Source organism: Hydrogenophaga sp. (genome assembly GCF_026125825.1).
Classification (GTDB): domain Bacteria; phylum Pseudomonadota; class Gammaproteobacteria; order Burkholderiales; family Burkholderiaceae_C; genus Hydrogenophaga.
The window spans coordinates 1-53,596 of the sequence record NZ_JAHCKK010000016.1 but is presented as its reverse complement, the minus strand read 5'-3'; the positions used below and the strand labels follow the sequence as shown (position 1 = coordinate 53,596).

Below are 53,596 nucleotides of genomic sequence, written 5' to 3'. Positions count from 1 at the left end.
GTAGCCCAGGTCCGCGCCCAGGGCCTGTGCGGCCCACAGCGCGTGCCCGTCGGACAGGCCGCCTGCGACGACCAGCGGGCCGTCGAACAGCGCGCGCAGCGAGCGCACGCCCGCAAAGGGGCTCACCCAGCCGGTCTGCCCACCCGCGCCCGCGCACAGCAGCACCAGGCCGTCCACGCCGGCGGCGAGCGCCTTCTCGGCGTGCGCCAGCGTGGCCACATCGGCCCACACGCGGCAGCCCGCGTCGTGCAGGGGGCCCACCAGCGCGGCCGGCGAGCCCACGCTGGTGATCACCAGCTCCACCTTTTCGCGCACCACGCAGGCCAGGTCGTCGGCCAGCGTGGCGCTGCGCACGATCAGGTTCACCGCGAAGGGCGCGGCGTCCGGGGTGTCGCCGATGGTCCGGCGAATCTCGGCGATCCACGCGGCCAGCTCGCCATGCCGGCGGCAGTTGGCGGCGGGGAAGGCACCGATCACGCCCGCACGGCACGCGGCCGCCACCAGCGCGGGGCCGGACACATGCAGCATGGGCGCGGCGATCAGCGGCAGGCGCAGGCGCGTGCGCCACTCGGCGGGCAGGGCCATGGCCACTCAGCGGCCGGTGAATGAAGGCTTGCGTTTGGCCACAAAGGCCGACGTGCCCTCGCGCGCATCGGCGGTGCGGGCACAGGCCTTGAGCAACTGCTGCTCCAGCGACAGGTAGGCCTGCAGCGAGAGCGCGGGGCCTTCGAGCGAGAGCCGCTTCATGGCCGAGAGCGAGGCGGGCGCCGAGGCGCACAAGCGCTGCACCAGGGCCTGCGCGGCCGCCGCGAGCGAGTCGGCGGGGTGCACCTGGTCCACCGCGCCGGCGGCCAGGCAATGCGCGGCGTCGATCGCGTCGCTGAGCATGAGCCACTGCTGGGCGCGCACCGGGCCCACGCGCCGCGCCAGGAAGTACGAGGCGCCCACATCCGGCGAGAGGCCGATGGCCGCGTAACCCGTGCGCAGCTTCATCGTGTCGCTGGCGAGCACGAAGTCGCCGCACAGCGCCAGGCCCACGCCCGCACCGCCCACCGGGCCGCTCACCACGGTGACGATGGGGCAGGTGGCCTGCGCGAGCTTGAGGTAGCCCGGCAGCAATTCGTCGAGGATCTCGTCCACGAGCTCGTCAAGCCGGTCGCCCGCCTTCACGAACTCGCGGATGTCGCCGCCCGCACAGAAGATCGGCCCGCGCGCCTCGATCACCACCACGCGCGGCTGCCCGGCGAGCACCTCGTCGATCGCGCGCACCAGCGCGGGCGCGTTCGACGGGCCCAGCGCGTTGTTGTGTTCGGGCCGGTTGAGCACGATGCGCCCCACGCCCTGCGCGTCCACGTTCCATTCGATGCCGTTCATTTCATTCATGGTTCTTCTCCGTTGCGCAGCGCATGAAGTGATCTCTCGGGTGGGCGTCAGCCCAGCCATCGCTTGCGCCGACGGTAGTGCTTGACTTCGCGGTAGTTGCGCCGCTCGCCGCTGGCCTGGTGGCCCAGGTAGAACTCCTGGATGTCCTCGTTGGCGCGCAGCTCGGCGGCGGTGCCTTCGAGCACCACGCGGCCGTTCTCCAGGATGTAGCCGTGGTCGGCCAGTTCCAGCGCGGCCTGCGCGTGCTGCTCCACGATCAGCAGCGATACGCCCTCGGCCCGCAGCTTGGCCAGCAGCGCGAAGATCTCGCTCACCATCATGGGCGCCAGGCCCAGGGAGGGCTCGTCGATCATCAGCAACCGGGGCCTGGCCATCATCGCGCGGCCGATCAGCAGCAACTGCTGTTCGCCGCCCGAGAGGTAGCCAGCGGTGCGCGTGCGCAGCTCGGCCAGGCGCGGGATCAGGCCATAGACCCGCTCCAGCCCCTCCTTCACATCGGCCATGCGCGTGAGCCGGTGGCCGCCCACCACCAGGTTCTGCTCGGCCGTCATGTGGCGCAGCACCTTGCGGCCCTCGACCACGTGCACCACCCCGTCGGCCACCATCTGCCCGGCGCTGGCACCGGTGATGTCCCGGCCCAGCATCCGCACCTGGCCCGAGGCCACGCGGCCTTCCTCCACGTCGAGCATGCCGGAGATGGTCTTGAGCGTGGTGCTTTTGCCGGCCCCGTTGGGGCCGAGCAGCACGGTGCAACCCCCGTCGGCCACTTCCAGCGTGATGCCTTTGAGCGACAGGATCACGTCGGCGTAAAGCACCTCGACGTTGTTGAGCGCGATCAGCGCCTGGTCCGACACGGCCACGCTCCCGCTCACCATTTCGCCAGCTTGGGCACGGGCACGCCCCGGGCCACCGTGGTCAGCTTGCCGCCCACCACCTGGCCGATGTTCACGCGCGGGTCCTTGATGGGGAAGGGGGCCTCGACCGAGAAGTCGATGTCGCCGCCGCCGGTGAAGCCGAAGAAGTCCTTGGCCGGGAAGTGGGTCTCGATCAGCGTGTTGTAGAGCATCTCGCCGGTGAGCTTGTCGCCGCCGTTCTTCTTCGCCGCCGCCTCCACCGCGCGCACCAGCACCAGGGTCTGGTTGATGCCGATGGTGGTGATCGAGTGCCAGGGCGCCTTCATCCCGTACTTGGCCACCAGCATGTCGTAGAACTTCTTGGCCTCGGTGTCCTCGTCGGTGGCGATCACGCCGGCGTGCACTTCGTAGTCGCCGTCCATGGCGGCCATGTTGCCCAGCAGCTTCTGCAGCATCGCGGGCGAGTTCTGCAGGCTGTAGGCGATGGGCACGTTCTTGCCCAGCGTCTGCATGGCCCGCTTCACCGCCACCGCCTGCTGGATGTTCGAAGGCACGAGCACCACCTCGGCGCCGGCGTTGAGCACGCGGCGCAGCTGCAGCGTCACGTCGGCCGGCTGGGGCTCCACGTACACCATCTCGACCAGGGTCACCACGTTCGGGTTGGCCTTGGCATAAGCGATGATGCCCTTGCCCATGTCGGCGAAGGTGGGCGAGGCCTCGGTGGTGAACATCGCCACCTTCACCGGGCGGCCCGGGGTCTTGGTCTTCTGGAACCAGTCGATGAAGCCCGAGACCTCATGCACGAAGGTCGGGCGCGTGGCCAGCACCCACTGGTTGGGGCGCCAGCCAAAACCGTTGGCCGCCGAGCCCAGGATCATGGGCACCTTGTCGGTGGGCAGGCGCTGCTGCAGCGCCGAGGTGTCGGGGCCGCCGAGCGAGAGGCCGATCACCGGCTTGGTGGCCAGCACGCCCGGCCACAGGCTGGCGGTCTGCGCGGTGTCGTAGCGCGTGTCGTAGGTCTTGAGGTCGAGCTTGACGCCCAGCTTGGCGCCGACCTCCGCGTTCCACCAGTTCACCACGCCCTCGCGGCCCGGGCCCACCATGGGCATGATGGCCGCGAACGGGCCCGAGTAATCGGACAGCGCGGGAATCTGGTACACGGTCTGCGCGCTGGCGGGCGCAAGGGCCGTGGCGGTGATGCCCGCCAGCAGGGCGGCTTGCGCGGCCCAGTGTTTCAGTGCTTTCATGTCGTCTCCTGGTTGGAATGAAGGTCTGCGCAAAGGAAGCTCACCACTTGGCCAGCCTGGGCACCGGCACGCCCTTGGCCACGGTGGTCAACTTGCCACCCACCACCTGGCCGATGTTGATGCGTGGGTCCTTGGTGGGGAAGGGCGCCTCCACCGAGAAGTCGAGGTCGCCGCCGGTCAGGCCGAAGAAGTCCTTCGCGGGGAAGGTCGTCTCGATCAGCGTGCTGTAGATCAGGTCGCCGCTGAGCTTGTCGGGACCGTGCTTCTTCGCCGCCACCTCGATGGCGCGCACGGCCAGCAGCGTCTGCGTCATGCCCAGCGAGGTGATGGCGTGCCACGGCACCTTCATGCCGTGCCTGGCCACCAGCATGTCGTAGAAGCGCTTGGCCTCGGTGTCTTCCTCGCTGGTGATCACGCCGCCGTGCATCTCGTAGTCGCCTTCCATGGCGGCCATGCTGCCCACCAGCTTCTGCAGCATGCCGGGCGAGTTCTGCAGGCCGTGCACGATGGGCACGTTCTTGCCCAGGGCCTGCATGGCGCGCTTCACCGCCACCGCCTGCTGGATGTTGGTCGGCACCAGGATCACCTCGGCGCCGGCGTTGAGCACGCGGCGCAGCTGCAGCGTCACGTCGGTGGGCTGCACGTCCACGAACACCATCTCCACCAGGTTCACCACCTGGGGGCTGGCCTTGGCGTAGGCCGAGACGCCCTTGGCCATGTCGGCGAAGCTGGGCGAGGCCTCGGTGGTGAACATCGCCACCTTCACCGGCCGGCCCGGGGTCTTGGTCTTCTGGTACCACTCGATGAAGCCGGCGATCTCGTGCACGAAAGTCGGGCGGGGCGTGAGCACCCACTGGTTGGGGCGCCAGCCCGAGCCGTTCGCCGCCGAGCCCGAGATCATCACCACCTTGTCGGTGGGCAGGCGCTGCTGCAGCGCGGCGGTGTCGGGCCCGCCGGCCGAGAGGCCCACCAGCGGCCTGGTCGCCAGCACGCCGGGCCACAGGCTGGCGGTCTGCGCCGCGTCGTAGCGCGTGTCGTAGCTCTTCACCTCGATCTTCACGCCCATCTTCGCGCCCACCTCGGCGTTCCACCAGGTCGCCACCGCCTCGCGGCCGCCGGCCATCATCGGCATGATCGACGAGAACGGGCCCGAGAAATCCGACATCGCCGGCACCTGGTACACGGTCTGCGCCGCGGCCGGCAGGGCGGCCGACAGGCACAGCCCGGCCACGGTGGCGGTGCGGGCCGCCCAGCTCTTGAGTGATTGCATGTTGTCTCCTGTTGTCGTGAAAGGCGCCGCCCCCTGGCGGTCAGTAAGGGAACGGCCAGAGTCGGTACGCCTGCTTGGTGATCTGCACGCGGTGCATCACGCCCTTGGGCTCGAAGAGCAGGAACAGAATGATCACGGTGCCCAGCAGCACGTTCATGGCGGCGAAGACGAAGTCCTGCCCCACGGCGGGCACCCACTGGATGACGCTGGGGCCCAGGCTGGTCACGCCCTCGCGCGCCAGCTGGATCAGCACGGTGCCGATCAGCGCGCCGACGATGGAGCCCAGGCCGCCCACGATCATCATGGCGATCATCCAGATCGCGTTGAACAGCGTGAACTGCTCCACCGACACATGGCGCAGCGCCACCACCCACAGGCCGCCGGCCACGCCCGCATAGAAGGCGCTGACCAGGAAGGCGCGCGCCTTGGTGGCGGCCACGGGAATGCCCATCATCCCGGCGGCCACGTCGTCGTCGCGCACCGCCTCGAAGCTGCGGCCGTGGCGCGAGCGCACGATGCCGAAGGCCCCGATGGTCATGACCACCAGCACGATGAACGAAAAGCCGTAGATCGCGCGGTCGTTGTTCAGCGCCACGCCCAGCGCGGTGGCCGATTCCACATGCAGCCCGCCCGCGCCGCCCAGCCAGGCCTGCGGCAGGTTGAGCACCAGGAAGTGGAACAGCGCCTGGGCCGCGATGGTCGTCAGCGCAAGGTAGAAGCCCTTGATGCGCGCCGCCGTGAGCCCGAACATCACGCCAAACAGCGCCGCGCCCGCACCACCGATGAGCAGCGCCGCCAGCGCGTCCCAGCCCGCCGACATGGCCAGCGCCGCGCCATACGCGCCCACGCCCATGAAGGCCGACTGCCCCAGGTTGATCTGGCCCGCGTAGCCGGTGCAGATCTGCAGGCCGATCACGGCCACGGCGGTGATGAAAGTGGTGTAGCCGATGCTGACCCAGCGGTCCGAGGCCCACCAGGGCAGCGTGGCCAGCACGAGCAGCAAGGCCAGCAGGCAGGCCCACTGCGCGCGCGTGCGGATGAGCGAGCGGTCGCCCGCGTGGCTGGTGAAGAAAATGCCGGACGGGTCCATCACACACGCTCCACATGGCGCCAGCCGAACAGGCCGGTGGGGCGCACCAGCAGGATCAGCAGCATGAAAACAAAGGGCACGATCGACGAGGCCGAGCCGCCGATCGCAGGATCCACATACGCCGCCACCAGGGCCTGCACGATGCCGACGATGGCACCGGCCAGGATCAGCCCGCCGATGGACTCCAGGCCGGCGAGCAGCGCCACCGGCAGTGCGGCCAGCGCCACGTCGGCCGTGCCCACCGTGAGCGAGCGGCCGCTGAGCAGCACGATGGCGCCGGCCGTGGCGATCACCGAGCCCATCATCCAGGCCAGGGTGACAGCGCGCTTGACCGAGATGCCCAGCGAGATCGCGGTGGTGGGCTCCTCGGCCACGGCGGTCAGCGTGAGGCCCGCCCGGGTGCGGTTGAAGAACCACGACATGCCCACCGTGACCACCAGCGTGAGGATGGCGCCGATCACCAGCGACGACGGGAAGATCATGTCGCCGACGATGAAGGGCGCGGGCGGCAGCAGCACGGGGAACTGGCGGTCCGCCGCGCCCCACACCACCAGCACGATGCCGCGGATCAGGATCACCAGGCCGATGGTCACCATCACCATGGAGAACACCGACTCGCCCACCAGCCGCTCGAAGAACAGGCGCTCGATCAGCCAGCCATAGACCAGCGCGCAGACAAACGCCAGCGGAATGGCCAGCCAGGGCGGCAGGTTGGCGCCCAGCGTGAGCGTCCACACCGCGTAGGCGCCGAGCATCATCAACTCGCCCTGCGCGAAGTTGAACACCTTGCTGGCGCGGTAGATCACCATGAAGCCCAGCGCCAGCAGGGCGTAGATCTGGCCTTGCAGAAAGCCGTTGAGGAGGTAGTTGAAGAAGTCGGTCATGGGGTCAGGTCTCCTGGGCACCAGAGGCCGGCACGTGGCCGGTGGTCACGTCGGCGCGCAGCACGCCGGCGCGGCCGTCCTGGTAGCGCACGGGGATTTCGATGGTCGTGCCGGGCCGGTTGTCGTACATCGCCTCGATCAGCGCGCCGTAGCGCTGTTCGATGAAATCGCGCTTGAGCTTGCGGGTGCGCGTCAGCTCGCCTTCGTCGGCATCCAGCTCCTTGGGCAGGTTCACGAAGTGCTTCAGGCGCGCGGCCTCGGGCAGGGCCTGGTTCACGCTCGCGATCTCCCTGGCCACCTGCGCCAGCACCTCGGGGCGCTGCGAGAGGTCGGTGAACGTGGTGAACGACACGCCGTTGCGCTCGGCCCAGCGGCCGAACACGTCGCCATCGATGTTCACCAGCGCCGTCACGTGCGGGCGCGCCGGGTCGCCCACCACCATCACCTCGCGGATGTAGGGCGAGAAGCGCAGCCGCACCTCGATGAACTGCTTGGAGAACAGGTGGCCGCCCTGCAGCCGGTTCATGTGCTCCAGCCGGTCGTAGTAGATGAGCTCGTTGCCGCCGGGCCCCTGGCCCACCGCGTCGCCGGTCTGGAACCAGCCCTCGTTCATCTTCTCGGCGCTCTTCTCGGGCTTGCCCCAGTAGCCCGAGAAGCCCGCGCCGCCGCGCACCTCCAGACCGCCGCCTTCGCTCAGCCGCCACTCCATCGGCACGCCCCAGGGGCTGGCCATGGCCACGGTCTCGCCGATCGTCTCGGCGTTGACGCGCGCGCCCTGGTGCACCGTGATCAGGCCGAACTCGCTGCAGCCGTACACGTTGCGCAGCATCACGCCCATGGCCGCGAACAGCCGGAAGATGTCGGGCGCCACCGCCGCGCCGCCGGTGAAGGCGATGCGCGCGCGCTTGAGGCCCAGCTGTTCGCGCAGCGGGCGCAGCACCAGCGCATCGGCCAGCGGCAGCTGGGCGCGCACCCACCAGGCGCGCGCGCGGGTGTCCATCTGGTCCGCGCGCGCCAGCTTGCCGATGCGCAGGCCCCACTCCACCACCTTCTGGCGCCAGGGCGCGGCATCGAGCATGCGGGCGTGCACCCGCGCGGCCAGGCTCTCCCACTGGCGCGGACCGAAGAACACCATCTCGCAGGCCAGCTCGCGGATCGCCTCCTGGATCTGGTCCGGCCGCTCGGCAAAGTTCACGCGCAGCGGGCGCATCAGGCCCATGGTCACGCCCACCCATTGCTCGGTCGCCCACGACAGCGGGATGTACGACAGGTACTCGCCGCCCTGCGGCACCTGCATGGTCTGGCCGATCAGCTCGGCGTTGTGCATCAGCGAGGCGTGTGTGGTGATCACGCCCTTGGGCGCACCCGTGGTGCCCGAGGTGTAGGACAGCACGGCGATGTCGCTGGCCTGGCCCTGCATCACCGCTTGCTCGAACCAGGCCGCGTCCCCGGGCTGCAGCGGCAGCGCCGGGGCCTTCACCGCATCCCAGCCCAGCAGGCCCTCATGCCGGTACGACCACAGGCCGCCCGACTCCCACCACACCACGGTGTGCAGGCCGCCGTGGCGGGCCATCACGGGCAGCACCTTGTCCACCTGCTCCTGGTCTTCGGCAAACACGCAGACCGCCTGCGCGTCGCCCACCACGTAGTCCACCTCCGATTCGGCCGCGTCCGGGTACAGCGCCACCACCTTGGCGCCCACCGCCATGGCGGCCCACTCGGCCCAGTAAAGCTCGGGCCGGTTCTCGCTGAGCAGCACCACGGTCTGGCCGCGCTGCACGCCCCGCGCACGCAGGCCCAGGGCCAGGGCGCGCACCTCGTCGCGCACGTCGGCCCAGCTGAATTCATGCCACACGCCGTCGCGCTTGTGGCGTTGCGCCACCTCGCCGCCGCGCGTGGCCGCGTTGTGCAGCAGCCATTGCGGCAGGGTCTGCGGGGTCTTGTTCAGGGTCGCGCTCATGCGATCCGGCGCCGGGCCGCCCCAAGCAGGATCAGCTCCCTTGGGGGGCAGCGACTCGCGCAGCGATGGAGCGTGGGGGCTCATGCGTGTCCTCCCAGGTAGGCAGAGATGACGTTCTCGTCCTTCTGCACCGCAGCGGGCGAGGCGTCGGCGATCTTGCGGCCGAAGTTCAGCACGATCACGCGGTCGGCGATGTCCATCACCACGCCCATGTCGTGCTCCACCAGCACCACCGGAATCTGCCGCGATTCCCGGATGTCCAGGATGAAGCGCGCCAGGTCTTCCTTCTCTTCCGAGTTCATGCCCGCCATGGGCTCGTCCAGCAGCAGCATGCGCGGCTCCATGGCCAGCGCGCGGCCCAGGTCCACGCGCTTGCGCATGCCGTAGCCCAGCGTGCCCACCGTGTGGTGGCGCAGGTGCTCCAGTTCGAGAAAGCTCAGAATCTCTTCGGCCACGGCGCGGTGCGCCACCTCTTCGCGGTGCGCGAAGGGGTAGTAGAGAAAGGCCGTGGTCAGCGTGCTCTTCATGTGCATGTAGCGGCCCACCAGGATGTTGTCGAGCACGCTCATGTGCGGCAGCAGGTGCGTGCCCTGGAAGGTGCGCGCCAGGCCGGCCTGGGCCACGCGGTGCACCGGCCAGCGGCCGATGTCCTGCCCTTCGAAACGCACCGTGCCCGTGCTCGGTCGGTAAAAGCCCGAGAGCACGTTGAGCAGCGAGCTCTTGCCCGCGCCGTTGGGGCCGATGAGCGCCACCAGCTCCTGGTGGCCGATGTCCACCGAAATCTCGGACAGCGCGGTGACGCCGCCGAACTTCAGCGTGAGGTCGCGCGCCTCCAGCATGGCGGCGTGGGAACGCCGGTCTTCAGTCATGGGTGTGGGCCCCTTGCAAGGTGGTGAAACGGGGTGCGGCGCCGGTGCGGCGTTCGCCCGACGGCGTCTGCGCGTACAGGCCACGCACCGCGTTGTGCGGGTGGCGGGCGGCTTCGTCCAGCGTGAGCACCGGGGCGAAGCAGGCGTCCGTGCCTTCGAGCAGCTCGCACCAGTGCTGGCGCGGCTGGGTGAGGAAGAGGGCGCGCAGCCGCTCTTTCAGGGCCGGCCAGGCGGCGGTGTCGTACTGCGCGGCCGGGTCCACGTCCGCCAGGCCGAGCTTGTGCAACAGCAGCGCGTAGAACGCCGGCTCGATCGCGCCGAGCGTGATGAAGCCACCCTCCGCGCAGCGGTACACGTCGTAGAACGGCGAATCGTGGAACACGCTGGGCCGCTCGTTGCCCTGGCCACCCAGGCCGCCGGTGCCGGCGATCCATTGCGCCAGGCCGCCGAGCATGGCGACCACGTCCACGATGGCCGCGTCCACCACGCAGCCCTGGCCGCTCTGGCGCGCCTGCAGCACGCCGCTGACGATGCCCAGCGCCAGGCCGAGCGCGCCGCCGGCATCGCCCAGCACCGTGGGCGGCGACACCGGGAGCTGGCCGTGCACCGCCGAGAGCGACAGCATGCCGCTGAGCGCCACGTAGTTGATGTCGTGCCCGGCCGCGTGCGCCAGCGGGCCCTGCTGGCCCCAGCCCGTCATGCGGCCGTAGACCAGCTTCGGGTTCACCGCTGCGCAGGCCTCGGGGCCCAGGCCCAGCCGCTCCATCACGCCTGGGCGGTTGCCTTCGATCAGCGCGTCGGCGCTGGCCACCAGGCCCAGGGCCTGCGCCACATCGTCGGGGTTCTTCAGGTTGAGTTCGACGACGGTCTTGCCCTCGCGCAGCGGCGGCTGCCCGCCACCCGAGAGCTTGTCGACCACGGCGGAGGCGCCCGGCCGTGCGATCACCGTGACGCGCGCGCCCAGGTCCGCCAGCACGCGGCCGCACAGCGGGCCGGGGCCGATGCCTTCGAACTCGATCACGTGAATGAAGTTCAGCGGCTGCATAGGGATACCTCCGACCTGAAGGTCTGCGGTGCGAGCGCCTTCGGGCGGCCGGGCGGCGCTCATCAGCCCACCACCTTGCGGGCGATCAGGTCTTTCATGATCTCGTTGGCGCCGCCATAGATGCGCTGCACGCGCGAGTCGGCATAGAGCCGGGCGATCGGGTACTCGACCATGTAGCCGTAGCCGCCGAAGAGCTGCAGGCACTCGTCCGTCACCTTGCCTTGCTGCTCCGAGCACCACCACTTGGCCATGTAGGCCGCCTCGTTGTCCAGCGTGCCGTCGAGCTGGCGCTGGATGCAGTCGTTCACGAACGTGCGCACCACATGCGCCAGCGTGGCGCACTCGGCCAGCTTGAAGCGGGTGTTCTGGAAGTCGGCCAGCGCCTGGCCGAAGGCCTTGCGCTGCTTCGTGTAGTCCACCGTGAGTTCCACCGCGCGCTCGATCACCGCCGCCGCGTTCACCGCGAGCAGCAGGCGCTCGTAGGTGAGCTGGCTCATCAGCTGCTTGAAGCCTTCGCCCTCCCGGCCGCCGAGCAGCTGGGACGCCGGCACGCGCACGCCGTCGAACGACAGCTCGGCCGTGTCCGACGCGTGCTGGCCCAGCTTCTCCAGCCGCCGGCCCACGCGAAAGCCCGGCAGGTGGTCGGTTTCCATCACGATCAGCGAGACGCCCTTGGCACCGGCCTCGCCCGTGCGCACCACCACCACCAGCAAGTTGGCGGTGAAGCCGTTGGTGATGAAGGTCTTGGCACCGTCCACCACGTAGTGGTCGCCATCGAGGCGCGCCCTGGTGCGGATCGCTTTCAGATCGGAGCCCGCGCCGGGTTCGGTCATGGCGATGCCGGCCAGCATCTCGCCGCTGACGAGGCGGGGCAGCCAGCGCTGCTTCTGTTCTTCGGTGCCGTAGTCCAGGATGTAGTGCGCGGCGATGGAGTGCACGCCGGTGTTGGCGGGCACCTCCTGCTTGGAGAGCTCGTCCTGCACCACCAGCTGGTAGGCGATGCTCGCACCCGGGCCGCCATAGGCCTCGGGCATCTCGGGCAACAGGAAACCCAGCTCGCCCAGGCTGCGCCAGGACTCGCGGGGGATGAAGCCCTGGCGGCGCCAGGCATTGAGGTGGGGCGCGAGCTTGTCCGCCACGCAACGGCGGACCTGCTCGCGAAAAGCCTCGATGTCGGCATCCATCCAGGGATGCTGGTGCAGGCGCGGCAGCATGCTCATCACATGCCCGTCAGGCCGCCGGAGCAGATCAGCGTCTGGCCGCTGACGTAGTCCGACTCGGGGATGCAGAACAGGTACACCGAGCCCGCGGCTTCTTCGGGCGTGCCGCCCCGGCCCAGCGGGATGGTCTGCTCCATCATCGACAGCAGGCCCGGGTTCACGCCCACCTTGATGTCGCGCCCGTCGATGTTCGTGGTGGCGCCATCGGCGGTGCTGCCGGTCAGCCGCGTCTTGATGAGGCCGAAGGCCACGCAGTTCACCGTCACGTTCATGCGGCCCCACTCCTTGGCCAGCGCCTGCGTGAGGCCCATGATGCCGGCCTTGGCCGCCGAATAGTTGGACTGGCCCACGTTGCCGAACACCCCGGCCATGGACGAAATGTTCACCACCTTGCGCACCTTGCGCACGCCGCTGTCCGTCTCGGCCTTGGACAGCGCGCGGATCACCGGCTGCGCCGCGCGCAGGATGCGAAACGGCGCGGTGAGGTGGCAGTCCATGATGGCGTACCACTGCTCGTCGGTCATCTTCTGGATCACGTTGTCCCAGGTGTAGCCGGCGTTGTTGACGATGATGTCCAGGCCCTTGAAGTTCTCCACCGCCGCGCCGATGAAGCGCTCGGAGAAATCGGGCGCTGTCACGCTGCCCACGCAGGCCACGGCCTCCCCGCCCAGGGCCTTGATGGCCTCCACGGTCTCCTGCGCCGGGTCGGCGTCCAGGTCGTTGATCACCAGGCGCGCGCCATCCCTGGCGAGCTTGAGGGCGATCTCACGGCCGATGCCGCGCCCCGAGCCCGTGATCAGGGCCACCTTGCCGTCGAGTTTCTTGCTCATGCTGTGTCTTTCCTCTTGTGTGTGTCGGTGTGCGTTCAGGCCAGTGCCACGATGGCCTCGCCGACGATCTTGTTCTGGCCGTATTGATTCGAAGAGCTCACGGCCACGCGCGCGCAGGCCTCGCCGTCGAGGTCCATCAGCTCCACCACCTCGCCGCTGCAAGTGATGGCGTTGCCCAGGTGGGTGATGCCGGCGAAGCGTGCGTCGTACCGGCGCAGGCGCGACTGCGGCGCCCATTGCGTGATGAGCCGGCCCACCCAGGCCATGCCCAGCATGCCCTGCGCGAACACGTCGGGCATGCCCGAGCGGCGCGCGAAGTCCAGGTCGATGTGGATCGGGTTGTGGTCGCCCGAGGCGCCGCCGAAGAGCGCGAGCGTGGCGCGGTCCACCGGCGGGAGTTGCAGGGCGGGCAGGCGGTCGCCGACCTTGATGGATGCGGTCATGGTGTTCTCTTCCCTTTCAGTGGCGGACAACGAGCACGGTGCGCAGCTCGGCGACGAGTTCCTCGCGCTGGTTGGTCACCTTGGAATCCTTGACGGCGAACTCCAGCTTGCCGCCCTTCTTGTCGTAGATGTCGGTGATGGTCGATTGCACCGTCACCGTGTCGCCCGCGCACACCGGCTGGAGGTAGCGGAACGACTGCTCGCCGTGCAGCAGCTTGGCCAGCGGGATGTCCAGGTCGGCGAGCAGCTGGTCGTTCGCCCCGCTGTCGAGCTCGGCCGCGAACAGAAAGGTGGGCGGGGCCGGCACGTCCGCATAGCCGGCGGCCTGCGCGGCGGCCGGGTCCAGATAGACCGGGTCCTTCTCGCCGATGGCCTTGGCAAAAAACCGCAGGCGCGTGCGGTCCAGCGTGAGCACCGAAGGCTTGAGCTGGTAGCCGATGAATTTGCGGTCGATCATGCGGCCACCTTTTCGTACATCGTCACCACACACGCCCCGCCCAGGCCCAGGTTGTGCTGCAGCGCGATGCGCGCGCCTTCCACCTGGCGCTTCTCGGCCTGGCCGCGCAGTTGCTGCACGAGCTCGGTGCATTGCGCCAGACCCGTGGCACCCAGCGGGTGGCCCTTGGAGAGCAGACCGCCCGAGGGGTTGGTGACCACCTGGCCGCCGTAGGTGTTGTCGCCGTCCTCCACGAACCGCTGCGCGCCGCCGCGCTCACACAGGCCCAGCGCCTCGTAGCTCAGCAGCTCGTTGTGCGCGAAGCAATCGTGCAGCTCCACCACCTGCACGTCGCGCGGGCCCAGGCCGGCCTCGGCATACACCTGCTCGGCGCAGGCCTTGGCCATGCTGAAGCCCACCACCTCGCGCATGTCCTGGGCTTCGAAGGTGGCGGGGCTGTCGGTTGTCATCGCCTGCGCGCGGATGCGCACCGCCGTGTTCAAACCGTGCTTCCTGGCGAAGGCTTCCGAGCACACGATGGCCGCTGCCGCGCCACAGGTGGGCGGGCAGGCCATCAGGCGCGTCATCACGCCCGGCCACATCACCGGCGCGTTCATCACGTCCTCTTCCGTCACCACCGTGCGAAACAGCGCCAGCGGGTTGTTCGACGCATGGCGGCTGGCCTTGGCGCGGATCTTCGCGAAGGTGTTCAGCGGCGTGCCGAACTCCTCCATGTGCGCCAGGCCCGCGCCGCCAAAGTAGCGCAGCGCCAGCGGAATCTCGCCATGGCCCACCAGGGCCTCGGTGGCTTCGTCGAAACGCTCGAAGGCGCTCGCGCGGTCCTTGAACACCGAACCCAGGGCGCCCGGGTTCATCTGCTCGAAGCCCAGCGCCAGCACGCAGTCCGCCGCGCCGCTCATCACCGCCTGGCGCGCAAGAAAGAGCGCGGTCGAACCGGTGGAGCAGTTGTTGTTCACGTTCACCACGGGAATGCCCGTCATGCCCACTTCGTACAGCGCGCGCTGGCCCGCGGTGGAGTCGCCGTACACGTAGCCCACGTAGGCCTGCTGCACCTTGGCGTAGTCCAGGCCCGCATCGCGCAGCGCCGCGTTCACCGCCTTGGCCGCCATCTGCGGGTAGGGCTCGCTCGCCCCGGGTTTGGTGAACGGCACCATGCCGACCCCCACGACATACACGTCTTGCTTCATGAACGGTCCTTTGTGCGATGGGCCGATGGCCCCGAAAAAAATTGGTCGGAAGACGGGGCGGATGCTAGGCTTCGCCCCATTTCCAGGCGATAGCCGAACACCCTGAAACCATGGCAAAAGACCTCAAACGCCGAAAACCTCGGGAAAACCCTGGGGCCTTCATTGCCCCTGTTTTCGTCTTCGGCATGCTCTCCGGGCCGGAAAGCAAGGGCTTGAACATGGATGGCTATCTACGTCAAGCCGGGGTAGACCCGCATGCCCTGCGCCAACCCGGTTACCCGGGCGTCACGCCGATGCAATACGTGGCGCTTTTCTATGCCTTGCTCAACGACATGAAGGACGAGTGCATGGGCCTGTTCTCGCGCCCGTTCAAGCCCGGCAGCTTCGCGCTGACGGCGCGCGAAGGCCTCTCGGCGCAAGACCTGCGCAGCGCGCTCAAGCGCATGAGCGCGGCGCTCAACCTGCTGCAGGACGACATCTTTTTCTCGCTGCAGGTCAACGGCGACGAAGCCGGCCTGCACATGCAGACCATCGCCCCCGGGCACCCCACGCCGGTGTTTGCGCAGGAAACCATGGTGCGCGTGCTCTGGCGGCTGGCCGCGTGGCTGCTGAACGCGCCGTTGCCCATCCGGCACTTCGACTTCAGCTACCCCGAGCCCCAGGGGCAGGAGGGCTACAACCTCGTGTTCCCCGCGCCCCGGCGCTACGGGCAGGCGGCCTTCGGCTTCTGGTTCAAGGCCTCGGAGCTGCAGACGCCGGTGAGCCGCGACGAGCCGGCCCTGCGCGTGTTCCTGACCGATGCGTACACACAAGTCATCTCGCCGCCGCGCGACTTCGGCGCTGTGGCGCAGCGGGTGCGCAACCACCTCATGCGCAGCTACCCCCAATGGCCTTCGCTGGAAGAAGTGGCCGAACACCTGCACACCTCGCCGTCGAGCCTGCAGCGGCACCTCTCGGCCGAACACACCTCGCTGCAATGGCTCAAGGACGACCTGCGGCGCGACCTCGCGATCTCGCGCCTGTCGTCATCGCGCGTGTCGCTGGTGCAGCTGGCAAGCGAGCTGGGCTTCAGCGACAGCCCGACGTTCCAGCGCGCGTTCAAGAAGTGGACGGGAAAACACTGCGGGGCGTATCGGCGGCGCTGAACGCCGAAGCTATACTTCTTTCGTCGTACAAAAGTGCGATCAGGATTGGCGTCCTGAAGATAGCGTTTGTTGAGATGGCTGCAGCGTTTTGGCGTTGCGGCCATCATCTTCTTCGTCTGTGCTTTCCTTTTATGGTGGCCCGGACGGGGAGACGCAAGTCTCGCCGGCTCGCGAACGCTATCCCGGTACGCCAACCTGTTCGGGCCACCGCCACCTCAAAAGGGTGGCGGTGGATCTCATGGCAACAGGAAGGCCCATGACGCAACCACCGTTTCTTTTTCCCCCGCCGCTGCGGCTTGCGCTGCTGATCGATGCCGAGAACATGAGCTGGACGTGCTGCGAACCCGTGATGCGGTTCGCCGCCGAACGCGGCCGGCTTCTGATCCGCCGCGCGTACGCCGACTGGACCAACCCGCACCTGCTCTCCTGGCGCAAGGTGCTGGAAACCCACGTGATCCGCCCGGTCCAGCAGTTCCACTACCGCCACGGCAAGAACGCCAGCGACTCGGCCTTGATCATGGACATGATGGAAATGCTGCACGCGCCGCAGCGCAAGGTGGACGGTTTCTGCATCGTGTCATCGGACAGCGACTACACCGGCGTGGCGACCCGCGCGCGGGAGGCCGATGTGCCGGTCTATGGCTTTGGCCGGCCCGATGCGGCAAAGAGTTTTGTGGCAGCTTGCAATGAGTTCGGCTACCTCAACGGCTGCACTCAGGCCGCCGCTGCCGCCCCAGCCGGCGCGAATCCCTGAGGCGGGCGCCCGGGACAGGCCGGTGCGCGAGTGCACCCGGCTCAGGCCAGGTTGGCCTTCGAGCCGGCGGGCGAATACATCACGACCAGGGCCGTGGCGGGTCCGGAGAGGCAATGGCCGCGATGGGGAATCCTTGAGTCGAAGTGGATGGTGTCGCCTGGCTCCAGCACGAACTTGTCCATGCCCACCTGCCATTCCACCCGCCCGGTGAGCACGTGCATCATTTCTTCGCCTTCGTGCTCGAAGAAGACGAACTTGTCGACCTTGTCGGGGAAGGAAAAGATGAAGGGCTGGAGCGCGCGTCCCGTGGTGGCGTCGGTCAGCGCAAAGTAGTCGTAGCCGAACTGGCTGCCCCCCATGACGGTCGGGCGCTTGTCCGTCTTCTTGACGAAGCTCACCCCCCGCCATGCGGTATGGGGGGTTTCGGTGAGCAGGCTGGCCGCCTCGATGCCGAGCACATCGGTGATGCGAGAGAGCGTGCCGATCGGAGGGACTTTCTTGCCGTTCTCGATGCGCGACAAATAGGCTTTGCCGAATCCCGAGCGCTGCGCGAGTTCGGCCAGCGTCAGCTTGGCTTCGAGGCGGCGTTGCTTCAAGCGCGCGCCCAGCGCAATGTGCACTTCCACTTCTTTGGTGGCTGGGGCTTGTGCTTCGGGTTTTCGGGTTTTTTGAGAGCGTGCTGCAACCATGTTGCCTGAATTTTCCCTGGAAATGGATGGGTTTCCCAGCATAGCTCACGCCGGGATGCGCACCATGAAGGGATTACCCATGCCCGTTCCCGCGAGGCGGTCGGTGGGCACCGGCGCGCGTTCCAGAGGAAACAGCCTGGCGGACCGATGAGGCGCGCCAGGCTGTCGGGGGTGGGGGAAGGCCCCATCGTCAGGAAGAGGGGCGCTCGATGACCAGGCGGTCCCGTTTGTCGGTGTCAAACGCGTGGGCGTCGGCGTCGGGCAGGGGGTCGATGTCCCGGACCACGGGCCAGACGCCGCTGAGCTGTGCGTTCAGTTGCCGGTAGGCCTGCTGCGCCGCCGGCAGGTCCGCCGCGGCGCAGATCGCATTCACAGGGCAGACCATCTCGCACAGGCCGCAGTTCGCGCAGGTGACGGGGTTGATGACGACGAAGTTGGGCCCGGCGTGGAAGGCGCCCTGTGGACACACCGCGACGCATTCCCCGTAGCGGCAGGCGATGCAGGCTTCGGTGACGACGTAGGCCATGGCCTGCGCTCACTTGTCCGCTTCGAAGCCTGCGGCGTTGAAGAAGATGTTGGGCTTGCGGTAAACGGCGAGGATGGTGCAGCCCGTCTCCGAGCGCGTCTCGTGCAGCGAGCCCGGGTGGCGGTAGACGAACTGACCGGCGTGGCAGGTGCCGTCGTGATCGGAGAAGGCGCCCTCCAGCACGTAGCTTTGCTCGATTTCGGGGTGCTTGTGGAAAGGAAGCACCGCGCCCGGCTCCCATTTCAAGAGAACGGTCATCTCGCCGGACTCGTCGTTGCGATAGAGGACCTTCATCTGGATTTTGGGGAACTGGGAGGGTTTCCATTCCATCGTGGCGGGGTCCACGTAGACGGAGCCGCCGATGGTCGGCTCCAGTTTCCCAACAAGGCGCTCTTGGAATACGTTCGACATGTCTTTCTCCTGTTTGATGAATCCGGATGCCTGCCGGAATCGCGAATGGGTTGCCCAATGGGAAAACTTGGCGCGATTGGCAAGGGGCGTTTTTTCGACCCGGTTGGCAAGTCCGCGGGCCGATGGCCCTCCAGGGGCCGCCCGGGTTGCCAGCCCGGGCACGCGAGGAAGGTGCGGCTGGCGTGGTTAGAGTTCTCTCACCGAATCGTGGCGCGTCTCGCGGGCGAAGCACGCGGCGATGAAGGTGATGCCTGCGAGCGCGATCAGCAGCATGGAGACGCCATGCGAGCCGCCGAACTTGTTGACCAGCACGGTGGCCAGGATGGGCGTGAGACCGCCGCCGATGGCCGCGGAGACCTGGAAGCCGAACGAGGCGCCGGTGTACCGCACCCGCGCGCCGAACAACTCGGGGAAGTAGGTGGCCTGGGGGCCGAACATGAGACCGTGGCCGAAGCTCAGGGCAATGGCGATCGCCGCGATCACGATATACGGGTCCCGGGTGTCCATCAGCCAGAACAGCGGGAAGGCAAAGAGCACGGTGAAGATCGTTCCGGCGAAGTAGAACGGGCGGCGGCCGACGCGGTCCGAGAGGTAGCCAAAGAGCGGGATGGTGACGATTTCGATCGCCGCGGCGATCATGATCGCGTTGAGCATCAACGCCTTGGAGAGGTCCAGATTCTTCGTGGCGTAGACGACCATGAAGACGGTCAGCATGTACACCCAGGACACTTCGCAGATCTTCAGGCCCACGGCAATCAGGAAGTTCTTCGGGTGCTTGAAGACCGCTTCCACGAACGGGTTGCGCGCGATTTCCTTCTTGGCTTTCATCTCCAGGAAGACGGGCGACTCCGAGACCTTGAAGCGGATGAAGGTGCCCAGCGCGACCAGCACGATGCTGGAGAGGAAGGGGATGCGCCACCCCCACGAGAGGAAGTCCTCCTCGGGCAGTTGCGACACGGCCGCGAACACCGCTGCGGAAAGAATGAGGCCGATGGGGAAGCCGACCTGCACGAGGCTGCCGCAGAACCCGCGCCGGTGCTTGGGGGCGTGTTCGAGCACCATCAAGGCCGCGCCGCCCCACTCGCCACCGAGCCCGATGCCCTGGATGATGCGCAGGGTGACCAGCAGGATCGGCGCCCAGATGCCGATCTGCTCGTAGGTGGGCAGCAGGCCGATGGCGAAAGTGCCCAGGCCCATGATGACCAGCGTGACCAGGAGCATCGACTTGCGCCCGAGTTTGTCGCCGAGGTACCCGAAGAATGCGCCGCCGAATGGCCTGGCGAAGAAGCCTACCGCCGCGCTGCCGAGTGCGGCCAGCGTGCCCAGGAAGGGGTCATCGGCGGGGAAGAACAGCTTGTTGAAGACCAGCGCCGCGGCGGTGCCGTAGATGAGGAAGTCATACCACTCGATGATGGTGCCTATCGAGCTGGCGAAGACCACCCGATTCACCTCGGAAGCATGGGTGCTGGCCGGCTCGGATTCGCGCTCGGCCGTTGCGGAGTAGCTCATATCGGTTTCCTGTTGTGTGATCTCACGGTGTTCGTGGGACCGTGGCTTGACGAGGGATGCGCTGACAAAACGACGGGTAAAGCTGCGCCCTGCCGCGCGCAGCGGCTGTGTGCATTCGAGGGCGACGTGGGTCGCAGTAGCGCGCCGGATCTTCGAGACCATCTGCACCGGCGCCTGGGTAAGACGCCGGAGCGCGCAGCCGTCTCAGGACGGAGGGGGCTTGAACGGTGCTGGCATGGGCTGGCTCCTTCCAAAGATGTTTGCTGACGGACGACGGTTGTCAAGCCAGCGAGCGGATTCTAAAGATGTTTCCCAACAGGCAACTTATCGAAAACCCTGTACTAAGTTTCCCATTTGGAAACTATGGTGGTGGCTTTTCAGGAGCCCACATGCACGTCACTTTTCTTCTTTACGAGGGCATCGAGCCCGTGGATCTGGCCGCCATCGGCGTGATTTCGATGGCCAGGCGGATCGTCCCGGCGCTGTCTTACGAGACGGTTGCCGCCACGCGCGACGCGGTCCCGTTCTCCAATGGTCTGATGGTGCTGCCCACGAGGACGTTCGACGAGGTGCAGGACGTGGACGTGCTGCTCGTGCCCGGCGGGCCGGGCTGGCGCAAGGCGTCGCAAGATCCGGTGATCCAGGCTTTCGTGCAGCGTGTGGCGCCAGCAGCGACGCTGTGTTCGGTGTGCACGGGCGCGATGATTCTGGCGCAGGCGGGCCTCCTCGATGGAAAGCGGGCCACGACCAAGGTCGAGGTCGTGCCGCCGGAGGTGTCGCCCCTGGCGGAGTTGCGCGAGCGCTTTCCCGCGGTTCAGGCCGAGCGGGCTTTGCTGGTGGATGCGGGGCAGGTCGTCACCGGTGGTGGGGTGACGCTGTGCATTGATGCGATGCTGTATCTGCTGGAAAAGCGCTTCGGCGAGCACGTGGCCGATGAGGTGGCGCGCATCATGGAGTATTCCGCGGCACGCAGCGCCAACCGGGCCAGGCTGGCGCTGCAGGTGTGAGCGGCAGCGCGCCTGCGGCGGTGGCTCGGACCGCCCGGCGCGGGTTCAGAGGTCGGTGCGCAGGCGCCAGATCTCGGGGAACAGCACCACGTCGAGCATCTTGCGCAGGTAGCTCACGCCGCCGGTGCCGCCGGTGCCGCGCTTGAAGCCGATCACACGTTCCACCGTGGTGACGTGCCGGAAGCGCCAGAGGCGGAAGGCGTCTTCGAGGTCGGTGAGTTTTTCGCCGAGCTGGTACAGGTCCCAGTGGTCCTTGGGGTTGCGGTACACCTGCAGCCAGGCCTGTTCGACCGCGTCGCTGGCTTCGTAGGGCTGGGTCCAGTCGCGCTGCGTGTGGCTGGCGGGCACGGCCAGGCCGCGCCGCGCGAGCAGGCGCAGGGCTTCGTCATAAAGCGACGGGGCTTCGTAGGCGGCCTGCACGGTGGCCATGCGCTCGGGGTTGTGCGCGTGCGGCTTGAGCATGGCGGCGTTCTTGTTGCCCATGGCGAATTCGATGCAGCGGTACTGGTGGCTCTGGAAGCCGCTGGACTGCGCGAGGTAGGGCCGCAGCGCGCTGTATTCGGGCGGGGTCATGGTGGCGAGCACGTCCCAGGCGTGCACCAGCTGTTCCATGATCTTGGAGGTGCGCGCGAGCATCTTGAAGGCGGGTTGCAGTTCGTCTCTGGCGATGCTGTCGATGGCGGCGCGCAGCTCGTGCAGCATGAGCTTCATCCAGAGTTCGCTGGTCTGGTGCTGCACGATGAAGAGCATTTCGTCGTGCGCGGGCGAGAGCGGTTTCTGCGCGTTGAGGATGGCGTCGAGCTGCAGGTAGTCGCCGTAGCTCATGTCGCGGCTGAAGTCGAGCTGCGCGCCTTCCTCGCGAACGATGTCTTCGGGTCTGGCGCTGTCGGTGCTGGGGTGTTGGTGCGGGCACATGTTCAGGTCACTGCGTGCTTGGTGTTGAATTCGGCGCGGCGCCATTCGCCGGTTTCCAGCACCTGGCGCAACTGGTCGGCGGCGTTCCACACGTCTTCAAAGCCGATGTAGAGCGGGGTGAAGCCGAAGCGAAGAATGTCCTTGTGGCGCTGGCCATCGCCCGCGCGGAAGTCGCCGACCACGCCGCGCGCGATGAGCGCCTGCACGATGGCGTAGGCGCCTTCGTCCCGCGTGAGGCAGACCTGCGAGCCGCGTTGCGCCGGGTCCAGGGGCGTGGCCAGGCCGATGCCGTGGCCCTGGCAGTGTTCGTCCACGAGTTCGATGAAGAGGTCGGTGAGCGCGAGCGACTTGGTGCGCAGCGCGGCCATGCCGCCGTGGGCTTCGGCGGCGAGCAGGGTGTCCACGCCGCATTCGAGCGCGGCCAGGCTGATCATGGGCTGGGTGCCGCACTGGTAGCGCGTGATGCCGGGCGCGGGCCGGTAGTCGGGGGTGAATTCGAAAGGGGTGGCGTGGCCCCACCAGCCGGCCAGGGGCTGCCAGAAGCGGTCGGCGTGGCGTGGGTTGACCCACACGAAGGCCGGCGCGCCCGGGCCGCCGTTGAGGTATTTGTAGCCACAGCCGACGGCGTAGTCGGCGCCGGCGCCGGTGAGGTCCACCGGCACGGCGCCCGCGCTGTGCGCGAGGTCCCACAGCATGAGCGCGCCGGTGGCGTGCGCGGCGGCGGTGACGGCGGGCATGTCGTGCATGGCGCCGGTGCGGTAGTTCACGTGGGTGAGCATGAGCACGGCGACCTCGGGGGTGAGGGCGGCGGCGATGTCCTCGGGCTCGACCAGCACGAGCTCGAAGCCGTGCTGCTGGCACAGGGCTTCGGCGATGTAGAGGTCGGTGGGGAAGTTGCTGCGTTCGCTCACGATGCGCCGGCGCCTGGGGTGGTCGACGCTGGAGAGGTTCATGGCGGCCGAGAGCACTTTGAAGAGGTTGACCGAGGTGCTGTCGGTGGCGACCACGGTGCCGGGCTCGGCGCCGATGAGGCGCGCGATCTTGTCGCCCACCTTTTTCGGCTGGGCAAACCAGCCGTGCTTGTTCCAGCTCTGGATGAGGTCGGTGCCCCATTCCTGGGTCACCACCTCGGCCACGCGCGCGGGGGCGCTGCGCGGCATGGCGCCGAGCGAGTTGCCGTCGAGGTAGAGGGTGCCTTCGGGGAGGAAGAAGAGCTCGCGCAGGGGGCGCAGCGGGTCTTGCGCGTCGAGCGCGCGGCAGTCGGCGAGGGTGGGGGTGGGGTGGTTCATGTCAGTGAGCGAAGCACGGCGCGCACGGGGCTGGCGTCTGCGGTGGTGAGTTTGAGGGGGAGGGCGATAAGTTCGTAGTCGCCTTCGGGCACGTCGTCGAGCAGCAGGTTTTCCAGCACGCGCAGGCCGCGCCGGCGGATGGTCTGGTGGCTGTCGAGCGTCTTGCTGTCGGCGGGGTCGATGCTGGCGCTGTCGATGCCGATGAGCTGCACGCCGAGGTCGGCGAGCTGTTCGACGGTGTCGGGGGCGAAGGCGGGCAGGGCGTCGTCGAAGCGGTCTTGCGGCTGGCGTTCGTACACGCGCACGAGCACGCGCTGGGGCAGGTTGGCGAGCGCGTGCGCGATGTGCTCGGGTCGGACCAGTGGGCCGCAGCCGATGGCATGGATCACGCGGCAGGGGCCGAGGAAGGGGTCGAGCGGAACGTGGCCGATGGCCGCGCCGCCGGCGTCGTAGTGCAGCGGCGCATCGGCGTGTGCGCCCACGTGGGGCGAGAGTGTGATGGCGCTGACGTTGACCGGGCAGCCCGGGCCGATGGTGGCGGCCCACTGCTGGGTGTAGGCGGTGTCACCCGGAAATACCGGGGCGCCGGCATGCACCGGCGGAGAGATGTCCCAGAGCTGTTTCATGGTGCATGAAAGGTAGCACCGTGAAAAATTCCGTGGTGTCGGTTATTGCCAACAGACGCGCAAAATAGTTGAGGCCTGAATCAAATGAGCGCGGGCAGACCGTGCCGCTGGCGGGCGCGGGCGCAGGCGTCGCTGCCTTCCTCGAATTCGCGGCAGGGGGAGGGGCGCCATTCGTAGATGCCGCAGATGGCCCGCTGGCCGACTTTGCCGCTGAGGGCGGCGCAGCGGGGCGGCGAGTGGTCGGTGCCGCGCATGCGGGCGGTGTGATCGGTGACGTCGACCGCCAGCCCGGCGGGCACGGGGCCGCCCATGTCGTCGAGTTCATGGACCGAAAAATCGACCCGGAAGCAGGCGCAGCAGGCGCCGCAGCTGGTGCAGGCGCTCATGGGGTCGGCTCCGGCCGTCGGGGGTCATTCATGGCCCATGTCCTTTCGCCACACGGCGTCAAATGTTGAACAGAAGGCCTTCTGCACCAGGGACAGGGGCCGGTAGCGGTTGCGCAGGATGCTGACGGACAGGCGTTCGGCCGTGACGAAGGGGCGGATGGCCAGGCCGGCGAAGGTGCCGCCCGCCACGGCGGCGCTGTCCACCACCGCGATGCCGACACCGGCCTGCGCCAGCCAGCAGGCCGAGGCGGAGGAGCGGACCTGCATCTGGAGCTGCAGGTCCGGCGCCTCGCGCCCGTAGACGCGGTGCAGGGCCTGGCCATAGGGGCTGTCGGACGGCGAGGTGATGATGCGTTGCGATCGCAGGTCGGTGACTTTGATGGCCCGTTTCCTGGCCAGCGGATGGTCCGGTCGCATGGCGCAGGAGAAGCCGCACCGGTAGCCCTGGACGCGCGAGAGGTTGGGGTGGTCGACGGGCTGGAGGGCGACGCCGAGGTCGATGGTGCGGTCCTGCAGGGCGTCCACCATGATGGGCGCGATGAGGATTTCCATCTGGCTGTTGAGTTCGGGCATCTGTGCCATCAGTTCGGCCAGCACCTTGGGCACGAGGTAGGTCGCAAAGGTGGCGGACACGCCCAGCTTCAAGGTGCCCTGGCGCGGCGAGGCGAGTTGGCGCGAGACGTCGCGCACGCGCTCGACGCCGCGCCAGAGGGACTCGATTTCACCAAAGAGTTCCTGGGCCTCTGGCGTGGGCAGCAGCCGTCCCCTGACCCGCTCGAACAGGGCGAAGCCGGCGTGCTTTCGCGCCTGCGCGAGCAGCTTGCTCACGGCCGGCTGCGAGATGTGCAGGAGCTCGGCGGCCCCACCCACTCCGCCGGTGAGCATGACGGCGCGAAAGGCCTCCATGTGGCGCAGGTTCATGGCGCCGTTTCCGCGGCTGCGAGGACATAGCCAAAGGTTATGGGTTGCTCAATACTTTTCATTTGACGGTGTTTGCCGGGGAGAAGGAAGATGCCTGCACGCCAGCGGACTGGCTCTAACGACAAGGAGACAAGCATGCAATCTTCCCTCAATCGGCGCCAGTGGGTGTTTTCTGCCCTGCTGGCCGCGCATGGCCTGGCGTGGTCGCAGGGCTCGCCTTCGCGGGCGGTGCGGCTGGTGCTGCCGCAGCCGCCGGGCGGCGCGGCCGACCGGCTGGCGCGCGTGCTCGCCGAGAGGCTGGAGGCGAAGTGGAAGCAGTCGGTGGTGGTGGAGAACAAGCCCGGCGGCGGTGTGGTGGTCGGCACGCAGGCGGTGGCTCGCGCACCGGCGGATGGGCATGTGATCGGCCTGCTGGGCAGTTCACTCAGCATCAACGCGGTGCAGCGCAAGGACCTGCCTTACGAGATCAAGGACCTGCAGCCGCTGGCCCGCATCGGTTACTACACGGTGGGCCTGATCGCGCAGGCAAGCTTCCCCGCGAACGACATCAAGGGCCTGATCGCACTGGCCAAGGCCCAGCCCCCGAACACGTTTTCGTTCGGCTCCAACGGGATCGGCACCTCCGCGCATGTGGCCGGCGAGATGCTCAACCACATGGCGGGCATCGAGCTTCAGCACATCCCGTACAACGGCGCGGCGAAGATGTACACCGACATGGGCGGGGGCCTGATTCCGCTCGGTTTCTCGGTGCTCGGCTCGGCCGAGGCTTTCATCAAAGCTGGCACGTTCAAGGTGCTGGGTGTCACCAGTGTCCAGCGCAGCTCGCTGTTTCCGCAGGTGCCGGCGATTGCCGAGACGCTGCCGGGGTTCGAGGCGGTGAACTGGGCCGGCATCTGCGGCCCGGCCGGCCTGCCCCGGGAGATGGTCAGGAAGCTCTCGGACGATCTGCTGGCGGTGCTGGCCGAGCCTTCCATGGTGAAGGTTCTCGCGGAGCAAGGCATCGAGTACGGCCCCCAGGGACCGGCCGAGTTTGCGGCTTTCATCGAAAGCGAGGTCCGCCGCTTCAGCGCCCTGACCAAACCCCTTACCCCCAGGATGAATTGATTTCCCATGGCATCGAACGAATACACATTCCAGCGCAAGATCCGCGCGGACGAGACCTACGACCTGGTGGTGGCAGGTGGCGGCCCGGCCGGCACCGCCGCGGCGGTTTGCGCGGCGCGCCAGGGGCTGAAGGTGCTGCTGGTGGAGGCGACCGGGTGCCTGGGCGGCATGGGGACGAGCGGCCTGGTCGCCTCGTTCGGGCCCGTGGCCGATGGCACCCGCATGCTGGTGGGCGGCTTCATGAAGGAGCTGCTGGAGAGGATGTGGGCCGAGGGCGCTTTCGGTCCGCATGTGGTGCCCGAGTTCCTCCACTCGCAGCTCAATCGCTGGGTGCCGTTTCAGCCCGAGCACCTCAAGCGCATCCTGGACGACATGGCGGTGGCCGCGGGCGTGGAGTTGCGGTTCTTCACCCGCGTGGTGGACGCGGACCTGACGGGGCGCAAGATCAATGGCGTGGTGCTGAGCAATGTCGAGGGCCTGCGCTACGTGCCGGCCAGGACGTTTGTGGACGCCACCGGGGACGCGACGCTGGCGGCGCTGGCGGGGGTGGATTGCAAGGTTGTGCTGCGCGACACCGACACCGTCTCGCCCAGCACGCTGTGCTCGCTGGTGGGCGGCATGAACTGGGCGGACCCGGCGTATGGCGAGGATTGGCGCGGCATCGATGAGGTGAAGAACCGCGTGCGCAGCGAGCTGGTGCCGCGCGCGATCGAGGACGGGTTCTTCACCCAGGACGACCGCTTCTTCCCCGGCATGAACCGCATCGGGGACCGCACGGCCACGCTGAATGCCGGGCATGTCTTCAACCTCGATCCGCTGTCGACCCGCAGCATGTCCGAGGGCATGGTGCTGGGGCGCAAGCTGGCGCTGGAGTACGTGGAGTTTTACCGCAAGTACGTGCCCGGCTGCGAGCAGATCGAGCTGCTGAGCACCGCGCCGGTGATGGGGATCCGCGACTCGCGGCGCATCGTTGGCGAGTTTGAACTCAACATCGACGACTTCCGCGGCAAGCGGCAGTTTCCCGATCAGGTGGCGGTGTACAACCGGCCCACCGATGTCCACCCGACCGACACCAGCAAGGCGGAGTACGAGCGGTTCCTCAAGGACTTCCATGGCAAGGACAACCTGGGGCGTGGCGAGTTCGTGGGCATTCCGTACAGCATCCTCGTCCCGCGGGGTTCCGAGAACCTGTGGGTGGCGGGTCGCTGCCATTCGAGCGACACCAAGGTGCACGGCTCGATCCGTGCGCAATCGGCGGCCTACATGATGGGGCAGGCGGTGGGCACGGCGGCGGCGCAGAGCCTGGCCACGGGTCAGCCTGCGAGCGACCTCGACACGCAGGCGCTGGTGACGACCCTGCGCGCGCACGGGGCTCATCTGCCCCAGCCGCAGCTGTCGCGCCACATGACGCGGCGATAGGCGCGCGTTGCACGGAAAGATTTCATGGTTTCACTCGACTTTCATCCCACCGGCCGCCACTTCCTGCAGATACCCGGACCCAGCCCCGTGCCTGAGCGCGTCTTGCGCGCCATGAGCCTGCCCACGATCGATCACCGCGGGCCGGAGTTCGCCGGGCTGGGCAAGAAGGTGCTGTCGGGCATGCAGCAGGTGTTCCAGACGCCGCATCCCGTGGTGATCTATCCGGCCTCGGGCACCGGGGCCTGGGAGGCCGCGCTCGCCAACACGCTGAGCCCGGGCGACCGCGTGCTGATGTACGAGACAGGGCACTTCGCTTCCCTCTGGTCCAGGATGGCCGCGCGCCTGGGGCTGGAGCCCGAGATCCTGTGTTACGAGGGCGCCGATGCCGTGCTTGCGCACGCGCCGGGCTGGCGCCAGGGCGTTCAGGCCGAGCGCATCGAGGCGCGGTTGCGCAGAGACCCCGATCGGAAGATCAAGGCGGTGTGCGTGGTCCACAACGAGACGTCCACCGGGGTCACTTCCGACGTCGCCTCGGTGCGACAGGCGATCGACGCGGTGGGGCACCCCGCGCTGCTGCTGGTCGACTCCATCTCGGGGCTGGCGAGCGCCGAGTACCGGCATGCGGAGTGGGGCGTGGATGTGACCGTGAGCGGGTCGCAGAAGGGGCTGATGCTGCCCCCGGGCATCAGCTTCAATGCCCTGTCACCCCGTGCCCTGGAGGCGTCGAAGACGGCCCGGCTGCCCCGTGCGTTCTGGGCGTGGGACGAGATCGTGGCGATGAACCGGGACGGCTATTGGCCCTACACCCCCAACACCAACCTGCTGTACGGGCTTTCGGAGTCCCTGGACATGCTGCTGGGCGAAGGGCTGGAGAAGGTGTTTGCGCGGCACCAGCGCTGGGCTGCCGGTGTGCGCGCCGCGGTCAACGCCTGGGGATTGCCCCTGCAGTGCGCGGACCCGCTGCGCCATTCGCCCGTGTTGACCGGCGTGATCACGCCCGAAGGCGTCGATGCGGATGCGCTGCGCAAGCTCATCCATGCGCGCTTTGACCTCTCGCTCGGCACCGGCCTGGGGGCGCTGAAGGGGCGCATGTTCCGCATGGGGCACCTGGGGGACAGCAACGACCTGACGCTGATCGCCATGGTGGCTGGCGTGGAGATGGGCTTGAAGCTCTCGGGGGTGAAGATCGCGGGAGGCGGGACCCAGGCCATCATGGACCACTTCAGCGCCCACGCGGCGGGCCTATGAGGCCAATGGCGCAGCGCGGTAGACCAGCACCTTGAGCGCGCGCTCGGGCGCGGCGTCGGCGAAGGCCTCGGGGTTGGGCAGGCGCTGCTCGAACACCAGCTCGGGCGCGGCTTCCTGCATCTGCTGCCGCAGAAAGGCCGTGTCGAGCTCGGGCGCGTTGAGGCAGAGCAGCACCCGGGCGCCGGGCAGGAGCAGGTCGGGCAAGCGGCGCATCAGCCGCTGGTAGTCCTTGGTGGCGACGAAGCTGCCTTTCTGGAAGCTCGGCGGGTCCACGATGACCAGGCCGTAGGGGCCGCTGCGGGTGATCTTGCCCCAGGTCTTGAAGATGTCGTGGGCGAGGAAGCTGGCGCCGCCGGCCAGGCCGTTGAGCGGGTGGTTCTGCTGGCCGATGGCCATGGCGCCACCGCTCATGTCGACGTTGACCACCTGTTTCGCGCCGCCTTGCAGCGCCACGACCGAGAACGCGCAGGTGTAGGCGAACAGGTTGAGCAGCTTCTGGCCCCGGGCCTGCTCGCGCACCCATTGGCGGCCCTCGGCCATGTCCAGGAACAGGCCGTGGTTCTGGCCTTTGAGCACGTGCACCAGATAGCGCGCGCCGCGCTCGCTCACCACATGGCGTTCGGGCACGGCGCCGGCCATCAGGCGGGTTTCGGTCTGGCTTTCGTGCCGGCACTGGAAGACCCAGTTCAGCGGTTCGCCGGGCGCGGCCTGGGCCCAGCGCTCGGCCAGCGCGGTGTGCAGCACGGCCAGGGTGGCCTCGTCCACCGGTTTGAAGCTGGTCAGCACCCAGACCGGGGGGAAGGCGTCGAGTGCCCACTGCTCGCAGCCCGGGTGCAGGCCGCCGCGGCCATGGAAGACCCGCCGCGCCGAGTCGGCGGGTTCGAGGCGCGCGATGGCGTCGAGCAGGGCTTGCATTAGGGCCTGCCAACACTATTTTTCCAAGTGCGAATGGATTGAAAACAGCGCCAGTCAAGGCGCGGGACGACGGCCAGACTGGAAGGCCATGCGCCGCGTTGCGAAGCCTCGCCGGGCCACCGGCCCGTCTGCGTTTCGCGCCTTGCGCATGGCCTTTTTGATCCGCAACGCATCTTGGAAAAAAATGTTGGCAGGCCCTAGCCCAGGCGGCCGAGCAGCAGGTACTCCATCAGGGCCTTCTGGACGTGCATGCGGTTCTCGGCCTCGTCCCAGACGACGGACTGCGGCCCGTCGATCACCTCGGCGCTGACCTCTTCGCCCCGGTGCGCGGGCAGGCAGTGCATGAAGAGCGCGTCGGGCTGGGCGGTGCGCATCATGTCCTCGTCCACGCACCAGCGCTTGAAGGCGGCGCGCCGCACCTCGTTCTCGGCCTCGAAGCCCATGCTGGTCCACACGTCGGTGGTGACGAGGTGGGCGCCCGCGCAGGCTTCGCGCGGGTCTTTGAAGACCTTGTAGCAGTCCGGGTTGCGGATGCCGGCGAGCACCGGGTCCACCTCGTAGCCGCTGGGGGTGCTCACATGCACTGTGAAGCCCAGCAGCTCGGCGGCCTGCAGCCAGGTGTTGGCCATGTTGTTGCCGTCGCCGACCCAGGCCACGACCTTGCCTTGAAGGCAAGCCATGTCGGGCTTGCCTTGCGGGTCCGTGCCACGCCGCTCAAGGTAGGTGAAGATGTCGGCCAGGATCTGGCAGGGGTGGAACTCGTTGGTCAGGCCGTTGATGACGGGCACGCGCGAGTGCGCCGCGAAGGCCTCGATCTTGCTCTGCTCGAAGGTGCGGATCATCACGATGTCGACCATGCGACTGATCACGCGGGCGCTGTCTTCGATGGGTTCGGCGCGACCGAGCTGGCTGTCGCCGGTGGTCAGGTGCACCACCGAGCCGCCCATCTGGTACATGCCGGCCTCGAAGCTCACGCGCGTGCGCGTGCTGGCCTTCTCGAAGATCATGGCCAGGGTGCGGTCGGGGTCGGCGAAGGGCTGGTACTTCTCGACCGCCTTGAACTTGCGCTTGATGAAGGCCGCGCGCTCGAACAGGTAGGCGTAGGTGGCGGCGTCGAGGTCCTTGAACTGCAGGTAGTGCGGGATCGTCATGGCGGTGGCGGCGCTCATTCGGCCAGGAAGGCGTGGATCAGCGGCAGCAGGATGCCCGCCACCTCGTCGGCCTCGGCCGTGGTCATGATCAGCGGAGGCACCATGCGGACCACGTTGTCGGCGGTGACCGAGATCAGCAGGCCGGCGTCGGCAGCGCGCTGGGTGAGCACGCCGCAGGGCTTGGTGAGTTCGATGCCGAGCATCAGGCCCTGGCCCCGGATTTCCTTCACGCCGGCCTTGCCGATCAGGTCTTTCTCGAGCACGGTGCGCAGGTGCTGGCCCACGCGGGCGGCGTTCTCCAGCAGGCCTTCCTCTTCCATGATGCGGATGGTCTCGACCCCGGCGCGCATGGCCAGCGGGTTGCCGCCGAAGGTGGTGCCATGGTTGCCGGGCTGGAAGATGTTGGCGGCCTTGGGGCCGGCCACCACCGCGCCGATCGGCACGCCCGAGCCCAGGCCCTTGGCCAGGGGCATCACGTCGGGCACGATGCCGGCCCACTGGTGGGCGAACCACTTGCCGGTGCGGCCCATGCCGCATTGCACTTCATCGATCATCAGCAGCCAGTCGTTGGCGTCGCACAGGGCGCGCACGTCCTTGAGGTACTGCGCGCGCATCGGATTGACGCCGCCTTCGCCCTGGATGGTCTCGAAGAACACGGCGACCACGTTGGGGTTGCCGGCGGTGGCCTTCTTGAGCGACTCGATGTCGTTGAGCGGCACGCGGATGAAGCCTTCGACCAGGGGGCCGAAGCCGGCCTGCACCTTGGGGTTGCCGGTGGCCGAGAGGGTGGCGATGGAGCGACCGTGGAAGGCCTTGTCGTAGACCACGATCTCGGGGCGTTCGATGCCCTTGTCGTGACCGTACTTGCGCGCCAGCTTGAGGGCGGCCTCGTTGGCCTCCAGCCCGGTGCTGCAGAAGAACACATTGGTCATGCCCGAGCGCTCCACCAGCATCTGCGCGAGCCGTTCCTGGTCGGGCACGTGGTAGTAGTTGCTGGAGTGGATCAGCTTGGCGATCTGGTCCTGCAGGGCAGGCACCAGTTTGGGGTGGGCGTGGCCCAGGGTGTTGACGGCGATGCCGCCCAGCGCGTCCAGGTATTCCTTGCCGTTGGTGTCCCACAGGCGCACGCCTCGGCCGTGTGACATCGCGATCGGCAGACGGCCGTAGGTGTTCATCACGTGGGGAGAAGCGACGGGCTTGAGGGCGGCGTTCATGCGGGGACTCCGGTGGGAAGGGCCAAAAAGAAAGCGGCTCAACGAAGGTTGAGCCGTTGAAGCGCGATTTTAGGGGCAGCGAGCGGGCATCATCATTGCTTGTTGGGCATCGCTGAAATGCGCCCGGTGTACGCTGGCCGATCCGGGCGATCCCTCGTTCCAAGTCTTATATAAGATAGAATACCTGCCTCCCGCCCCGGTGAGCGATCCTCGGTCCGGTGGCGGCATTCTTCCAGTCGAGCCCTCCATCCGAAGGCCTCTCCCCCCGATGGTTTCACCGACAGCCAAACAAGTTTTCATCCAGGGTGTCACGAAGGACGGCCGCACGTTCCGCCCCAGTGACTGGGCCGAGCGCCTGGCCGGGGTGATGAGCTCGTTCCGCCCGGGTGGCGCCACGCCCGGCAGCCACCTGAGCTATTCGCCCTGGTGCGTGCCCAACAACATCAACGGCATCAAGTGCGTGGTGGTGCACACCGACCTGCGCGAGGCCGAGCCCATGGCCTGGGATTTCTGCATGAACTTCGCGCGCGACAACGGCCTGCAGGTGGTCGAGGCCTGCCTCCTCCCCGATCCCCCGTCCAAGACCTGATCCCCCGCTTTGGGCGCGGGCAACAAAAAAGCCGTCTTGCGACGGCTTTTTTGCTTTTGCTGGCAGCGCACCCGTTTCAAACGGCAGGCCCTGGGGGCCCGGGCTGGTGGTCTGGCGGGGCCAGACCGGGGGAGGTTCAGGCAGCGGCGGCGGCTGCAAGACCCTTGACTTTGGCCGACAGGCGGCTCTTGTCGCGCGCGGCCTTGTTCTTGTGGAAGATGCCCTTGTCGGCGACGATGTCGACGACCTTCTGCATCTTGGCGAACAGTTCGGTCGCCTTGTCCTTGTCGCCGCTCAGAACGGCTTTTTCAACGTTCTTGACGGCGGTGCGGTATTTGGAGCGCAGCGAGGTGTTGGCTGCATTGATCTTGACGTCCTGGCGCACGCGCTTGCGGCCAGACGCCAGACGGGGGTTCTTTTTCTTCGGCTTGGTTGCCATGGTGAGTTCCTTCGGTGTTTGGGGATGATGCCAGCAAAGCCCGCGATTTTAGCACGGCCTGCCGGGCTGGCAAGGGCGGCCGGCTGGGCGGGGCAGGAGGGCGGTTCCCGGTCGTTACACTCGTCGCGTGACCCTTTTCAAGTCCGCCTCCCTCGTCTCGCTGCTCACGCTGGCGTCCCGCATCACCGGCCTGGTGCGCGAGCTGCTCATGGCGGCCACCTTTGGCGCGAGCGCGCTGACCGACGCCTTCAACGTCGCCTTCCGCATTCCCAACCTGCTGCGCCGGCTGTTCGCCGAGGGCGCGTTCAGCCAGGCGTTCGTCCCGGTGCTGGCCGGCGTGCGGGAAAAGGAGGGCGACGACGCCACCCGGGTGCTGGTGAACCAGATCGCCACCGTGCTGGCCTGGGCGCTCACCGCCACCTGCGTGCTGGGCGTGGTGGGCGCGCCGGTGCTGGTCTGGGCCATGGCCAGCGGCCTGGACGACCCCGGTTTCGACGCCGCCGTGTTCATGACGCGGTGGATGTTCCCCTACATCGCTTTCATGTCCTTCGTGGCGCTGTCGGCGGGCATTCTGAACACCTGGAAACGTTTCGCGGTCCCGGCGGCCACGCCGGTGCTGCTCAATGTGGCCATGATCGCCGCCGCCGGCTGGGGCGCGCCCTGGTTCGCCTCGCTGGGCATCGAGCCCATCTACGCCATGGGCGGGGGCGTGCTGCTGGGCGGCGCGCTGCAACTGGGCGTGCAGATTCCCGCGCTGCGCCAGCTGGGCCTGTTGCCGCGCGTGAGCCTGCGCTGGCCGGCCCTGAAGGCGGCCTGGCAGCACCCGGGGACGCAGCGGGTGACCACCCTCATGCTGCCGGCGCTGCTGGGGGTGAGCGTGGCGCAGGTTTCCCTGCTGATCAACACCCAGATCGCCTCGCACCTGGGCACGGGCAGCGTGAGCTGGCTGACCTATGCCGACCGGCTGATGGAGTTTCCCACTGCCATGCTGGGCGTGGCGCTGGGGGTGGTGCTGCTGCCGCAGCTGGCAGCGGCCAAGGCGTCCGACGACGCCGTGCGCTACAGCGGCCTGCTGGACTGGGGCCTGCGCCTGGTGGTGCTGCTGGCCGTGCCCTGCGCCGTGGCGCTGCTGACCTTCGCCCAGCCCCTGGTGGCTGTGCTCTACCACTACGGGGCCTTCACGGGCGCCGACGTGCAGCGCACGGCCACGGCCCTGATGGGCTATGGCGCGGGCCTGATCGGGCTGGTCGCCATCAAGGTGCTGGCGCCGGGCTTCTACGCGCGGCAGGACATCCGCACGCCGGTGAAGATCGCCATCGGGGTGCTGGTGCTCACCCAGGTGCTCAATTTCCTGCTGGTGCCCCGGCTGGCACACGCCGGGCTGGCGCTGGCGATCGGCATCGGCGCCATGGTCAATGCGCTGTTCCTGCTGGTGGGGCTGATCCGCCGGGGCGCGTACACACCGTCTCCGGGCTGGGCCCGCTTCGGCATGCAGGTGCTGGCGGCCAGCGCCTTGCTGGCCGTGTTCCTGATGTGGGTGGCCGCGCGCTTCGACTGGCTGGCTTTCGAGGGCCAGGCGCTGCAGCGCGTGGGCCTGCTCACGCTGTGCGTGCTGGGCGGGGTGTTGGTCTATTTCCTCACGCTGTTGCTGGCGGGGTTGAACTTGCGGCAGTTCGTCAGAAAATGACGTAATCTGCGGATTCCGGACCACCCCACCATGCCGACCGCGTACGAATTCCCCGCGCCGACCCCCCTGGGCTACTTTGCTGCCCTGGTGGGCGACGACGAGGCTTTGCCGCTGTTCGAGGCGGCCACCTCCGTCGCCCAGGACGAATACCCCGACCTGGACGTGCAGCAGGTGCTCGGCGACGTGGACCAGATGCTGGCCCGCGTGCGCCGGCGCTGCCCCGCCGACGCCGGCCCGCTGCAGCGGCTGCGCACGCTCAACCAGTTCTTCTTCCGCGACATGGGGTTTGGCGGCAACGTCAACAACTACTACGACCCCGACAACAGCTTCCTCAACGCCGTGCTGCGCACGCGCCGGGGCATTCCCATCTCGCTGGCCGTGCTCTGGCTGGAGCTGGCCCAGGGCCTGGGCCTGAAGGCGCGTGGCGTCAACTTTCCCGGCCACTTCATGGTCAAGGTCAACCTGCCCAATGGGCAGGTGGTGATCGACCCTTTCACCGGCCAGTCGCTCAGCCGCGAAGACCTCTCGGAGCGGCTGGAGCCCTACAAGCGGCGCAACGGGCTGGTGGACGACTTCGATGTGCCGGTGGGCCTGTATCTGCAGGCGGCCACGCCGCGCGAGATCCTGGCGCGCCTGCTGCGCAACCTCAAGGAAATCCACCGCACGCAGGAAGACTGGCTGCGCCTGATCGCCGTGCTGGACCGCCTGCTCATCCTGCTGCCCGACGCCTGGGTCGAGTACCGCGACCGGGGGCTGGCCTGGGCCGAGATGGGCGACGTGCGCCTGGCCGTGGGTGACCTGGAAACCTACGTGGCCCATGCCGACGACACGCTCGACCGCGATGCCATCGCGCAGCGCCTGCAGGAACTGCGCCGCGCACTCAACTGAGCGGCCCGGCGCGGCGCGGGGGCGCGGATGTGTCGCCATGTAATTCCGTTTGACGCGGGGGTGCCACGCAGGGACCATGCGCCCCAGACCCGCCGATCCGGCGCGAAGAACAAAGCGATTGCATGAAACAACTGTTGCTGGTGGGCGCCACCGGCCTGGTGGGCAGCCATGTGCTGCGCCAAGCCCTGGCCGATCCTGCCGTGGAGCGCGTGGTCGCGCCGACCCGCCACCCCCTGGCTGCGCACCCCAAACTGCTCAATCCCGTGGTGGACTTCGAGCGCCTGCCCGAAGACGCCGAGTGGTGGCGGGTGGACGCCGTGATCTGCACCCTGGGCACCACAATCCGCGTGGCGGGCTCGCAGGCCGCGTTTTACAAGGTCGATCACGACCACCCGCTGGAAGTGGCCTACCTGGCGCGGCGCCACGGGGCGCGGGCCTTTGCCCTGAACTCCGCGCTGGGCGCCGATGCGCGTTCGCGCGTCTTCTATTCGCGCACCAAGGGCGAGGTCGAGCGCGACCTGCAGGCCGTGGGCTATCCCTCGCTCACGCTGGTGCGTCCGGGGCTGATCGACGGCCAGCGCCCGCAGAGCCGGCCGCTGGAGCGGCTGGCGGTGCTGGTTTTGCGTGCAGTGCAGCCCCTGCTCCCCCGGCGCTACCGCGTGGTGCCGGCCGAGCGCATCGCGCACCACCTGCTGCAGGCCGCGCTGGCGGGGGCGCCCGGTGTGCACGTGCTGCCATCGGAGGCGCTCATCTGAGCTGGAGGCACCGGGCTGCTTTTTTCCGCATATGGAAACTCGGAAACGGTCGTTGTTGATGCGTTGAGCCGTTCCTAGACTGCCTGCTCTGAACACATTTGTTGGAGAGCAGACGATGGGGCAACAAGGCTTTTTAACTCCGCTGCGCAGCGGCGTGGTGGGGCAGCAGCAGATCGAGACCGATGTCCTGGTGATCGGGGGCGGGCCGGCGGGGGCGTGGGCCGCCACCGCAGCGGCCGCGCGCGGCGCCAGCGTGACCCTGGTGGAGAAGGGCTTTTGCGGCACCTCCGGCGCCACCGCGCCCTCGGGCACCGGCCTGTGGCACGTGCCGCGCGATGTGGCGGCGCGCGAGAAGGCCAAGGCCAGCCGCTACGCGATGGGCGGCGAACTGGCCGAGCACGCTTGGATGGACCGCGTGCTCGAACAGACCTGGCTCAACACCGAGACGCTCACGGAATGGGGCTATCCCTTCCCGATCGACGCCGAGGGCCAGCTGCAGCGCACCTCGCTGCAGGGGCCGGAGTACATGCGGCTGATGCGCAAGCAGGTGAAAGCCTCGGGCGCCCGCATCCTGGACCACAGCCCGGCGCTGGAGCTGCTGACCGACGAGCACGGTGACGTGGCCGGCGCCACCGGCCTCACGCGCACCACGGGCGAGACCTGGGTGGCGCGGGCCGGCGCGGTGGTCATCACCACCGGCGGCTGTGCTTTCCTGAGCCGGGCACTGGGCTGCAACGTGCTCACCGGCGACGGCTACCTGATGGCCGCAGAGGTGGGCGCCGAGCTCTCGGGCATGGAGTTCTCCAACGCCTATGGGCTTGGGCCCTCGTTCTCGTCCGTCACCAAGTCGCTGTTCTACAACTGGGCCACCTTCTACGACCGCGAGGGGGTCGCCATCGAAGGCGCGGGCTCGTCGCGCGGCCGCAGCGTGATCGCGCGCACGCTTCAGACGCAGCCGGTGTTCGCCTGCCTGGACCGGGCCGATGCCGAGATCCGCGCCTGGATGCGCCATGCCCAGCCCAATTTCTTCGTGTCCTTCGACCGCCAGGGCATCGACCCATTCAAGGACCACTTCCCGGTGGCCCTGCGGCTGGAAGGCACGGTGCGCGGCACCGGGGGCCTGCATGTGATCGGCGACGACTGCGCGACCTCGGTGCCGGGCCTGTACGCCGCCGGCGACGCCGCCACGCGCGAGCTGATCTGCGGCGCCTTCACCGGCGGCGGCAGCCACAACGCGGCCTGGGCCATGTCGTCGGGCTTCTGGGCCGGTGCGGGGGCGGCCGATTTCAGCCGTGGCGCGCGCAGCCAGGCCAGGCGCCGCCTGCACCGCGCGGGCACGGCCGGCATCCAGGAAGGTGGGGCCGCCGCGTGGGACCCGCAAGAGCTGGTGCGCGCGGTGCAGGCCGAAGTCTTTCCCTACGAACGCAACTGGGCGCGCCGCGCCGACCTGCTGGAGGACTCGCTGCAGCGGCTCGATGCCCAGTGGGCGCGCGTGCGCCACGCCGGCGCTCCGGACCTGCAGCAGGCGGTGCGTGCGCGCGAAGCCGTGGCGATGCTGGCCACCGCGCGCTGGATGTACCGCAGCGCCCTGCAGCGCACCGAGACGCGCGGCATGGCCCGACGGCAGGACCACGCCGGCCTGGACCTTGCCCAGCGGCACCGCCTTGTCAGTGGCGGCCTGGACGAGGTCTGGGTGCGCCCGCAAGCCGTCCGCCCCACCTTCAACCTGGACCTGGAAAGGCTCGCCGCATGATCGAAATCGTCAGCCCCGAACGCTGCACCGGCTGCAACATCTGCGTGAGCGCCTGTCCCACGCAGGTGTTCGAGGCGGTGCCCGACGGCATCCCGCGCATCGCGCGCCAGTCGGATTGCCAGACCTGCTTCATGTGCGAGCTGTACTGCCCGGCCGATGCGCTGTACGTCGCGCCGGTGGCGGACCACGCCGTCACCGTGGCCGAAGAGGCCGGCGAAGTGCGGCAGTGGATCGGCAGCTACCGCCGCGCCGTGGGTTGGGGCAAGGACCGCCAGCCCACCGCTGCGCTGGACGCCAGCTTCGAGCTGCTGCGCCGCGCGCACTGAATCTTTCCTAACCCACGAGAACCCATCATGACTTTCTGGAAACACCTGGCGGCCTTGGCGCTCGCCGCCCCCGCCGCTTTCGGCGCCCACGCGCAGGCCCAGCCCGAGACCATCCGCTTCGGCGGTTTCGGCCAGGGCTTTGGCCAGCCCCACGGCGTGGCCTTGCTTGCCATCGCGCAGGGCAAGGGCTTCCTGGCCGACGAGTTCAAGGGCACGCCCGTGAAGCTCAGCTTCGAGTACTTCACCGGCACCGGCCCCGCGATCAACGAGGCCATCGCCAACAACCGGCTCGACGTGGCGCAGTACGGCTCGCTGCCGAACATCATCGGCAAGGCCGGCGGCCTGCCCACGCGCATCCTCGCGTCCTACGGTTACACCACGGTCTTCGGGCTGGCGCGCAAGGACCTGGAGGTGAACTCCTTCAAAGACCTCAAGGGTCGCAAGGTGGCGGTGGCCAAGGGCACGGTGCTGCACTGGGCGCTGCTCAAGGCCCTGCAGGACAACGGTCTGGCGCTTCGAGACATCCAGCTCGTGGACCTCAAGACCGCCGACCAGCTCGCCGCCCTGAGCGCCGGCAGCGTGGACGCGGCGGTGGGCTCCAGCAGCCTGCTGACGCTGCGCGACAAGGGCGTGGGCAAGGTGTTCTATTCGTCCAAGGCGCAGGGCGCGAAGGCCTCGGGCTTTGGCGGCATCCTGGTGAGCGAGGCTTTCGAGAAACAGTACCCGGACGCCACGCAGCGCATCGCCAACGGCCTGGTGAAAGCCGCTCACTGGCTGGGGCAGGAAGCCAACCGCGACGAGGCCTACCGCCTCTGGACGCTCTCGGGCATGCCCTATCAGGCTTTCAAGGACGATTACGACGGTGTGTCGCTCAAGGAGGCTTTCAACCCGCGCGTGGATGCCTTTCTGCTCAGCCAGTACGAGGACGCGATCGACTTCACCCGGGAGAACAAGCTGATCCGCCAGGACATCGACGTGGCCCGATGGGCCGCGCCGCAGTACGTGGAGAATGCGCTGCGCGCCCAGGGCCTGCAGAGCTTCTGGCCCACCCGCGCCGCGCTCGTCGCGCGCCCCTGAGACCGGCCCATGGCTGCCTTCGAACAGCTCGCCACCGGTGTCGGCGCCGCGACGGCGCCACGCGCCTGGCCCGCATGGGGCTGGCGCACGGCGTTGCCGGTCCCGTTGCGCCGCCTGCTGCTGGCGCTGGCCCTGCCGGCTGCCACCGTCGCGCTCTGGCAGTGCGCGGCGGTGCAGGGCTGGGTGCCGGCGCAGATCCTGCCAGCGCCTGCGCTGGTCTGGAGCACCTTCCTCGAACTCGCGCGCGGCGGGGAGCTGCTCGACAGCTTCCTCATCAGCCTCACGCGCATCGGCTCGGGCCTGGCCGTGGGCGGGCCGCTGGGGCTGGCGCTGGGCATCTGGCTGGGGGTGTCGGCGCGCGCGCGCAGCCACCTGGAGCCCACGCTGCGCGCGCTGTTCGCCGTGCCCACGCTGGGCTGGATTCCCATCCTCATCCTGATCTTCGGCATCGATGAGGCGCTCAAGGTCATCGTCATCGCCAAGGCCGTGATGGTGCCCGTGGTGCTCAACACCTCGCGCGGCATCCGCCACATTCCCCAGGCCTACCTGGACGCCGCCCGCGTGCTGCGCCTGCGGCCCTGGACGCGGCTGACCCGGCTTGCGCTGCCGGCCTGCCTGCCCACCGTGTTCAGCGGGTTCCGCCTGGGCCTGAGCCACGCCTTCATCGCGCTCATCGTGGTGGAGATGCTCGCGGCCACCGAGGGCATCGGCTACATGATGGTCTGGGGGCGCAAGCTGTTCCAGCTCGACATCGTGATCGTCGGCATCGTGGTGGTGGGGCTGGCGGGCTATGCGCTCGATCTGCTGCTGCGCCGGCTCGAACGCGGCCTGAGCCGCTGGGCGCCCGGACATGGCTGAAGCCCGAATCCCTGCCGGCGCCTGGCTGCCGCTGGCCATCGGCACGGCCTGGTTGCTGCTGGTCGACACCGGCGCTGTCGCCCACCCTTTGATGGTGCCGCTGCACGAGGTGCTGGCCGCGCCCTTCGCCGACGAACAGGGCCGCCAGATCTGGTCGGCCGCCGCCAGCAGCCTCGTGCGCGTGGCGCTGGGCTTTCTCGTCGGGGCCGGCCTGGGCATCGTCCTGGGGTTGGCCGTCGGGCTGTCGCGGCCGGCGCAGCTGGCCGTCGCGCCCACGGTGCATGGCCTGCGCCAGGTGGCGCTGTTCGCCTGGATTCCTTTGCTCACCGCCTGGTTGGGCAATGGCGATCTGGTGAAGATCGTGTTCATCTCGATCTCCACCTTCTTTCCCGTTTTCCTCAACACCGAACAGGGCGTGCGCGGCATCCCGCCGGCCCACCGCGAGGTGGCCGCGATCGTGCGGCTCGGGCCCTGGCTGCGGCTGCGCCGGCTGGTGCTGCCGGCGATCCTGCCCTCGGTGCTGACCGGTGTCGAGCTCGCGCTGCTGACGGCCTGGATCGGCACCGTGGGTTCCGAATACGCGATCGGCACCGGCCGGGGCATTGGCGCCTATCTCGCCACCGCGCGCGACGTGTTCCGCATGGACCTGGTGCTGATCGGTGTGCTGGTGATGGCCCTGGTGGGCTACGGCCTGAGCCGCTTCGCGCAGTTCCTGTTCCTGCGCCTCATTCCCTGGAGAACCCGCTGATGAGCACCCCCACCCTGGAGGGGTCCGCCCCCACCGCCCTGAGCCTGCGCAACGTGGGCAAGACCTATCGGATCGAAGGGCAGGACCTGCCGGTGCTGCAGCGCATCGGCCTGGAGATCGGCCGAGGCGAGTTCCTGGGCATCGTTGGCGCCTCGGGATGCGGCAAGTCCACGCTGCTGCGACTGATCGCCGGCCTGGACGACCGCTTCGACGGCGACATCCTGATCGACGGCGCACCGGTGGCCGGCCCGGGCGTGGAGCGCAGCCTGGTGTTCCAGGACCACCGCCTGTTTCCCTGGCTCAGCGTCACCGACAACATCGGCCTGGGGCTCGACAGCCTGGACCTGAGCCGGCGCGAGCGCGAGGCGCGCATTGCCGAGCAGCTTGAACTCGTGGGCCTCACCGGGTTCGCGCAGGCCTGGCCGCACCAGCTCTCCGGTGGCATGGCGCAGCGCGCGGCGATCGCGCGCGCGCTGGTCTCGCGGCCGGACATCCTGCTGATGGACGAGCCCTTTGGCGCGCTCGACTCGATCACCCGGGCCCACATGCAGGAGGAGCTGCTGCGCATCTGGCGCGAGCGGCGCATCACCGTGGTGATCGTCACGCACGACGTGGACGAGGCCGTGTTTCTGAGCGACCGCGTGGTGGTGATGGAGCCAAGGCCGGGCCGGGTGCAGTCCGTGATCGAGGTGGACTTGCCGCGCCCGCGCGAACGCACGGGCACGGCTTTCAATCAGATCAAGCAGCGCGTGCTGGGCCAGTTAAAGCGATAACACCCCCTGCGCGGCTTCGCCGCGCCCCCCTGAGCGGAGGTCAGGCGACGACGACTGCCGCGCCTTCGCCGCGCGGGGCGATCGTGCCGATCTCGTGCACGGTTTCACCCAGGTCGCGCAGCGTGGCCGCGCAGGCGGCGGCCTGGTCGGCGGCGATGACCACCACCATGCCGATGCCGTTGTTGAAGGTGCGGTTCATCTCGATGTCGTCGATGCCGGCGGTCTTCTGCAGCCAGGCGAACAGCTCGGTCTGCGGCCAGCTGCCCTTGACCAGATGGGCCGCCGTGCCCTCAGGGAGCACGCGGGGGATGTTCTCCAGCAGGCCACCACCGGTGATGTGGGCCAGCGCCTTGATGGGGTGGGCGGCCAGCGCGGCCAGCACGTTCTTCACATAGAGCCGGGTCGGCTTCATGATGGCTTCGCGAAACGGCTGGCCGTCCAGCGTGGCCGGCAGGTTCGCGCCGGCGCGCTCCAGGCACTTGCGCACCAGCGAGAAGCCGTTGGAATGCACGCCGTGCGAGGCCAGGCCCAGCACCACGTCGCCGGGTTTCACGTCCTGCCCGGTGAGGATCTTGGATTTTTCGACCGCGCCCACGCAGAAACCGGCCAGGTCGTACTCGCCCGCCGGGTACATGCCCGGCATTTCGGCGGTTTCGCCGCCGATGAGCGCGCAGCCGCTGAGTTCGCAACCCTTGGCGATGCCGCCGACCACGGCCGCGGCCGTGTCCACGTCGAGCTTGCCGCAGGCGAAGTAGTCCAGGAAGAACAGGGGCTCGGCGCCTTGCACCAGCACGTCGTTCACGCTCATGCCCACCAGGTCGATGCCCACGGTGTCGTGCATGTTCCATTCGAACGCCAGCTTGAGCTTGGTGCCCACGCCGTCGGTGCCGGACACGAGCACCGGCTCCTTGTAGCGCTTGGGCACCTCGAACAGCGCGCCAAAGCCGCCGATGCCGGCCAGCACGCCTTCGCGCATGGTCTTCCTGGCCAGCGGCTTGATGCGCTCGACCAGGGCGTCGCCTGCGTCGATGTCAACGCCGGCGTCTTTGTACGAAAGGGGGGTGGAAGGGGTGGTCATGGGCGGGCAGGCCCCGGCGCAGGGCAGGGCGGATCGATGGGCTGGACGCGGGTGGGAGGGGACTTTCGGGTACCCTGGGGGGTGGCCCGATAGAATTTGCCCCTGATTTTAAGGGTTTGCTCTAGCGAGTTCCCTGTTCACCCCGCCCAACCCCCGTCCCATGCCCCTGACCTCCAACCAGATCCGAGCCCTGCTGTGGGCTTCGATCGCGGTCGTCATCTGGCTGCTGCTCTCGCTGCTGGCCCCCGTGCTGATGCCGTTCCTGCTGGCTGCGGTGCTGGCGTACGCGCTGCACCCGCTGGTGGAGCGCCTGCACGGCAAGGGTGTGCCGCGCTGGCTGGGTGCGGGCCTGGCCATCACCCTGCTGATGCTGGTGCTGCTGGCGGTGCTGCTGCTGATCGTGCCGGTCATCACCAAGCAGGTGCCGTTGCTGCGCGAGCAGGTGCCCGAGCTGCTCAACCGCCTCAACGACTGGCTCACGCCGCTGGCCGGGCGCTTTGGCGTGAGCCTGTCGGTGGACGTGGGCCTGGTGCGCGGCTGGCTCACCAAGCTGGTGTCGGGACACGAGGGCGAAATCCTGGAGAGCCTGCTGGCGTCCCTGCGCATCGGTGGGAGTGCGCTGGCGGCGGTGTTCGGCAACCTGTTCCTCATGCCCATCGTGGCGTATTACCTGCTGCTGGACTGGGACAACCTGGTCGATCGCACCAAGTCGCTGATCCCGCCCCGCTGGCGCGCCAGCGTGCAGGGGTTCCTGGACGAGACCGACGGCGTGCTCGGCCAGTACCTGCGCGGGCAACTGCTGGTGATGGGCGTGCTGGCGGTGTTCTACACCGTGGCGCTGGCGCTCGTGGGCCTGAACCTGGCTTTGCCCATCGGCGTCTTCACCGGACTGGCCGTGTTCGTGCCCTACCTGGGCTTTGGCCTGGGCCTGGTGCTGGCGCTGCTGGCCGCGTTGCTCGAGTTCCAGACCGTGCTGGGCGTGGCCCTGGTGGCTGCCGTGTACGGCGTGGGCCAGGTGCTGGAGAGCCTGTACCTCACGCCTCGATTGCTGGGCGAGCGCATCGGCCTGCACCCCATTGCCGTCATTTTTGCGCTGCTGGCCTTCGGGCACCTGTTCGGCTTCGTGGGCGTGCTCATCGCGCTGCCCGCCAGCGCGGTGTTGCTGGTGGCGATCCGCCGGCTGCGCGAGCGCTACGTGGCCAGCGCCCTGTACCTGGAAGGCCCGCGCGCAGCGGTGCCAGAAAGCCCCGAGGCATGAGCACCACCGGACCCACACCCATGCGGCAGATGGCGCTGGACATCGGCTTCGCGCCGTTGCCCACCCTCGCCAACTTCGTGGGGGCCGGCAACGAGGCCGCCATCGAGCACCTGCGCCTGTGGACCCACAACCCCCTGCGCTCGCCCGTGCCCACTTTCCTGTGGGGCGAGAGCGGCAGCGGCAAGACCCACCTGCTGCGCGCGGTGCGCGAAGCCCTGCGCGAACAGGGCGGTCGCGTGGGCTGGCTGGATGCCAGCGTGCTGGACCCCACCGAGTTCGACGACCAGTGGGACGCGGTGCTGCTGGACGACTGCCACCTCTACACCGCAGCCCAGCAGGCCGCGGCGTTCAACTGGTTCGTGAATGCGCAGAGCCCGGCCCACGGCGCTTCGCGCTGGGTCCTGGCGGCGGCGACCTGTCCCCCGGCCGACCTGCGCCTGCGCGAGGATCTGCGCACCCGCCTGGGCTGGGGCCATGTGTTCCAGCTGCAGGCCCTGAGCGAAACCGAGCGCCGTGCCGTGTTGCGCCGCGCCGCGGACGACCGGGGCGTGTTCCTGAGCGACGAAGTGATGGACTTCATGCTGCGCCGCTTCTCGCGCGATCTCTCCAGCCTGATGATGCTGCTCGACCAGCTCGACGCCTATGCGCTGCGCACGCAGCGCGCCATCACCATTCCCCTGATCAAATCCATGCTGGAAAACGAATGAGACTGGCTCTCTTCGACCTGGATCACACCCTGATCCCGCTCGATTCCGATTACGCCTGGGGCGAGTTCACCGTCTCGCTCGGCTGGCGCGATGCACAAGGTTTCTCCCAGGCCAACGCCGGCTTCTATGCCGACTACAAGGCCGGCACGCTCGACATCCATCACTACGTGCGCTTTGCCATCGAGGCCGTGCGCGAGCGCGGCATGGCAGTGGCGCAGAAGGCGCACGATCGTTTCATGCGCGAGGTGATCGAGCCGGCCATGCGCGAGCCCGCGCGCGCGCTGCTGCGCCGCCACCAGGCCGCAGGCGACCAGGTGGTGATCGTGACCGCCACCAACGAATTCGTCACCCGCCCGATCGCCCGCGCCTTCGGGGTGGACGAACTGATCGCCATCGAGCTCGAACGCGACGCGCGCGGCGAACCCACCGGTGCCATCCGCGGCACGCCGTCGTTCCGCGAGGGCAAGATCGCCCGTGTGGAACAATGGCTGGCCGCACGGGGACTGGACTGGTCGCGCGTGCAGCACAGCACTTTCTACAGCGACTCCATCAACGACCTGCCGCTGCTGGAAAAAGTCAACGAGCCCGTGGCCACCAACCCGGATGCCCGGCTCCGCGCCATTGCCCTCGAGCGGGGCTGGCGCACACTGAACCTATTCGAATGATCAAGAAATTCATCGATCGGCTGCTGGGCAAATCCAGCGCCCCCACCGGCCGTCGCGCCAACCCCTTTGGCAAGCGAGAAGACGTGCCGGCCAGCGTGCATGGCATCGACCGCTCGCTGGTGGACCAGCGCGCGCTGGACGTGGTGCACACCCTCAAGCAGGCCGGTTTCGAGGCCTACCTGGTGGGCGGCGCGGTGCGCGACCTGCTGCTGGGCCTGCGGCCCAAGGACTTCGACGTGGCCACCAGCGCCACGCCCGAGCAGGTCAAGGGCCTGTTTCGCCGGGCCTTCATCATCGGCCGGCGCTTTCGCATCGTGCACGTGATCTACGGCCGGGGGCGCGAGCACGAGGTCATCGAGGTCTCGACCTTCCGCGCCTACATGGACAACGCCGCGGCCGAGCAGGTGGCGGGCAATGAGCGCACCAGCAAGGGCGAACTCGCGGGCATGAAGCACGCGGTGGACGCCAGCGGGCGCGTGCTGCGCGACAACGTCTGGGGCCCGATCGAGCAGGATGCGGCCCGGCGCGATTTCAGCATCAACGCGATGTACTACGACCCGGAAACGCAGACCGTGGTCGACTTCCACCATGGCATCCGCGACGCCAAGAAGCGCACGCTGCGCATGATCGGCGACGCCGCCACGCGCTACCGCGAAGACCCGGTGCGCATCATCCGCGCCGTGCGCTTCGCGGCCAAGCTCAGCGGCCTGGGTTTCACCTTCGACGCCAAGACGCTGGCGCCACTGGCCTCCTCGCACACGCTGCTGGCCGACGTGCCGCAGAGCCGCCTGTTCGACGAGATGCTCAAGTTGCTGCAGACCGGCCATGCGCTGGCCAGCATCGAACAGCTCAAGGCCGTGGGCCTGGGCACCGGCATCTACCCCCTGCTCGACATCGTCGTGCAGCGCGCCGACGACGACTTCGTGAAACTGGCCTTGCAGGACACCGACCGCCGCGTGAGCGAAGGCAAGCCGGTGGCGCCGAGTTTCCTGCTCGCCTGCGTGCTCTGGGCCGATGTGCGCAAGGCCTGGAACCAGCACCTCACGCCGCGCCCGAACCAGCGCCCGCCGGCGCCATTCGCGGCCCTGCAGGCGGCCGTGGACGACGCGTTCGAGGCCCGCATCGGCGACGTGTCGGGCCGGGGCAAGCTGGGCGCAGACATGCGCGAGATCTGGATGATGCAGCCCCGCTTCGACAAGCGCGTGGGCACCTCGCCATTCAGCCTGGTCGACCAGCCACGCTTTCGCGCCGGGTTCGACTTCCTGCGCCTGCGCGGGCAGGTCGGCGAGGTCGAGGAAGAGCTCGCGCACTGGTGGGAAACCTTCAGCACGGCGAGCGATGCCATGCGCGAGGACATGGTGGACGCGCAGCGCCGCGAGAACCTGGCCAAGCCCGGCGTCAGCAAGGCACGGCGCGTCAAGCGCACCGACGCGGACCATCCTGCGGCGGCCGTGGGCGAGGTCAACGAAGTCGATCCGCGCTTTCGGCAGGTCGAAAGCGATGAAGGTGGGGACTTGCCGTCGGACGACGCCCCGTTGGAAGAGGGCTCCGCACCGGCCAAGAAGCGCCGCCGCCGCCGCCGCAAACCCGGTGGCGCCGGTCCGGTGGACAGCGGTGGCGGTGCGGACGGGGCGGGCGGCTGAAGCCCGCCGGCACCCACCCGATGGCCGCGCCGCGCGCTGAAGTCACGGCCTACGTGGCATTGGGCGCCAACCTCGGAAACGCCGAGCAGGCCTTGCGACAGGCGCTCGCGGCGCTGGAGGGCATTCCCGGTGCGCGGGTGCAACGCGCCTCCAGCCTCTACCGCACGGCTCCGGTGGATGCCAGCGGGCCGGACTACCTCAATGCCGTGGCCGAGATCGCGACCACGCTCACCGCGCCCGCCTTGCTCGACGCGCTGCAGGCCATCGAGCAGGCCGCAGGCCGCGAGCGGCCTTACCGCAACGCGCCGCGCACGCTGGACCTGGATCTGCTGCTGTACGGGCAGGCCCGCATCGATTCACCGCGGCTCACGCTGCCGCATCCCCGCATGGGCGAGCGGGCCTTCGTGCTGGTGCCCCTGGCCGAGATCGCGCCGCAACTCGTGAGCGCTGGCGCGCTGGAGGCGGTGGCGGGTCAGCGCATCGAAAGACGCCCCTAGGGCGCCAGCCGCTCGCGCAACCAGCCGCCTTCGGCCTGCGCGGTGTAGCGCAGCCGGTCGTGCAGACGGCTCTTGCGGCCCTGCCAGAACTGCCAGGCCTCGGGCTTGAGGCGGTAGCCGCCCCAGTGCGGCGGGCGCGGGGGTTTGAGCAGGAATTGAGCGCCGTACTTCGCCGCATTGGTCACCAGCACCGTGCGGTTCTCGATCACTTCGCTCTGAGGGCTGGCCCAGGCGCCGATGCGGCTGTCGAGCGGGCGGCTGTGAAAGTACGCGTCGCTCTCTTCGTCGCTCACCTTCTCCACCACGCCTTCAATGCGCACCACGCGCTCGAGCTCGACCCAGTGGAACTGCAGCGCGGCGAACGGGTTGCCCGCGAGTTCGCGCCCCTTGCGGCTGTGGTAGTTGGTGTACCAGACGATGCCGCGCTCGTCGTAGCCCTTGACGAGCACGACGCGCGTGCTGGGTCGCAGGTCCGATCCCACGGTGGCCAGCGTCATGGCGTTGGGCTCGGGCACCTCGCCGCGGATGGCTTCGTTGAGCCATTGGTCGAACTGTTGCAGCGGGTCGGCGTGCGAAGCGGACTCACTGAGTTCGGCCTTCTCGTAGCTCTTGCGCAGGTCGGCGATGTTCATGCGGGCAGTATAGAAGCGCGGCCCCGGTCGGGGCTTGTGCTGGGTCAATCGGCGAGGGACAGCAGCTTTTGCAGCGCCCGGTCGTGGATGCCGTGGTGCAGCAGGCCCTCGAAGGTCTGGCGCGCGTAGTCCAGCGTGGTGCCATACCGACCGCAGGAGCGGGCAAAGATCTCGCGGTAGCGCTCGTCGCTCAGCGTGCCGGTGTAGCTGGGGCTCTGGCGCGAGAGGGTGAAGGCCAGCGCACGCACCGGGCCCTGCGGCGTCTCGCAATGCAGCCACCTCGGGTCGTAGACCGGGTTGGGCATCTCGCGCGCCCACAGCACCGGCATGAGGGCCTCCACCTGCCCGTGCGGCACGCGCAGGGCCAGGCCGGCGCAGCTGCCGCCGGGCATCAGCGCGAACACCAGGCCCGGGCATTCGTAGGTGCCCCGGTTGACGCGGCTCCACATCTGCAGACATCGGTGGTAGCCGTGCACGCGCGCCGGGCGCTGCTCGGCGGCCTCGAACTCGGGGCGCCAGACCAGCGAGGCATAGGCGAAAACCCAGAGGTCGGGCCGCGCACCCTGCGCGCGCCACTGCGCCAGCGTCTGGGCCATCATCTGCGCGCCGTCTCTCAGGGCAGGGTCGTGGAGCGCGCGCGCCCTCGGGGTGTCACGGTCGGCCATTTACAATCTTTGTCGAGTTCTTTCCCATTATTCTTCACGGAGTGTTTCCCATGTCTTCTCAGGATGACGAACCCGAGTACCGCGTTGTGGCCCTGGTGCTGATCAGCGTGGTGGTGTTGGCGGTAGGCCTTGCCCTGGGCATCGGCATTCACAAGTCGCGCGGTGCCGCTGCGAGCGGCGGCACGGCGGTCGTGGCCGCCCCCGCTGCGGCCGTGCCGGCCGCCGCCCCGGTGGGCGACGACGCCAGCGTGGTGGTGGAAAACGGCGTGGTGAAGTTCTATTTCGCCTCTGGCAAGGCCGATCTGGCCGCCGGTGCGCTCGATGCGCTGGGCGAAGCCATCGCCGCCGCCAAGGCCGGCAAGAAGCTGGTGCTCTCGGGCTTCCACGACACGACCGGCGACCCGGCCTTCAACGCCGAGCTGGCCAAGCAGCGCGCCATCGCGGTGCGCAACGCCCTGGTGGGCGCGGGTGTGGCCGAAGGCGCGATGGAGCTGAAGAAGCCCGAGCAGACCGCCGGCACCGGCAACAACGCCGAAGCGCGCCGCGTGGAAGTGATGATCGCGCCCTGAGCCCGGTCTGAACGCCCACAAAAAAGCCCGGCACGCCGGGCTTTTTTGCGTCTGCGCCCGACAGGGCTTCAACGCAGGCCCTGGCCCGCTTCCTTCTCTGCGCGCTGGATCAGCTCGATCTTGTAGCCATCGGGGTCGGTCACGAAAGCGATCACCGTGGTGCCGCCTTTGACCGGCCCGGCCTCGCGCGTCACGTTGCCGCCGGCGGCCCTGATCTTTTCGCAGGCCGCGTAGGCGTCGGGCACGCCCAGCGCGATGTGGCCATAGGCGGTACCGAGCTCATAGCTCTCCGTGCCCCAGTTGTAGGTGAGCTCGATCTCGGCCTGTGCCGGGTTGCCCTCGTAGCCCACGAAGGCCAGCGAGTACTTGTACTCGGGGTTCTCGGAGGTGCGCAGCAGTTGCATGCCCAGCACCTGGGTGTAGAAGTCGATCGAGCGCTGGAGGTTGCCCACGCGCAGCATGGTGTGTAGAAGTCGCATGGGCCCTATTTTGACGGCACTTCAAAGACCAGGCAGGTCGTTGTGGCATGGGCGTAGAGCTTGCCGTCGGGCCCGACGATGCGGCCCTCGGCGGTGGCCAGCTGGCGCCCGGCATGGATCACGGTGCCGATGGCGCGCAGCGGGCCGCTCTTGTAGGAGGCGGCGCGCACGATGTTCACGCTGAGTTCCGCCGTCGTGTAGGCCCGGCCCGCCGGCATGGCGGTGTGCACCGCGCAGCCGACGGCGGAGTCCAGCAGCGTGGCGTACCAGCCGCCATGCACCGTGCCCAGCGGGTTGTAGTGCTTGAGCTGCGGCAGGCCCTGGAACACGGCGCGGCCTTCACCGACCTCGACCAGCGAGAAGTCCAGCGTGTCGGCGATGTGCGGGTAGGGGAGCTTGCCGTCGAGCATGGCCTGCATCTGTTGCAGGCCGGTGAGGCCCGCGAGATCGGTCGGGTGGGCCAGGCCCGCGCCCGCACCGGCGCTCATGCGGGCCGCCACGGCTTCGTATTGCTGGTTCCACTGGGCCAGGGTTTCTTCGGCGGTCATGGTTCGCTTCCTTTTGGTTTGCAGATGCAAATATTGTAGATACAATCATTTCATGAATGCCGACACCCAGGCGACATCGCCGACCCCGGTGGGATGCACCAACTTCAAGTTGCGCCAGCTCACGCGCCGTGTGACCCAGCACTACGACCAGCATCTGGCGGGCTCCGGGCTGAAGATCACACAGTATTCGTTGCTGACCCATGTGGACCGCCTCGGGCCGCTGGCGCCTGGCGAGCTGGCCCGGCGCATGGATATGGGCGCCTCCACCCTCACGCGCAACCTGCAGCCCATGATCGCCGCTGGCTGGCTGGCCATGGGTGAGGGGGTCGACGCGCGCAGCCGCCTTGTGCACATCACCGATGCCGGGCTGGCGTTGCGGCGACAGGCCCAGCGGCGCTGGAAGGCCGCCCAGCTCTCACTCAACGAGAAGCTGGGCGCGGCCACCGTGGCGGCGCTGCACGGGTTGCTGGACCAGGGGCTGGCCGCGTTTCACGAGGAGGACAACCATGAAGACTGAAACCTCGATCGCCGCGCCGCCCGCGCGTGCGCCCTTCGTGTGGTGGCTGGTGCTGCTGGCTGCGGCCGGGGCTTTTGCCTTGACCATGGGCACGCGCCAGATCATGGGCTTTTTCCTCTCGCCATTGAACACGGCCACCGGCCTGGGCGTGGGCAGCATCAGTCTGGCGTTCGCCTTTGGGCAGCTCTGGTGGGGACTGACGCAGCCGTTCGCGGGTGCGGTGGCCGACCGCGTTGGCGCGGGTCGCGTGCTGCTGGTGGGGGTGCTGCTGGTGGCGCTGGGCACCTACCTCACGCCGCTGATGACCAGCACCTGGGGCCTGATCCTGGCCATTGGGGTGCTCGCCGCCGGGGGCGCCGGCATGGCCGGGCCCTCGGTGCTGATGGCGGCCACCGCGCGCCTGATCCCGGCCGAACGCCGGGGCATGGCCACGGGTATCGTGAACGCGGGCGGATCGTTCGGCCAGTTCCTCATGGCCCCGCTGGCCGCAGCGCTCACGGTGGGCCTGGGCTGGGTGGGTGCGCTGCAGGCGCTGGGCCTGATCGTGTTGCTGGCCTTGCCCGCGGCCTGGGTGCTGCGCGGGCCCGGCCCCGCCGCCAGGGCCGGGGCGGCCCCCGCACCGGTGGCCTTGCCGACCGGCCAGGCCATCCGCCAGGCGCTGAACACGCCGAGCTATCTGCTGCTCTCGGCCGGGTTCTTCGTGTGCGGCTTTCACGTGGCTTTCCTCGCCACGCACCTGCCCGGCGTGGTGGCCGCGTGCGGCCTGCCGGCGCCCGTGGGCGCCTGGGCACTGGGTGTGATCGGCCTGTTCAACATCATCGGCAGCCTGGCCATGGGCTGGGCGGTGGGCCGCTGGCGCATGAAGTCGCTGCTCTCGCTGGTGTACGCCTCGCGGGCGATGGCGGTACTGGTGTTCCTGCTGGCGCCCAAGACCGAGGCCGTGATGCTGACCTTCGCCGCCGTCATGGGGCTGACCTTCCTCTCCACGGTGCCGCCCACGGTGGGCCTGGTGGCCAAGTTCTTCGGCACCGGCAACATGGCCATGCTGTTCGGCATCGTGATGCTGGCGCACCAGGTGGGGGGCTTTCTCGGCGCCTGGCTCGGCGGCCAGGTGTTCGAGGCCACGGGCAGCTACGACTGGGTCTGGTACATCGACATCGTGCTGGCCGTGGGCGCGGCGCTGATCCACCTGCCGATCCGCGAAGCGGTGGTGGCGCGGCCGCGCCCCGCGTGAGGCGGGGCGGTGTTCAGACCGGCACGGTGTAATTCAGCGCCATGCGCCCGCCGTCGACGGTGACGATTTCGCCGGTGACGTAGCTGGCCGCATCGCTGGCCAGCCAGGCCACCACATCGGCGATCTCCTCGGGCTCGCCCAGCCGCTTGAGCGGCGTGCGGCTCAGGATCTTGTGGCGCGCTTCCTCGCTGGTGAGCACGGCCTGGGCCGCGAGCTCGGTGGCGATGGTGCCGGGCGCCACCGCGTTGACGCGGATGCCGTGGTCGGCTAGTGCCAGCGCCATCACGCGGGTGAGCTGGTTGATGCCGCCCTTGCTCACGTTGTAGCTGGCGATGTTGGGGATGGCGAGCACGCCATTGACCGAGCTCATGTTCACGATGCTGCCGCCTTCGGTCTGCTGCGCCATGGCGCGCGCCACCGCCTGGCCCATCAGGAAGGCGCCCTTGAGGTTGACGCGCAGCACTTCGTCGAAGTCTTCTTCGCTCACGTCCAGGAAGTTGGCGGCCTTGAAGATGCCGGCGTTGTTGACGAGCACGTCGATGCGGCCGTGGTTGTCCAGCGCCAGTTCGACGATGGCGTCGACGTCGGCCTTGTCGCCCACGTCGCAATGCATGTAGGTGCCGCCGAGTTCGCGCGCGAGGGAGCGGCCGCGCGCATCGGCCACGTCGGCGATCAGGAGCTTGGCGCCTTCGCGCGCGAAGCGGCGCGCGCAGGCTTCGCCGATGCCCTGGGCCCCGCCGGTGACGAGGACGACGCGGCCCTGGTGGCCGAAATGCACGGAGGAGGAAGGGGCTGGGGTGTTCATGCCACCATGGTAGCGATGGGTCTCACTGGCCAGCCGGGCGGGGGCCTGGCCAGGCGCCAGGAGCAGGCTCAGCAGCTGTTGCAGGTCGCCAGTGCGCTGCTCACGCGGGCTCGGGTCTGTTCGATCAGGTAGTCCAGGAACACCTCGGTGCGGCGCGGCATGAACTTGCGGCTGGGCAGCGCCGCGTACATGGTCAGCCGGTCGGTGATCCAGGGGTTGAGCACGCGCACCAGGTCGCCGCTCTCGATCATCGGTGCGGCCAGTTCGATCGTGGTGGCGGTGATGCCCGCGCCATCCAGTGCGGCGTGCATCAGGGTGTCGGTGTGGTTGGCCCACAGCACCGGCTGCACCTCGATGTCGACGAAGCGGGTTTCGTCTGTCTCGTGCAGCAACCGCCAGCCCCGGGTGCGGCCGCCGGCCGGTTTGAAGCGCAGGCAG

The 53,596-nt window shown here is 68.5% G+C and carries 59 protein-coding genes (1 of these 59 cut by a window edge); 24 read left to right on the top strand and 35 right to left on the bottom strand.

Annotated features, from left to right (window positions below):
- The 15 genes from KIT86_RS08395 to KIT86_RS08325 form a co-directional block, all read right to left on the bottom strand.
- A protein-coding gene (locus KIT86_RS08395; protein ID WP_297397192.1) for a nitronate monooxygenase crosses the window boundary here: on the bottom strand, positions 1–585 show its 5' portion. Its footprint begins 396 nt before the window's first position; only the first 585 of its 981 coding nucleotides appear in the window; it begins with the start codon at positions 583–585; its stop codon lies beyond the left edge, outside the window.
- A gap of 6 nt (positions 586–591) precedes the next feature.
- Positions 592–1,383: an enoyl-CoA hydratase-related protein gene (locus KIT86_RS08390; RefSeq protein ID WP_297397190.1), complete on the bottom strand. Its 792-nt coding sequence runs from the start codon at positions 1,381–1,383 to the stop codon at positions 592–594.
- Between the two features lie 47 nt (positions 1,384–1,430).
- Positions 1,431–2,258 carry an ABC transporter ATP-binding protein gene (locus KIT86_RS08385; RefSeq protein WP_297397188.1) on the bottom strand — a complete coding sequence of 276 codons (828 nt, stop codon included), beginning with the start codon at positions 2,256–2,258 and terminating at the stop codon, positions 1,431–1,433.
- Complete coding sequence (locus tag KIT86_RS08380; protein WP_297397186.1) at positions 2,252–3,484, bottom strand: ABC transporter substrate-binding protein; 1,233 nt, start codon at positions 3,482–3,484, stop codon at positions 2,252–2,254. Before KIT86_RS08380 ends, KIT86_RS08385 begins: the two co-directional genes overlap by 7 nt.
- 40 nt (positions 3,485–3,524) lie before the next feature.
- Positions 3,525–4,754, bottom strand: coding sequence for an ABC transporter substrate-binding protein (locus KIT86_RS08375; RefSeq protein ID WP_297397184.1), 1,230 nt, complete (start codon positions 4,752–4,754; stop codon positions 3,525–3,527).
- Between the two features lie 40 nt (positions 4,755–4,794).
- Entirely contained in the window at positions 4,795–5,844 is a 1,050-nt protein-coding gene (locus KIT86_RS08370; protein WP_297397182.1) for a branched-chain amino acid ABC transporter permease, read from the bottom strand.
- Entirely contained in the window at positions 5,844–6,728 is an 885-nt protein-coding gene (locus KIT86_RS08365) for a branched-chain amino acid ABC transporter permease (protein ID WP_297397179.1), read from the bottom strand. The genes KIT86_RS08370 and KIT86_RS08365 overlap by 1 nt, the downstream gene beginning before the upstream one ends.
- Positions 6,729–6,732: 4 nt before the next feature.
- Entirely contained in the window at positions 6,733–8,772 is a 2,040-nt protein-coding gene (locus KIT86_RS08360; RefSeq protein WP_297397177.1) for a long-chain fatty acid--CoA ligase, read from the bottom strand.
- On the bottom strand, positions 8,769–9,557 hold the full coding sequence (locus tag KIT86_RS08355; RefSeq protein WP_297397175.1) for an ABC transporter ATP-binding protein: 789 nt from the start codon (positions 9,555–9,557) through the stop codon (positions 8,769–8,771). Before KIT86_RS08355 ends, KIT86_RS08360 begins: the two co-directional genes overlap by 4 nt.
- The gene (locus tag KIT86_RS08350; protein WP_297397173.1) at positions 9,550–10,602 is read right to left on the bottom strand and encodes a CaiB/BaiF CoA-transferase family protein; all 1,053 of its coding nucleotides are present in this window, start codon (positions 10,600–10,602) and stop codon (positions 9,550–9,552) included. The genes KIT86_RS08355 and KIT86_RS08350 overlap by 8 nt, the downstream gene beginning before the upstream one ends.
- A 62-nt stretch (positions 10,603–10,664) precedes the next feature.
- Complete coding sequence (locus tag KIT86_RS08345) at positions 10,665–11,816, bottom strand: acyl-CoA dehydrogenase family protein (protein WP_297397215.1); 1,152 nt, start codon at positions 11,814–11,816, stop codon at positions 10,665–10,667.
- Between the two features lie 5 nt (positions 11,817–11,821).
- Entirely contained in the window at positions 11,822–12,652 is an 831-nt protein-coding gene (locus KIT86_RS08340) for an SDR family NAD(P)-dependent oxidoreductase (RefSeq protein ID WP_297397171.1), read from the bottom strand.
- A gap of 35 nt (positions 12,653–12,687) precedes the next feature.
- Positions 12,688–13,095, bottom strand: a complete 408-nt coding sequence (locus tag KIT86_RS08335; protein WP_297397169.1) for a MaoC family dehydratase — start codon at positions 13,093–13,095, stop codon at positions 12,688–12,690.
- Positions 13,096–13,111: 16 nt separating this feature from the next.
- Positions 13,112–13,552 carry a MaoC family dehydratase N-terminal domain-containing protein gene (locus tag KIT86_RS08330; RefSeq protein ID WP_297397167.1) on the bottom strand — a complete coding sequence of 147 codons (441 nt, stop codon included), beginning with the start codon at positions 13,550–13,552 and terminating at the stop codon, positions 13,112–13,114.
- Positions 13,549–14,739: a lipid-transfer protein gene (locus KIT86_RS08325; RefSeq protein ID WP_297397165.1), complete on the bottom strand. Its 1,191-nt coding sequence runs from the start codon at positions 14,737–14,739 to the stop codon at positions 13,549–13,551. Before KIT86_RS08325 ends, KIT86_RS08330 begins: the two co-directional genes overlap by 4 nt.
- Positions 14,740–14,957: 218 nt before the next feature.
- Between KIT86_RS08325 and KIT86_RS08320 the strand changes: the two genes are divergently transcribed.
- Positions 14,958–15,884 carry an AraC family transcriptional regulator gene (locus KIT86_RS08320; protein WP_297397163.1) on the top strand — a complete coding sequence of 309 codons (927 nt, stop codon included), beginning with the start codon at positions 14,958–14,960 and terminating at the stop codon, positions 15,882–15,884.
- A gap of 256 nt (positions 15,885–16,140) precedes the next feature.
- The gene (locus KIT86_RS08315; RefSeq protein ID WP_297397161.1) at positions 16,141–16,638 is read left to right on the top strand and encodes an NYN domain-containing protein; all 498 of its coding nucleotides are present in this window, start codon (positions 16,141–16,143) and stop codon (positions 16,636–16,638) included.
- Positions 16,639–16,679: 41 nt separating this feature from the next.
- On the opposite strand, the gene KIT86_RS08310 is transcribed toward KIT86_RS08315, so the two are convergent.
- The 4 genes from KIT86_RS08310 to KIT86_RS08295 form a co-directional block, all read right to left on the bottom strand.
- Positions 16,680–17,258, bottom strand: coding sequence for an XRE family transcriptional regulator (locus KIT86_RS08310; RefSeq protein ID WP_297397159.1), 579 nt, complete (start codon positions 17,256–17,258; stop codon positions 16,680–16,682).
- Between the two features lie 259 nt (positions 17,259–17,517).
- Positions 17,518–17,853 carry a ferredoxin family protein gene (locus tag KIT86_RS08305; RefSeq protein ID WP_297397157.1) on the bottom strand — a complete coding sequence of 112 codons (336 nt, stop codon included), beginning with the start codon at positions 17,851–17,853 and terminating at the stop codon, positions 17,518–17,520.
- 9 nt (positions 17,854–17,862) lie between these two features.
- A complete protein-coding gene (locus KIT86_RS08300; protein ID WP_297397155.1) occupies positions 17,863–18,264 on the bottom strand; it encodes a cupin domain-containing protein in 402 nt (133 codons plus the stop codon).
- A 186-nt stretch (positions 18,265–18,450) separates the two neighbouring features.
- The gene (locus KIT86_RS08295) at positions 18,451–19,773 is read right to left on the bottom strand and encodes an MFS transporter (RefSeq protein WP_297397153.1); all 1,323 of its coding nucleotides are present in this window, start codon (positions 19,771–19,773) and stop codon (positions 18,451–18,453) included.
- A 389-nt stretch (positions 19,774–20,162) separates the two neighbouring features.
- Between KIT86_RS08295 and KIT86_RS08290 the strand changes: the two genes are divergently transcribed.
- A complete protein-coding gene (locus KIT86_RS08290) occupies positions 20,163–20,780 on the top strand; it encodes a DJ-1/PfpI family protein (RefSeq protein ID WP_297397151.1) in 618 nt (205 codons plus the stop codon).
- Between the two features lie 45 nt (positions 20,781–20,825).
- Here the strand turns inward: KIT86_RS08290 and kynA are convergent, their stop codons facing one another.
- The 5 genes from kynA to KIT86_RS08265 all read right to left on the bottom strand — a co-directional run bounded on the left by kynA (position 20,826) and on the right by KIT86_RS08265 (position 24,917).
- Positions 20,826–21,695: a tryptophan 2,3-dioxygenase gene (gene kynA, locus KIT86_RS08285; protein ID WP_297397149.1), complete on the bottom strand. Its 870-nt coding sequence runs from the start codon at positions 21,693–21,695 to the stop codon at positions 20,826–20,828.
- A gap of 2 nt (positions 21,696–21,697) precedes the next feature.
- Positions 21,698–22,984 (bottom strand): kynureninase, encoded by a 1,287-nt coding sequence (gene kynU, locus KIT86_RS08280; protein ID WP_297397147.1) that lies wholly within the window; start codon positions 22,982–22,984, stop codon positions 21,698–21,700.
- Positions 22,981–23,610, bottom strand: a complete 630-nt coding sequence (kynB, locus tag KIT86_RS08275) for an arylformamidase (protein WP_297397145.1) — start codon at positions 23,608–23,610, stop codon at positions 22,981–22,983. Before kynB ends, kynU begins: the two co-directional genes overlap by 4 nt.
- Before the next feature lie 80 nt (positions 23,611–23,690).
- Positions 23,691–23,996, bottom strand: a complete 306-nt coding sequence (locus KIT86_RS08270; RefSeq protein ID WP_297397143.1) for a YkgJ family cysteine cluster protein — start codon at positions 23,994–23,996, stop codon at positions 23,691–23,693.
- Positions 23,997–24,020: 24 nt separating this feature from the next.
- On the bottom strand, positions 24,021–24,917 hold the full coding sequence (locus tag KIT86_RS08265) for a LysR substrate-binding domain-containing protein (protein ID WP_297397141.1): 897 nt from the start codon (positions 24,915–24,917) through the stop codon (positions 24,021–24,023).
- Positions 24,918–25,052: 135 nt separating this feature from the next.
- Between KIT86_RS08265 and KIT86_RS08260 the strand changes: the two genes are divergently transcribed.
- Genes KIT86_RS08260 through KIT86_RS08250 form a run of 3 tightly spaced genes read left to right on the top strand, consistent with a single transcriptional unit; the run spans position 25,053 to position 28,688 of the window.
- Positions 25,053–26,021 carry a tripartite tricarboxylate transporter substrate-binding protein gene (locus tag KIT86_RS08260; RefSeq protein WP_297397139.1) on the top strand — a complete coding sequence of 323 codons (969 nt, stop codon included), beginning with the start codon at positions 25,053–25,055 and terminating at the stop codon, positions 26,019–26,021.
- Positions 26,022–26,027: 6 nt separating this feature from the next.
- A complete protein-coding gene (locus KIT86_RS08255) occupies positions 26,028–27,440 on the top strand; it encodes an FAD-dependent oxidoreductase (protein WP_297397137.1) in 1,413 nt (470 codons plus the stop codon).
- 24 nt (positions 27,441–27,464) lie between these two features.
- Positions 27,465–28,688: an aminotransferase class V-fold PLP-dependent enzyme gene (locus KIT86_RS08250; RefSeq protein ID WP_297397135.1), complete on the top strand. Its 1,224-nt coding sequence runs from the start codon at positions 27,465–27,467 to the stop codon at positions 28,686–28,688.
- On the opposite strand, the gene KIT86_RS08245 is transcribed toward KIT86_RS08250, so the two are convergent.
- The 3 genes from KIT86_RS08245 to KIT86_RS08235 form a co-directional block, all read right to left on the bottom strand.
- Positions 28,683–29,603, bottom strand: a complete 921-nt coding sequence (locus KIT86_RS08245) for a class I SAM-dependent methyltransferase (protein WP_297397133.1) — start codon at positions 29,601–29,603, stop codon at positions 28,683–28,685. The genes KIT86_RS08250 and KIT86_RS08245 overlap by 6 nt on opposite strands.
- A gap of 197 nt (positions 29,604–29,800) precedes the next feature.
- Positions 29,801–30,772 (bottom strand): ornithine carbamoyltransferase, encoded by a 972-nt coding sequence (argF, locus tag KIT86_RS08240; RefSeq protein ID WP_297397131.1) that lies wholly within the window; start codon positions 30,770–30,772, stop codon positions 29,801–29,803.
- On the bottom strand, positions 30,769–31,968 hold the full coding sequence (locus KIT86_RS08235) for an aspartate aminotransferase family protein (RefSeq protein ID WP_297397129.1): 1,200 nt from the start codon (positions 31,966–31,968) through the stop codon (positions 30,769–30,771). Before KIT86_RS08235 ends, argF begins: the two co-directional genes overlap by 4 nt.
- A 268-nt stretch (positions 31,969–32,236) precedes the next feature.
- Between KIT86_RS08235 and KIT86_RS08230 the strand changes: the two genes are divergently transcribed.
- On the top strand, positions 32,237–32,557 hold the full coding sequence (locus KIT86_RS08230) for a DUF3579 domain-containing protein (protein WP_297397127.1): 321 nt from the start codon (positions 32,237–32,239) through the stop codon (positions 32,555–32,557).
- Positions 32,558–32,693: 136 nt separating this feature from the next.
- Here the strand turns inward: KIT86_RS08230 and rpsT are convergent, their stop codons facing one another.
- Positions 32,694–32,996, bottom strand: coding sequence for a 30S ribosomal protein S20 (gene rpsT, locus KIT86_RS08225; RefSeq protein ID WP_297397125.1), 303 nt, complete (start codon positions 32,994–32,996; stop codon positions 32,694–32,696).
- A 127-nt stretch (positions 32,997–33,123) separates the two neighbouring features.
- Between rpsT and murJ the strand changes: the two genes are divergently transcribed.
- The 9 genes from murJ to KIT86_RS08180 all read left to right on the top strand — a co-directional run bounded on the left by murJ (position 33,124) and on the right by KIT86_RS08180 (position 41,861).
- A complete protein-coding gene (gene murJ / locus KIT86_RS08220; protein WP_297397123.1) occupies positions 33,124–34,683 on the top strand; it encodes a murein biosynthesis integral membrane protein MurJ in 1,560 nt (519 codons plus the stop codon).
- A 30-nt stretch (positions 34,684–34,713) separates the two neighbouring features.
- Positions 34,714–35,571, top strand: coding sequence for a tetratricopeptide repeat protein (locus tag KIT86_RS08215; protein ID WP_297397121.1), 858 nt, complete (start codon positions 34,714–34,716; stop codon positions 35,569–35,571).
- Between the two features lie 122 nt (positions 35,572–35,693).
- On the top strand, positions 35,694–36,326 hold the full coding sequence (locus KIT86_RS08210; protein WP_297397119.1) for an NAD-dependent dehydratase: 633 nt from the start codon (positions 35,694–35,696) through the stop codon (positions 36,324–36,326).
- A 115-nt stretch (positions 36,327–36,441) separates the two neighbouring features.
- Positions 36,442–38,079, top strand: coding sequence for an FAD-binding protein (locus KIT86_RS08205; protein ID WP_297397117.1), 1,638 nt, complete (start codon positions 36,442–36,444; stop codon positions 38,077–38,079).
- Complete coding sequence (locus tag KIT86_RS08200) at positions 38,076–38,405, top strand: ferredoxin family protein (RefSeq protein ID WP_297397115.1); 330 nt, start codon at positions 38,076–38,078, stop codon at positions 38,403–38,405. Before KIT86_RS08205 ends, KIT86_RS08200 begins: the two co-directional genes overlap by 4 nt.
- A 27-nt stretch (positions 38,406–38,432) precedes the next feature.
- A complete protein-coding gene (locus KIT86_RS08195; protein WP_297397113.1) occupies positions 38,433–39,482 on the top strand; it encodes an ABC transporter substrate-binding protein in 1,050 nt (349 codons plus the stop codon).
- A 9-nt stretch (positions 39,483–39,491) separates the two neighbouring features.
- Complete coding sequence (locus tag KIT86_RS08190; protein ID WP_297397111.1) at positions 39,492–40,340, top strand: ABC transporter permease; 849 nt, start codon at positions 39,492–39,494, stop codon at positions 40,338–40,340.
- Positions 40,333–41,088 (top strand): ABC transporter permease, encoded by a 756-nt coding sequence (locus tag KIT86_RS08185; protein WP_297397109.1) that lies wholly within the window; start codon positions 40,333–40,335, stop codon positions 41,086–41,088. The genes KIT86_RS08190 and KIT86_RS08185 overlap by 8 nt, the downstream gene beginning before the upstream one ends.
- Positions 41,088–41,861, top strand: coding sequence for an ABC transporter ATP-binding protein (locus KIT86_RS08180; RefSeq protein WP_297397106.1), 774 nt, complete (start codon positions 41,088–41,090; stop codon positions 41,859–41,861). Before KIT86_RS08185 ends, KIT86_RS08180 begins: the two co-directional genes overlap by 1 nt.
- Positions 41,862–41,901: 40 nt before the next feature.
- Here the strand turns inward: KIT86_RS08180 and purM are convergent, their stop codons facing one another.
- Positions 41,902–42,939: a phosphoribosylformylglycinamidine cyclo-ligase gene (gene purM, locus KIT86_RS08175; RefSeq protein WP_297397104.1), complete on the bottom strand. Its 1,038-nt coding sequence runs from the start codon at positions 42,937–42,939 to the stop codon at positions 41,902–41,904.
- 160 nt (positions 42,940–43,099) lie between these two features.
- Here purM and KIT86_RS08170 point away from each other — a divergent pair, with 160 nt between their 5' ends.
- The 5 genes from KIT86_RS08170 to folK are packed head-to-tail and all read left to right on the top strand — an operon-like array spanning position 43,100 to position 47,709.
- Positions 43,100–44,197, top strand: a complete 1,098-nt coding sequence (locus tag KIT86_RS08170; RefSeq protein ID WP_297397102.1) for an AI-2E family transporter — start codon at positions 43,100–43,102, stop codon at positions 44,195–44,197.
- 20 nt (positions 44,198–44,217) lie between these two features.
- A complete protein-coding gene (hda, locus tag KIT86_RS08165; RefSeq protein ID WP_297397213.1) occupies positions 44,218–44,904 on the top strand; it encodes a DnaA regulatory inactivator Hda in 687 nt (228 codons plus the stop codon).
- A complete protein-coding gene (locus KIT86_RS08160; RefSeq protein WP_297397100.1) occupies positions 44,901–45,569 on the top strand; it encodes an HAD family phosphatase in 669 nt (222 codons plus the stop codon). The genes hda and KIT86_RS08160 overlap by 4 nt, the downstream gene beginning before the upstream one ends.
- On the top strand, positions 45,566–47,212 hold the full coding sequence (gene pcnB, locus KIT86_RS08155) for a polynucleotide adenylyltransferase PcnB (RefSeq protein WP_297397098.1): 1,647 nt from the start codon (positions 45,566–45,568) through the stop codon (positions 47,210–47,212). Before KIT86_RS08160 ends, pcnB begins: the two co-directional genes overlap by 4 nt.
- 20 nt (positions 47,213–47,232) lie before the next feature.
- On the top strand, positions 47,233–47,709 hold the full coding sequence (gene folK, locus KIT86_RS08150) for a 2-amino-4-hydroxy-6-hydroxymethyldihydropteridine diphosphokinase (RefSeq protein WP_297397096.1): 477 nt from the start codon (positions 47,233–47,235) through the stop codon (positions 47,707–47,709).
- Here folK and pdxH read toward each other — a convergent pair.
- Both pdxH and KIT86_RS08140 read right to left on the bottom strand, forming a co-directional pair.
- Positions 47,706–48,341 (bottom strand): pyridoxamine 5'-phosphate oxidase, encoded by a 636-nt coding sequence (gene pdxH, locus KIT86_RS08145; RefSeq protein ID WP_297397094.1) that lies wholly within the window; start codon positions 48,339–48,341, stop codon positions 47,706–47,708. The genes folK and pdxH overlap by 4 nt on opposite strands.
- A 44-nt stretch (positions 48,342–48,385) precedes the next feature.
- On the bottom strand, positions 48,386–49,006 hold the full coding sequence (locus tag KIT86_RS08140) for a gamma-glutamylcyclotransferase (protein WP_297397092.1): 621 nt from the start codon (positions 49,004–49,006) through the stop codon (positions 48,386–48,388).
- Positions 49,007–49,056: 50 nt separating this feature from the next.
- Here KIT86_RS08140 and KIT86_RS08135 point away from each other — a divergent pair, with 50 nt between their 5' ends.
- Complete coding sequence (locus tag KIT86_RS08135; RefSeq protein WP_297397090.1) at positions 49,057–49,575, top strand: OmpA family protein; 519 nt, start codon at positions 49,057–49,059, stop codon at positions 49,573–49,575.
- 68 nt (positions 49,576–49,643) lie between these two features.
- On the opposite strand, the gene gloA is transcribed toward KIT86_RS08135, so the two are convergent.
- Both gloA and KIT86_RS08125 read right to left on the bottom strand, forming a co-directional pair.
- Positions 49,644–50,054, bottom strand: a complete 411-nt coding sequence (gloA, locus tag KIT86_RS08130; RefSeq protein ID WP_297397088.1) for a lactoylglutathione lyase — start codon at positions 50,052–50,054, stop codon at positions 49,644–49,646.
- A gap of 5 nt (positions 50,055–50,059) precedes the next feature.
- Positions 50,060–50,602, bottom strand: coding sequence for a PaaI family thioesterase (locus KIT86_RS08125; RefSeq protein ID WP_297397086.1), 543 nt, complete (start codon positions 50,600–50,602; stop codon positions 50,060–50,062).
- 52 nt (positions 50,603–50,654) lie between these two features.
- On the opposite strand from KIT86_RS08125, the gene KIT86_RS08120 reads away from it, so the two are divergent.
- Both KIT86_RS08120 and KIT86_RS08115 read left to right on the top strand, forming a co-directional pair.
- The gene (locus KIT86_RS08120) at positions 50,655–51,119 is read left to right on the top strand and encodes a MarR family winged helix-turn-helix transcriptional regulator (RefSeq protein ID WP_297397085.1); all 465 of its coding nucleotides are present in this window, start codon (positions 50,655–50,657) and stop codon (positions 51,117–51,119) included.
- Positions 51,109–52,353: an MFS transporter gene (locus KIT86_RS08115; protein ID WP_297397082.1), complete on the top strand. Its 1,245-nt coding sequence runs from the start codon at positions 51,109–51,111 to the stop codon at positions 52,351–52,353. The genes KIT86_RS08120 and KIT86_RS08115 overlap by 11 nt, the downstream gene beginning before the upstream one ends.
- Positions 52,354–52,366: 13 nt before the next feature.
- Here KIT86_RS08115 and KIT86_RS08110 read toward each other — a convergent pair whose 3' ends face one another.
- A complete protein-coding gene (locus KIT86_RS08110) occupies positions 52,367–53,158 on the bottom strand; it encodes an SDR family NAD(P)-dependent oxidoreductase (RefSeq protein ID WP_297397080.1) in 792 nt (263 codons plus the stop codon).
- Between the two features lie 68 nt (positions 53,159–53,226).
- The coding region (locus tag KIT86_RS08105) for a LysR substrate-binding domain-containing protein (RefSeq protein ID WP_297397078.1) at positions 53,227–53,596 on the bottom strand (370 nt) is incomplete at its 5' end.

Bases quoted from the DNA above. Each gene is read 5' to 3' on its own strand.
- KIT86_RS08180 (WP_297397106.1), top strand. From the start codon at position 41,088: ATGAGCACCCCCACCCTGGAGGGGTCCGCCCCCACCGCCCTGAGCCTG.
- KIT86_RS08140 (WP_297397092.1), bottom strand. From the start codon at position 49,006: ATGGCCGACCGTGACACCCCGAGGGCGCGCGCGCTCCACGACCCTGCC.
- KIT86_RS08265 (WP_297397141.1), bottom strand. From the start codon at position 24,917: ATGAACCTGCGCCACATGGAGGCCTTTCGCGCCGTCATGCTCACCGGC.
- pcnB (WP_297397098.1), top strand. From the start codon at position 45,566: ATGATCAAGAAATTCATCGATCGGCTGCTGGGCAAATCCAGCGCCCCC.
- KIT86_RS08250 (WP_297397135.1), top strand. From the start codon at position 27,465: ATGGTTTCACTCGACTTTCATCCCACCGGCCGCCACTTCCTGCAGATA.
- KIT86_RS08350 (WP_297397173.1), bottom strand. From the start codon at position 10,602: ATGCAGCCGCTGAACTTCATTCACGTGATCGAGTTCGAAGGCATCGGC.
- KIT86_RS08215 (WP_297397121.1), top strand. From the start codon at position 34,714: ATGCCGACCGCGTACGAATTCCCCGCGCCGACCCCCCTGGGCTACTTT.
- argF (WP_297397131.1), bottom strand. From the start codon at position 30,772: ATGAGCGCCGCCACCGCCATGACGATCCCGCACTACCTGCAGTTCAAG.
- KIT86_RS08325 (WP_297397165.1), bottom strand. From the start codon at position 14,739: ATGAAGCAAGACGTGTATGTCGTGGGGGTCGGCATGGTGCCGTTCACC.
- KIT86_RS08230 (WP_297397127.1), top strand. From the start codon at position 32,237: ATGGTTTCACCGACAGCCAAACAAGTTTTCATCCAGGGTGTCACGAAG.
- KIT86_RS08320 (WP_297397163.1), top strand. From the start codon at position 14,958: ATGGATGGCTATCTACGTCAAGCCGGGGTAGACCCGCATGCCCTGCGC.
- kynB (WP_297397145.1), bottom strand. From the start codon at position 23,610: ATGAAACAGCTCTGGGACATCTCTCCGCCGGTGCATGCCGGCGCCCCG.
- hda (WP_297397213.1), top strand. From the start codon at position 44,218: ATGCGGCAGATGGCGCTGGACATCGGCTTCGCGCCGTTGCCCACCCTC.
- KIT86_RS08330 (WP_297397167.1), bottom strand. From the start codon at position 13,552: ATGATCGACCGCAAATTCATCGGCTACCAGCTCAAGCCTTCGGTGCTC.
- KIT86_RS08200 (WP_297397115.1), top strand. From the start codon at position 38,076: ATGATCGAAATCGTCAGCCCCGAACGCTGCACCGGCTGCAACATCTGC.
- pdxH (WP_297397094.1), bottom strand. From the start codon at position 48,341: ATGAACATCGCCGACCTGCGCAAGAGCTACGAGAAGGCCGAACTCAGT.
- rpsT (WP_297397125.1), bottom strand. From the start codon at position 32,996: ATGGCAACCAAGCCGAAGAAAAAGAACCCCCGTCTGGCGTCTGGCCGC.
- KIT86_RS08360 (WP_297397177.1), bottom strand. From the start codon at position 8,772: ATGAGCCCCCACGCTCCATCGCTGCGCGAGTCGCTGCCCCCCAAGGGA.
- KIT86_RS08195 (WP_297397113.1), top strand. From the start codon at position 38,433: ATGACTTTCTGGAAACACCTGGCGGCCTTGGCGCTCGCCGCCCCCGCC.
- KIT86_RS08340 (WP_297397171.1), bottom strand. From the start codon at position 12,652: ATGAGCAAGAAACTCGACGGCAAGGTGGCCCTGATCACGGGCTCGGGG.
- KIT86_RS08300 (WP_297397155.1), bottom strand. From the start codon at position 18,264: ATGTCGAACGTATTCCAAGAGCGCCTTGTTGGGAAACTGGAGCCGACC.
- KIT86_RS08125 (WP_297397086.1), bottom strand. From the start codon at position 50,602: ATGACCGCCGAAGAAACCCTGGCCCAGTGGAACCAGCAATACGAAGCC.
- KIT86_RS08270 (WP_297397143.1), bottom strand. From the start codon at position 23,996: ATGAGCGCCTGCACCAGCTGCGGCGCCTGCTGCGCCTGCTTCCGGGTC.
- KIT86_RS08135 (WP_297397090.1), top strand. From the start codon at position 49,057: ATGTCTTCTCAGGATGACGAACCCGAGTACCGCGTTGTGGCCCTGGTG.
- KIT86_RS08160 (WP_297397100.1), top strand. From the start codon at position 44,901: ATGAGACTGGCTCTCTTCGACCTGGATCACACCCTGATCCCGCTCGAT.
- KIT86_RS08315 (WP_297397161.1), top strand. From the start codon at position 16,141: ATGACGCAACCACCGTTTCTTTTTCCCCCGCCGCTGCGGCTTGCGCTG.
- KIT86_RS08380 (WP_297397186.1), bottom strand. From the start codon at position 3,484: ATGAAAGCACTGAAACACTGGGCCGCGCAAGCCGCCCTGCTGGCGGGC.
- KIT86_RS08385 (WP_297397188.1), bottom strand. From the start codon at position 2,258: ATGGTGAGCGGGAGCGTGGCCGTGTCGGACCAGGCGCTGATCGCGCTC.
- KIT86_RS08115 (WP_297397082.1), top strand. From the start codon at position 51,109: ATGAAGACTGAAACCTCGATCGCCGCGCCGCCCGCGCGTGCGCCCTTC.
- KIT86_RS08290 (WP_297397151.1), top strand. From the start codon at position 20,163: ATGCACGTCACTTTTCTTCTTTACGAGGGCATCGAGCCCGTGGATCTG.
- KIT86_RS08335 (WP_297397169.1), bottom strand. From the start codon at position 13,095: ATGACCGCATCCATCAAGGTCGGCGACCGCCTGCCCGCCCTGCAACTC.
- gloA (WP_297397088.1), bottom strand. From the start codon at position 50,054: ATGCGACTTCTACACACCATGCTGCGCGTGGGCAACCTCCAGCGCTCG.
- KIT86_RS08110 (WP_297397080.1), bottom strand. From the start codon at position 53,158: ATGAACACCCCAGCCCCTTCCTCCTCCGTGCATTTCGGCCACCAGGGC.
- KIT86_RS08185 (WP_297397109.1), top strand. From the start codon at position 40,333: ATGGCTGAAGCCCGAATCCCTGCCGGCGCCTGGCTGCCGCTGGCCATC.
- folK (WP_297397096.1), top strand. From the start codon at position 47,233: ATGGCCGCGCCGCGCGCTGAAGTCACGGCCTACGTGGCATTGGGCGCC.
- KIT86_RS08390 (WP_297397190.1), bottom strand. From the start codon at position 1,383: ATGAATGAAATGAACGGCATCGAATGGAACGTGGACGCGCAGGGCGTG.
- KIT86_RS08295 (WP_297397153.1), bottom strand. From the start codon at position 19,773: ATGAGCTACTCCGCAACGGCCGAGCGCGAATCCGAGCCGGCCAGCACC.
- KIT86_RS08355 (WP_297397175.1), bottom strand. From the start codon at position 9,557: ATGACTGAAGACCGGCGTTCCCACGCCGCCATGCTGGAGGCGCGCGAC.
- KIT86_RS08120 (WP_297397085.1), top strand. From the start codon at position 50,655: ATGAATGCCGACACCCAGGCGACATCGCCGACCCCGGTGGGATGCACC.
- KIT86_RS08375 (WP_297397184.1), bottom strand. From the start codon at position 4,754: ATGCAATCACTCAAGAGCTGGGCGGCCCGCACCGCCACCGTGGCCGGG.
- KIT86_RS08190 (WP_297397111.1), top strand. From the start codon at position 39,492: ATGGCTGCCTTCGAACAGCTCGCCACCGGTGTCGGCGCCGCGACGGCG.
- KIT86_RS08345 (WP_297397215.1), bottom strand. From the start codon at position 11,816: ATGCTGCCGCGCCTGCACCAGCATCCCTGGATGGATGCCGACATCGAG.
- KIT86_RS08260 (WP_297397139.1), top strand. From the start codon at position 25,053: ATGCAATCTTCCCTCAATCGGCGCCAGTGGGTGTTTTCTGCCCTGCTG.
- KIT86_RS08370 (WP_297397182.1), bottom strand. From the start codon at position 5,844: ATGGACCCGTCCGGCATTTTCTTCACCAGCCACGCGGGCGACCGCTCG.
- kynU (WP_297397147.1), bottom strand. From the start codon at position 22,984: ATGAACCACCCCACCCCCACCCTCGCCGACTGCCGCGCGCTCGACGCG.
- KIT86_RS08365 (WP_297397179.1), bottom strand. From the start codon at position 6,728: ATGACCGACTTCTTCAACTACCTCCTCAACGGCTTTCTGCAAGGCCAG.
- KIT86_RS08305 (WP_297397157.1), bottom strand. From the start codon at position 17,853: ATGGCCTACGTCGTCACCGAAGCCTGCATCGCCTGCCGCTACGGGGAA.
- KIT86_RS08205 (WP_297397117.1), top strand. From the start codon at position 36,442: ATGGGGCAACAAGGCTTTTTAACTCCGCTGCGCAGCGGCGTGGTGGGG.
- KIT86_RS08235 (WP_297397129.1), bottom strand. From the start codon at position 31,968: ATGAACGCCGCCCTCAAGCCCGTCGCTTCTCCCCACGTGATGAACACC.
- kynA (WP_297397149.1), bottom strand. From the start codon at position 21,695: ATGTGCCCGCACCAACACCCCAGCACCGACAGCGCCAGACCCGAAGAC.
- purM (WP_297397104.1), bottom strand. From the start codon at position 42,939: ATGACCACCCCTTCCACCCCCCTTTCGTACAAAGACGCCGGCGTTGAC.
- KIT86_RS08255 (WP_297397137.1), top strand. From the start codon at position 26,028: ATGGCATCGAACGAATACACATTCCAGCGCAAGATCCGCGCGGACGAG.
- KIT86_RS08245 (WP_297397133.1), bottom strand. From the start codon at position 29,603: ATGCAAGCCCTGCTCGACGCCATCGCGCGCCTCGAACCCGCCGACTCG.
- KIT86_RS08170 (WP_297397102.1), top strand. From the start codon at position 43,100: ATGCCCCTGACCTCCAACCAGATCCGAGCCCTGCTGTGGGCTTCGATC.
- KIT86_RS08210 (WP_297397119.1), top strand. From the start codon at position 35,694: ATGAAACAACTGTTGCTGGTGGGCGCCACCGGCCTGGTGGGCAGCCAT.